This window comes from Dickeya oryzae (assembly GCF_009372235.1).
Lineage (GTDB): Bacteria > Pseudomonadota > Gammaproteobacteria > Enterobacterales > Enterobacteriaceae > Dickeya > Dickeya oryzae.
In genome coordinates, this window is the sequence record NZ_ML762922.1 from 57,672 (window position 1) to 110,325 (window position 52,654).

Consider the following 52,654-nt stretch of genomic DNA (forward strand, 5'->3'; position numbering starts at 1 on the left):
CCCTGATGCCCTGGGCAGGCAAACGTGGTATTACGCATGCCAACATACTTAGACAGCGTGTCGAAAAACGGTGGCAACAAACGAGCCTGATACTCCGCAGCCACTTTTTCCAGTTGCAGCGCGTGTTCTCCGCCTTTATCCAGACTCAGCCACTCGCTGCCCGGCGGCAACGGTTCCTCACTGGTGTGCCACGGCTCACGCACCACGAACGCCGGAATACCGAAACCGGAGTGATGCATCACCGACAGGATGCCGCTGCGCGCCTCTTCAACCGACACCACGACGGCCGCGATATCGGTAAAATCGGTCTGACTGAGCGCCACAATCGGACGCAAGGTGATTAGACGGGAGGCAACCGCCGCATTAGCCGCAATTTTTAACTGTTTCATGTACCCAAACCCAAACGGTCAAGAATGAGTGTACGTGCCTGAAAGACACCGCGCAGAGATAACGCTACGTGTTAAGCGTAACGTACCCCATCAACTACTGCCCAAAACGACAAACAGCATGCCAGCTAACCGCGACAAATGTATGACCCGCGCCAGCGGCACAGGGAAATACGCATCATCTGGGACCAGCACCGTCCGATAGACATCAGTAAAATCAGAGACCGAACGGCTCTATTTTTAGTCATGCCTAACAGTGGGCGTCAGCACGCCTCACCGCATGGTGGTAAGGGATAATCGGGAAAACAGGGATGGGGTTAACGCAATGCGTTCAGAGTGCGGCAACAACAGCGGAGATCCGGCGCACGGTGTCTGTACCATGGGCGTTGAATCTGACATATCCGCAATCCTCTAAATAACCGCAGGTGGAAGGTAAGCTAAAAACCGCGCAATAGTGGCATTATTTTTCACCGAATTCAAGAAAACGAATGTGACAGTATTTATCGGCGCATTACCGCCTGCCATCAGGCTTGCCAACACTCTTCCCCGCTCGTCAAATCAACAGAGAACAAGGGCGACTGGCTGAAAATAGACCAACCGCAGCGATTGTGACAGAAACTCGTTGACGCTCATCGCGATATACGGTTTAATGCGCCCCGTTGCCCGGATAGCTCAGTCGGTAGAGCAGGGGATTGAAAATCCCCGTGTCCTTGGTTCGATTCCGAGTCCGGGCACCATATTTTTGTTTTGGGACGTGCCTATACGTCCGGGAACATAGAAAAATCAGTAATTTGATGGAAATCTGGAGTACCTCAAGGTACTACCAGATTTTTTGACATCCGTAGTTTTTGGGGGCTTAATTGGGGGCCTGTCGGTTCGATAAACTACGGAGCCCCCGCCATGCCTCTGACTGATACCGCCATCCGCAACGCCAAGCCGCTCGATAAACCTTACAAACTCAGCGACGCGCAAGGTTTATACCTGCTAATCAAACCTAACGGTTCCAAGCTCTGGCATCTTAAGTACCGCTTCGTCGGCAAGGAGAAGAAGCTGGCGTTTGGCGCTTACCCGACGGTTTCGCTTGCCAGTGCCCGTAAACTGCGTGAAGAAGCCCGGACTATTCTCAGCGCAGGGGACGATCCCGGCGTAAAAAAACAGCACGACAAACAGGCGAAGAAAAACGGCAATACCTTTGAAGCCATCGCTCGTCAGTGGGTGGCCGCGAACATTCGTTGGAGTGAGGCACACGCCGCCAAAGTCCTGCGTTCACTGGAACTGCACGTTTTCCCGCTCATCGGCAATGTCCTTGTCACCGACCTGAAAACCGCCAACCTGCTGATCCCGCTGCGGGTAGCGGAGAAAAAGGGTTGTCTGGAAACGGCTGCACGGATACAGCAACGCACGACAGTCATCATGCGTTACGCCGTACAGGAAGGACTGATTGCCAGCAATCCGGCCAATGACCTCTGCGGCGCAATCACCCCGCCGCCAAAAAACCATTACCCTGCCCTGCCGTTAGAAAGGTTGCCGGAACTACTGGAAAGAATCGAAGGCTATTCCGGCAGACTGCTGACAAGATTGGCGGTACAGCTTAATTTGCTGATCTTTATCCGTTCGAGCGAATTACGTTTTGCCCGTTGGACGGAAATCGATCTGGATAACGCCATGTGGACACTTCCAGCACAGCGGGAGCCCATTACGGGTGTGCGTCACTCAGAGCGTGGTGCAAAAATGAAAACACCGCATCTGGTGCCGCTGTCAAAACAGGCGGTAACGGTACTGAAGCAGCTAAAACTACTATCCGGCAACGGGGATTTGCTCTTTCCGGGCGATCACTATGCGCGTAAACCAATGAGTGAGAACACCATCAACAAGGCGCTGCGAACGATGGGGTACGACACGCAGGCGGATATCTGCGGGCATGGCTTCCGCACGATAGCATGTAGCGCGTTGATTGAATCAGGTCGATGGTCAAAAGATGCCGTGGAGCGGCAGATGAGCCATCAGGAGCGCAACCACGTTCGCGCCGCCTATATTCACAAGGCGGAGCACCTCGACGAACGCACGCAGATGATGCAATGGTGGTCAGACTATCTCGATGTCTGCCAGCATCAATTCATCCCGGCTTATCGCTTTGAGAAGTCGATTAAGGTCGCCTGAGTCAGACTGATGTACGAATAGAAATAGAATAAGCCGCTGCAAAAATATTACTTTGTAACGGCTTATCTAATTTTTAAAAACTATTTTTTCTCTAACCCTTTAATTTGATGGATAATGTTTTTCACATCGCCGTGTTTTGTATTTGAAGGAAGATTATTTCCTAATAACGTTCTGTTTGCTGCTGTCTCGCGATAGCCATGCTTGCTTAAGAGGTCATTTAATTCATAGTCTTGATCTTTGTTTACAAAGTCCCAGTCTGATTTAGGCATTCTTTCTCCTTTTAAAATATTAATAATGCCATAGTAATCAATTAATTAGCCATTAAAACAAAAAATGGCCCATATTGTATATAGATGAAGGTCTGGATAATTCAAGTGTTACGGAACGTTTATTTCGAAATTTCAGAAGCCTTACCAACGTATTGAGCGCTTTTTTATGGCTTTTCAATTCCTGCCCTCGTGGGAATTGAAAAGTGGCGTGAGGCGAGTAAATTCCATTTCGCAGAAAAGGCTAATTTTCGTCGCCGAACCCATCTGCAAACAGCCACGCCCACGCGGCTTTTGCAGACCGGGGGGAGCCGCAAAAAATTTGCCGCCCCAGCGAGCAAATAGGCGCGCCCACGCGCCGGTTTTTGTGGGGGGCTTGCCCCGCACACCGTCGCCGCTAAGTCTCCGGCCACCAGCCGGTAGCGTGGCGCGACCAACCCATTTAAAGCGGCGTTTCCCGTTATTTCGCACCGAGCCAGCGAGGAAAAGAAATAACAGGCTAAAACGCGCGTCTTAAAGGGGTTGGTCGCGCGTAGCGCGCGACGGTGTGCCGCCGTTGACCTTGGGGGTTTTGGCGTGGCGTTCAGCCGCGACATTACCCCTATGAGCCAGGCAATAAGGGCGTCCAGCCCGCATGAACTGGCGCACGCCGTTTTGTGCCGGGAAATGTATTTTCCGGCACATGACTGCATTGCGGCCACCGCATTCGCCTCACGCTGTCGGCGCATCACATCGGCTCATACCGTGAGGCGAACTAATGAGGCAATCTCATGAGGCGAATAACAGACGAAGATGATGGAACCAATAATAGTGACACTCACTATCGCGACTCACTGAGAAATTTATCGATAAAAGTAAACTGCCGCGCTTCGCTTGCCTTCTCCCGAACCGTTACCGACCCAGGCCGATAACGGTTCGGGAGATCCTGTTTTACTTTAACGATTTTCTGACTTGCGGTAACGGGAAGGCCAGATTTCCGCAGGCGAAACACCCAGCGCTTCCGCAATCAGCTTTTCCCCTTTAGGCCAGTGTCTTGTTAGCGCATTTGCCAGCGTGGAAGACGCTAACCCCGCGTTACGCGAAACCGCCGCCAGTGTTGTTCCCCGCTTTTTCAGCGCCGCAATAATATCGGCGGGATGCCAGTCCTGCTGATTCATAGCGTCACCTCATCAATACTGTTCACGCCGTCAACGGTACGAATCCAGCGCGGGGCTTTCAGTCCAGCGGCAAACAGCCAGACCAGTTCAGCCAGCAATCCGGTCAACGCTTGTTCCATTTCCAGTGATAATCCCTTGCCAGACAACAGTTGTGCCAACGTCAGGCAGTAATCACAAAGCAATTCAGAATCGGGGTCGAAACAGGGAGAAACAGCGGGAAACGTATCAACAGTCAGGCTTTCGGTCTGATGGGGTGGAATCGGTTGGTTCAGCGTGGGCCTCACCAACGCAAGGCCATCGGTAAGCCGGGCGCACAACGCCAACCGCTGGGCCGGGTCGTCGCTTTCAACCAAGTTTTCAACAAAACGTTCGCAATGATCGGCCAGTGCGGTGAAATCCGTGGCGGCATTAAAAGGAACAGTGAGTAACGGGTGAGTCTGGATGAGGGTCGTAGCCATAAGGCAGCCTCCAGTGAGAAGTTAACTTATAACCACCACCAGAGGTTCCAATCTCAGGGTGGTGGACTGAACGGGGTTGGAACTACCGGCCTCACTGAAACCGGCGCACCTTGCGGTGCCCCCGCCCAGCCCACCATAATTTGGGTGTAGCTAAACGCGCGACATAAAAAAGACGCATTGGCGTCTTGTCGCCAGTGAGGTTCATCGGGGTTCCAATCCCGGCATCTGATTTTGCAGGTGCGCAGGAAAGATAACGCGGTGATGAATTAACCGCAAGAGATTTTCTCCGTACATAAAGCACGCAACCTGCCTCGCCTGCCACGGTAATGCTTGAGCAGAGAATCAAATTTAGCTAATTTAGCTAAATTACCTCACACCGCTACGGTTGCCCTTATTGATTAACGAAAACATGAACGAAAACGAGATTTATCACCGTATCCGGCAGGCACTCAGCAACGCGCCGCGTAACCAGTATATTGCGGAATTACATCTGCAAATGATCAAATACGCCGACGAACTGGAACACATTACGGCAAAAGCCTTTTGCGAAGGCACCGGTCTGAACCAGAGTCTTGGCACTGAATTCAGCAAAATGCGTAACTTAACCCGTCGGTTGAAAGCCGCCGGACTGAACACCGATCTGCTGTAACCTGCTCACGGCACATCTCTGAACAACACGAGATATTGAATGGCTATCAAAAAAACCGAACTCTACTCCTCCCTGTGGGCAAGCTGTGACGAATTGCGCGGCGGGATGGATGCCAGCCAATACAAGGACTATGTGCTGACCTTGCTGTTTATGAAGTACGTTTCCGACAAGTATAAAGGCGACCCCGACGGGATGATCATCATCCCGTCGGGGGCCAGTTTTGACGATATGGTCGCTCTAAAAGGCAATAAGGAAATCGGCGAGAAAATTGACATCATTCTGCAAAAGCTGGCGGAAGAAAATGGCCTCAAAGGTGTCATCAGCGAAGCCAGCTTTAACGACGAAGACAAGCTCGGCAAAGGCAAAGAGATGGTTGACCGCCTGTCAAAGCTGGTCGGCCTCTTTGAGGGGTTGGATCTGTCCGGCAACCGGGCCGAAGGCGACGACTTGCTCGGCGATGCTTATGAATACCTGATGCGCCACTTCGCCACCGAATCCGGCAAGAGTAAAGGGCAGTTTTACACCCCGGCGGAAGTCTCACGCATTCTGGCGAAGGTGATCGGCATTACACCTGAAACACCGCAGGATGCTACCGTGTACGACCCAACCTGCGGCTCTGGTTCACTGTTGCTGAAAGTCAACGATGAAGCCCGCCGAGGGCTGTCGCTCTACGGGCAGGAAATGGATAACGCCACCAGCGCGCTGGCACGGATGAACATGATCCTGCACAACAATGCCACCGCTGCCATCTGGCAGGGCAACACGCTGAGCGATCCACAGTGGAAAGACGCCAACGAAAAGCTGAAAGCCTTTGATTTCGCGGTAGCAAACCCGCCGTTTTCCAATAAAAACTGGACCAACGGGCTGAATCCGAAGAAGGACCCGTTTGAACGCTTCGTCTGGGGTATTCCGCCGGAAAAAAACGGCGACTACGCCTTTTTACTGCATATCATCAAAAGCCTGAAAAGTACCGGTAAAGGGGCGGTGATCCTGCCACACGGCGTGCTGTTCCGCGGTAACGCCGAGGCGACTATCCGCGAGAACCTGATCAAACAAGGCTATATCAAAGGCATTATCGGCTTACCGGCCAACCTGTTTTACGGCACCGGCATCCCGGCGTGCATTATCGTCATTGATAAAGAGCACGCCCACAGCCGCAAAGGCATTTTTATGATCGACGCCAGCCGGGGCTTCATCAAGGACGGTAACAAAAACCGCCTGCGCAGCCGGGATATTCACCGTATCGTGGATGTCTTCAACCACCAACGTAGCGTGCCTGGCTACAGCCGGATGGTGCCGTTAAGTGAGATCGCCAGCGAGCAGAATGATTACAACCTGAATATCCCCCGCTATATCGACGGCGGCGAACCGGAAGATCTGCACGATCTGGCCGCGCACTTACAGGGCGGTATTCCGGCGCGTGATGTTGATGCCTTGCACGACTACTGGCAGGTGTTCCCTGCCCTGCGCGAGGTGTTGTTTAGCGATGATCGCCCCGGTTACTGCCGGGCGCGGGTAGAGGCGCGACAGGTTAAGCCGACTATTCTGGCGCATCAGGAGTTTAAGGATTTCGCCACCCGCAGCCTGCTGCCGTTTGACGCATGGGTGCAACACGCCGCGCTGCATGAAATCGGCAAAGGTGATAAACCCAAAGCACTGATCCACGATATCAGCGAAATGCTGTTATCGCAGTACGCCAACAGTGCACTGCTGAATCAGTACAGCGTATATCAGATCCTGATGGACTACTGGGCCGACACCATGCAGGACGACGTATACGTGATTATGCAGGAAGGCTGGAAAGCCGCCGCGCAAATCCGCGAGCTCCAGCCGGTAAAAGGCAAGGATGGCAAAAACATCTGGAAAGAAACGCACGATTTTGAGTTTACCAAACGGCGTTACAAGGTTGACGTATTACCCCGTTCACTGGTGGAAAAGCGCTGTTTCCCGCAATTGCTGGATGCCCTCAACGCCGCGCAGGCGCGCAGCGAGGAAGCCAGCCGCCAGTTAGCCGAGTTCATTGAAGAACAGGCCGGTGAAGAAGACCTGCTGGCGGAAGCGAAGAACGACAAAGATAAGGTGACGCAAAAGCTGGTGAATGCCCGCCTGACTCGCCTTAAGCACACCACCGCTGACCCGGACGAACTGGCGGCTTTGACCCGCTGCCTGGCGCTGATTAAAGCAGAAGCCAATGCCAAAAAAGCACAGAAAGACGCACAGGAAACGCTGGATCACGCGGTGTTTAAGCACTACCCCACCTTGGACGAAGCCGCTATCAAGAAACTGGTGGTTCAGGACAAATGGCTGGCAACCTTGCAGGCGGGCATCAAGGCCGAGATTGAGCGCATCACCCAGCAACTGGCGGAGCGGGTAAAAGAACTGGAAGAGCGTTATGCGGAACCGTTACCGGTACTTGAGAACGCCGTTGAGGCGCTGAACGAAAAAGTCGCCGGGCATTTGCGGGCCATGGGGTTGGTATGGTGATGGCAATACAAAATCCAGTAACAGAGAAACGGCAATCGGGTGCGGCAGGGAAAGCCGTGCCTGCGGGATTTAAACTGACTGAGGTGGGGGTGATTCCGGAAGATTGGGAGTGCAAATATCTCGGTGAATTTGGCGATATTGTGCGCGGTGGCTCTCCTCGCCCCGCAGGTGATCCTAGATATTTTGAAGGTGATTTTATCCCTTGGCTAACCGTTGCTTCACTTACGGCGATCCCGGATGCTCAACAGGTCGTTATAACAACATCGTCGATGTTAACCGAATTAGGCTCCAAGCATAGCCGGACCTTAGAAAAAGATACTCTTATTATTTCTAATAGTGGCGCAACACTTGGCGTTGCAAAAATATTAGGTATTAAATGCTGTGCAAATGATGGTGTTGCTGCGATTATTAACCAAAGAGTCGGCAATAAATCATTTCTTGTTCATTACATCAATACAATAACAAAGAACCTCCATGACAAGGTCGCAACGGGTAATGGACAGCCGAATCTAAATACCGATCTTATTCGACTTATTCCTGTACCTTTTCCAAAGGAGAAAGAGCAGGAAAAAATAGCGGGCACGTTATCAGATTGTGACAATTTCATCCTTAAACTAGAGAAACTAATCGCTAAAAAACAAGCCATCAAAACCGCCACCATGCAGCAATTGCTGACAGGTAAAACCCGTTTGCCACAATTCGCGTTGTGGGACGATAGGACTGCTAAGGGATATAAAAAGAGTGAGTTGGGGGAAATACCAGAAGATTGGTCTATTGAAAATTTCTCAACGCTGGCAACACTGAGAAATGAAAGATTTAACCACAGAACAAAAGATATTGAATGTTTTTGCATTGAGCTTGAACACATTATTTCCGAATATGGTCAATTAAATGGTTTCACTGAAACATCAGCTACATCATCGATCAAGAATGTTTTTTCGCCAAATGACATTCTTTTCGGCAAGCTACGTTCCTATCTGAAAAAATACTGGAAAGCCACACAAAGCGGCGTTTGTTCTACTGAAATATGGGTATTAAAAACTGAGCTTCATAAAGCAATACCAGAGTTCATTTTTCAGACAGTTAAAACTGACCGCTTTGTTCAAACAGCATCCGAAGCTTATGGTACTCATATGCCACGAGCTGACTGGAAAATAATCAAAGAACTTCAAGTGGCAACACCATCCATTGAAGAACAAACCGCCATCGCCGCTATCCTTTCCGATATGGACCAAGAAATACAAACCCTGCAACAACGTCTGGAGAAAATCCGCCAGCTAAAACAGGGGATGATGCAGGAGCTGTTAACCGGAAAAACTCGACTCATAGAAAAGGACTAAACCTATGCCAGATATTCGCACACAGCAATTTCTTTATCATTTAACAGATATTAATAATCTGGAGGATATCTTTTCAGAAGGGCTAAAATCTCGCAGCCTCCTTCGTGGTTTTTCAGACGTTGCCGATCCTGAAATCATAGCCTCGCGCCGCGCTTTGCGATTAGAAGAATATGTTCCTTTCCATTTTTTCGCTCGAAACCCATTTGATGGTAGGGTCCATCGTAATAATCCAGATAAGACGTTCGTTCTCATTACCGTTCGTCGAAGCCACGCACAGACGAATAGCTGGTCAGTCATCCCCAGACACCCGCTATCTGGTTCAGAGATTACTTTGCTTGATTATGAAACAGGCATGGCTACCATTGACTGGGAAACTATGAACCGCCGTGAATATGGGGATGACAATTGCAAGTGTGTCTGTATGGCGGAATGTCTCTCCCCAACAACGGTTCTCGCAAGCGATTTTAATAGTATTTTTGTTCCTAATGCAGAAACAGAAGCAACTGTTAACAATCTAAAAAGAACTTATGGGTTAAGTATGTACATCAATAACAGCCCACATATGTTCCCCGGAGCCTGACCGTGGCCTACGACTACAGCGCCAGCCTCAACCCACAAAAAGCCCTGATCTGGCGCATTGTCCATCGGGATAATATCCCGTGGATACTGGACAACGGCCTGCATTGCGGCAATAGCCCGGTGCAGGCGGAAAACTGGATCCCTATAGGCAATCTGGAGCTTATCAACAGACGCGCCGGGCATCCGGTGCCAACCGGCACGGGTGGTACGCTGCATGACTATGTGCCGTTTTACTTTACGCCTTTCTCGCCCATGCTGATGAATATTCACAGCGGGCGCGGCGGCATTATGCAACGTCACAATGAGGAAATCGTTATTCTGGTCAGCAGTCTGCGTACCGTGGCGGCGCAACATGTCCCTTTCGTGTTTACCGACAGTCACGCTTACTATCACTGGGCCAACTACTACACCAGTCTGGACAGGCTGGACCAGATCGACTGGCCCATTTTGCAACGTCGGGATTTTCGCCGTGACCCCGACGACCCCGCCAGGTTTGAGCGCTATCAAGCCGAAGCACTGATTTGGCAACACTGCCCTGTCACACTGCTGAGCGGGATGGTTTGTTACAACAACGACGTCAAGTTACACTTAGAACAGTGGCTGTCGCAACGCAATCTGACAATCCCCGTTCACGCACGGGCCGGGTGGTACTTCTCATGATCACATATACGCAAGGCAATTTACTGGATGCGCCCGTGGAAGCACTGGTGAATACGGTTAATACCGTCGGTGTCATGGGTAAAGGCATCGCGCTGATGTTTAAAGAGCGCTTCCCCGATAATATGAAAGCCTATGCCCTCGCCTGCAAACACCAGCAGGTGATGACCGGCAAAATGTTTATTACTGAAAGCGGCGAACTGATGGGGCCGCGTTGGATTGTCAACTTCCCCACCAAGCAGCACTGGCGCGCCGACTCCCGTATGGAGTGGATTGAAGACGGCTTGCAAGACTTACACCGCTTTTTGCTCGAAGAGCGGGTGCAGTCCATCGCTATTCCGCCGCTGGGCGCAGGCAACGGCGGCTTGAACTGGCCGGACGTGCGGGCGCGGATTGAAGCGACGTTGGGCGATCTTCAGGACATCAACATTCTGATTTACGAGCCAACAGAAAAATATCAAAACGTGGCTAAAAGCACCGGTGTAAAAAAGCTCACCCCCGCCAGAGCGATGATCGCTGAACTGGTGCGCCGTTACTGGGTATTGGGCATGGAATGCAGCCTGCTGGAAATTCAAAAACTGGCGTGGCTTTTACAACGCGCCATTGCACTGCACCAGCAGGAAGATGTGCTAAAACTGCGGTTTGAAGCGCACCATTACGGCCCTTACGCCCCAAACCTGAACCATCTGCTTAATGCGCTGGACGGTCACTATCTAAAAGCGGAAAAACGCATCCCGGATAGCCAGCCGCTGGATGTGATCTGGTTTAACGATCGGGAAAAAGACCACGTCAACGCTTATCTGAACAGTGAAGCGAAAGCGTGGTTGCCCGCCCTGGAGCAGGTTAGTCAGTTAATAGATGGCTTTGAATCGCCGTTCGGTATGGAGTTGCTGGCGACCGTAGACTGGTTGCTAAGCGACGGCAAATGCCAACCCACGCTGGATTCCGTTAAAGAAGGGCTGCACCAATGGCCTGCTGGCAAGCAGTGGGCCAATCGCAAGATGAAGTTGTTTGATGATAATAATCTGCAATTCGCCATTAACCGCGTCATGACATTCCATTGCTGAAGATGTTGAGCACTGCCCGAGCCCGGAATGGCAAATAAAATAGTCTGACAGGACAGGTTCAAGGAGAGCGCCTTTTGAGTACCATTGGCCAGCGCGAACGCGCCACACAGCAGCGTTTGATTCAGTTTTTTGTTCAGGATTTAGGATACCGCTATCTGAGCCGACGTGACGGATATGCCGGGGACAGCAATATCGATGCACAAATACTGCGCGCATGGCTGAAACGGCGTAGCGTTAGTGATGCCCTTATCACCCGTGCACTGCGTCAACTGGACTATGCCGCTGCACTGGGTGACGGTAAGAAGCTCTATCAGGCCAATAAAGAGGTCTACCGCCTGCTGCGTTATGGCGTGAAGGAAAAAGAAGGCGCTGGCGAGCAGCATCAAACCGTGTGGTTGATTGACTGGGCGCACCCCGAGGCCAATGAGTTTGCTATCGCCGATGAAGTGACGGTGAAAGGCGAATATACCAAGCGCCCGGATCTGGTGCTGTACGTTAACGGTATCGCGCTGGGGGTGATTGAGCTTAAACGATCATCAGTCAACGTCGGCGAAGGCATCCGGCAAAACCTCGACAATCAAAAGAAAACCTTTATCCGCCACTTTTTCACCACTATGCAGCTTGTCATGGCGGGTAACGATACGCAGGGGCTGCGCTACGGCACTACGGAAACACCGGAAAAATATTATCTGGAGTGGAAAGAAGACCATCCCAGCAGCGATACGCATCGACTCGACTTTCACTTAAGTTGCCTTTGCAGCAAGTCAAGGCTTCTGGATATTATCCATAATTACATTGCCTTTGACTCCGGGGTGAAAAAACTCTGTCGTCATAATCAGTTCTTCGGCGTCGAGGCCGCTAAACAGCATATTGCCCGCCGTGAAGGCGGGATCATCTGGCACACGCAAGGATCGGGTAAGAGCCTGACGATGGTCTGGCTGGCGAAATGGATCCGCGAAAACGTACCGAGTGCCCGCGTGCTGATTGTGACTGACCGCACCGAACTGGACGAGCAGATCGAAAACGTGTTTATGGGGGTCGATGAAGACATTTATCGTACCTCAAGCGGTAACGATCTTATTGCAACGCTCAATCATCCTAATCCTTGGCTCATCTGCTCGCTGGTGCATAAATTCGGTCGTCGCAGCGAAGCGGAAGACAGTGCGGCAACCGACGCATTTATCACCGAATTACAGCAATCCCTGACAAAAACATTCCGTGCCAAAGGCGATCTGTTCGTGTTCGTCGATGAGTGCCACCGCACGCAGTCCGGCAAACTGCATAACGCCATGACGGCCATTCTGCCGGAAGCCTTGTTTATCGGTTTTACCGGCACACCGCTGATGAAGAAAGATAAGAAAAAGTCGGTGGAGGTTTTCGGCCCTTATATCCACACCTATAAGTTTGATGAAGCGGTTGCGGATGGCGTCGTGCTGGATCTGCGCTATGAGGCCCGCGACATTGATCAGAACCTGACGTCTGGGAAAAAGGTCGATGACTGGTTCGAAGCGAAAACGCGCGGCCTGTCGAATTTAGCGAAAACCCAGCTAAAACAGAAATGGGGTTCAATGCAGAAATTGCTCTCCAGCAAGTCACGGCTGGAGAAGATCGTGAACGATATTCTGCTGGATATGGACACCCGGCCACGCCTGATGGACGGGCACGGCAACGCGATGCTGGTATGCAGCAGTGTGTATCAGGCTTGTAAGGTTTTCGAGATGTTCAGCCAGACCGATCTGGCGGGGAAAGTGGCGATTGTGACCAGCTTCCGCCCGGATGCCGCCAGTGTCAAAGGTGAGGAAACCGGTGCAGGCTTGACCGAAAAACTGTTTAAATTTTCGACCTATCGCAAAATGCTGGCTGACTACTTTGAACAAAGCGAAGAGAAAGTCGCCGGGCGAATCGCCGAGTTCGAGCGGGAAGTTAAACAGCGCTTTATTGATGAACCGGGGCAAATGCGTCTGCTCATCGTGGTGGATAAGCTACTAACCGGCTTTGATGCGCCGTCTGCAACTTATCTCTATATCGATAAAGCGATGACTGACCACACACTATTCCAGGCGATTTGCCGGGTGAACCGGCTAGACGGCGAAGACAAAGAGTACGGTTATATTATTGATTATAAAGACTTGTTCCGTTCACTCGATAAAGCGATAACCGATTACACCACGGGCGCATTCGACGATTATGATCCGGAAGATGTGGATGGCCTGCTGAAAAACCGGCTGGCGCAGGCGCGGCTGGATCTCGACAGTGCTCTGGAAGTGGTGCGTAGTTTGTGCGAACCCGTGAAAGCGCCACGCAGCTTGCAAGATTATCAGCACTACTTCTGCGGCCAGTCGGGGGAAAACCAGACGGAGTTAAGCGAAAAAGAAGCGCTGCGTCTGTCGTTTTATCAGAATGTCGCCCGTCTGCTGCGCGCTTATGCCAACCTGGCGAATGAAATGCCGCAAGCGGGTTACACCACCGAAGAGGCAAACAGCATTCGCGCCGACGTCGCTGAGTTCGAGAAACTGCGCTATGAAATTAAACTGACCAGCGGCGATCTGCTGGATATGAAGTGCTTTGAACCTGCCATGCGTCACTTGCTGGATATGTACGTTCGTGCCGATGACAGTGAAGTGCTGATGGATTTCGAAGAGTTAAGCCTGATCGAACTGATTGTCGAGAGAGGCGCAGCGGCGCTCTCCGACCTGCCGGACGATCTTCGTAATAATCAGGATGCCATGGCGGAAACCATCGAAAATAACGTGCGTAAAACCATCGTGGATGAAAATCCGGTTAACCCGAAATATTACGGGCGCATGTCGCTGTTACTGGACGAACTGATTACGCTGCGCCGCCAGAATGCACTGGATTATCAACAGTATCTGGAGCGTATCCGTGATTTGAGTGAACAAGTCATTCACCCGGAGCAAACCGCCAGCACATCCTATCCAGCCTCAATGGATACACAAGCTAAACGCGCGTTCTATGACAACTTAGGCCATGATGAGACGCTGGCGCAGCGTATTGATACCGTTATCCGTTATACCAAAAAAGCGGACTGGATCGGTGACCGTTTCAAGGAACGAGAAATCCGCAAAGCATTGCGTGAAGAAACCGCCAGTTATGATGTCGATATTGATAAGGTTATAGACCTTGCGCGCCAGCAGAAGGAGTATCATTGATGCCCGTCATACAGATAGGCACGCTGTGTTTGCAAGTCAATCGAAAAGCGATTAAGAACCTGCATATCAGCGTCCTGCCGCCCGATGGCAAAGTGCGTGTTTCGGCCCCGGAGCATATGACGGAAACCGCGATTCGGATGGCAGTGGCTTCCCGCTTTCGCTGGATCAGAAAACAACAGCAAGATTTCGCCAGACAACCCCGCCAGTCAGAACGGGAGATGGTCAGTGGTGAATGTCACTATCTTTGGGGCCGTAAATATCGCCTGTTTGTGATTGAACGCCAGGGTCGCCATGAAGTGAAAGTCGTGGGGAATAATAAACTCCAGCTTTATGTCCAGCCGGGAACCAGCAATGAAAATAGGGTTCTGGCATTAACAGAATTTTATCGGCATGAACTGAAGCGACAAGTTGCCAGATTACTCCCCTACTGGCAGGAGAAAACGGGCGTTCCCCCAACATTCTGGGGCATCAAAAAGATGAAAACCTTTTGGGGAACCTGCAATACCACAACAAAACGAATCTGGTTCAATCTGGAACTGGTTAAGAAGCCGCCGGAGTGTCTGGAGTACATACTGGTGCATGAGCTGGTTCATCTTCTGGAACGTCACCATAATGAACGCTTCCGGGGGCATATGGATCAGTTTATACCCAACTGGCGTGAGCGGCGTGATTTGTTAAATAAGATGCCGCTGGCGTTTGAAGAATGGGAATATTGACGGGTTCTTGTTGAGTTCAAGTGTTCGTTGTTGTTTAAGCTTATCTATTGGTGATTTTATCTATTTTGGCGCGACGTTGAGAAGATGTTTTAAACTTACTGATATGAAAAAGGGCACAGCATCGTGCAGGCAATTTTTCATGACAACCATCACAAAAACAAAGCGATTTTTTATGGGGGCTTTCATGGGGGCTCTGTTTGCGATAAACATAAAAAAAATATATAATTAACAGTAAGTTAATCGTGAGTACGATCCCGAGTCCGGCACCACTTATTCAGAAAAACCAGCCTACAGGCTGGTTTTTTGCTTTTGGGAAACAGGGTTCGATTCTCTACGAAGGAACAATTGTGCCTCCCATTCCCCATGATTTTGGCTCATATCCTGAAGCGTAACGGCCAGATATCCTCCGGCTGCTTTCCCAATGCACCAGCAATTAATCTCTCGCCTACGAGCCAATCTCACTCAGGAAAAACTAGGCGTACTGGCGGGTGTTGAAGAAGCTACTGCGCGATCACGCATATCCCAGTATGAAAGCGGAATACATCGCCCAACGTTTGAAATGATGTGCGCGTTTGCTAAGGTGCTTAATGTGCCGGAGTGTTATTTTTATACGGTTGATGATGATTTTGCTGAAGTAATTTTAAAATTACATAATGGTGAAATGGTTAAATGGAAAAAATAACTCAATCCATATAATAATTTTGAAAATTAAACTAATAATATGGCAAATGATTTTTTTAACTACTACCTAAGAGACCAATCTTATTAGTGGTGGAACCGGACGGAGTTGGTTTTACCGACCTTACTGGACACTGGCGCGTTTTGTAACGCCTCTGCCCAACCCACCATTGAGATGTCCGGGTGAACGACATAAAAAAGACGTAAAGCGCGTTATATGCCGCCAGTAAGGAATATCTTCAGGGGACATAATCAGTATGTCGGAAGATCTCTAAATGTGAATAGGCCGTTTTGGTGGGATACTTACACTTCAGTGGCAGGGCATCGTCCTTCCTGACGCAGTAACTTTACTTCGTGCAACGAGTATGAGCGATTGCAAGACTAGCTTGGGGGAAGTTACCGATTTTAACTTGAACCAGCTTGCCAGTGACAAGGCTAGTGTAACGATAGAAAAGGAACTTAACGCCAGTTTTCCTACATGACACGCGCAGACCTCTGTTTTCGCCGACATCAGCTTTATCGCTATCGCCAGATTTCATTGTTTCGAGCGCGCTCGAAGAATGCGGCGTCCCCTCTTGTTTTCCTGCCTTGAAGACTCCGTTATCATGCAGCCTGCATACGAATGAAAGCCATGCGGGTCGGCTATGTGCCCAATCACCGGGTGATAACCAAACCGGCCAGCAGTACAACACAGGATTTCATGCGCGCTAATGAGCATCGCCGGTATCATTAACGCATTAAAATTTAAGAAGATGGACATCACAACGCGATGAGTACACCAGAGAGTTTAGACGCCCACACCCCCATGATGCAGCAGTATCTGAAGTTGAAAGCTCAGCATCCCGATATTTTGCTGTTTTACCGTATGGGGGACTTCTATGAGCTGTTTTATGACGATGCCAGACGCGCGTCGCAATTGCTGGATATCTCGCTCACCAAACGTGGCGCGTCAGCGGGTGAGCCGATTCCAATGGCCGGTGTCCCTCATCACGCGGTAGAAAACTATCTGGCAAGGCTGGTGCAGTTAGGCGAATCCGTGGCGATTTGCGAACAAATTGGCGACCCGGCGACCAGCAAAGGGCCGGTAGAACGTAAAGTGGTTCGCATCGTTACCCCCGGCACCATCAGTGACGAAGCACTGTTACAGGAAAAACAAGATAACCTGCTTGCCGCCATCTGGCAGGAAAGCCAGGGGTTTGGTTACGCCACGCTGGATATCAGCTCCGGTCGTTTCCGTCTGGTAGAGCCGGCTGATAAGGAAACCATGGCGGCTGAGTTGCAGCGCACCAACCCGGCAGAACTGCTCTATCCGGAAACGTTCGACGCGATGTCCCTGATTGAACACCGCCACGGGTTGCGTCGCCGTCCGTTATGGGAATTCGAGCTTGATACCGCTCGCCAGCAGCTAAACCTGCAATTTGGCACCCGTGACCTGACCGGTTTTGGCGTAGAGCAAGCGCGGCTGGGCCTGCGTGCCGCAGGTTGCTTGCTGCAGTACGCCAAAGATACCCAGCGCACATCGCTGCCGCATATCCGTGGCATCACCATGGAGCGCCAGCAGGACGGCATTATTATGGATGCGGCAACCCGCCGTAATCTGGAATTGACGCAGAACCTGTCTGGTGGGGTCGACAACACGCTGGCTTCTGTGCTCGATAGAACCGTAACCGCGATGGGCAGCCGTATGCTTAAGCGTTGGTTGCATGCCCCTATTCGCGATACTCAGGCATTGCTGCAACGTCAACAAGCTATCGGCGCACTGCAGGATACTGCCGCCGAACTGCAACCGTTTCTGCGACAGGTTGGCGACCTGGAGCGTATTTTGGCGCGTCTGGCGTTACGCTCCGCACGCCCGCGTGATTTAGCCAGAATGCGCCACGCGTTTCAGCAGCTACCGGATATCCATGCCCTGCTGGAAACCGTCAACGCCGAAGCCGTACAGCAGTTACGTGCCTCTATCGGACATTTCGATGAACTGCGCGACCTGCTGGAACGCGCTGTGGTAGAAGCGCCGCCGGTGTTAGTGCGTGATGGTGGGGTGATTGCCAGCGGCTACAACGACGAGCTGGATGAATGGCGCATGCTGGCTGACGGTGCCAGCGATTATCTGGATAAACTGGAGATCCGCGAGCGTGAGCGGCTCGGTATCGATACGCTGAAAGTCGGTTTTAACGGTGTACACGGTTACTACATTCAGGTCAGTCGTGGGCAAAGCCACCTGGTGCCGATGAACTATGTCCGCCGTCAGACGCTCAAAAACGCCGAGCGTTACATCATTCCCGAGTTGAAAGAATACGAAGATAAGGTACTGACCTCAAAAGGCAAGGCGCTGGCGCTGGAAAAAGCGCTGTATGACGAGCTGTTCGACCTGTTATTGCCACATCTGGCGGAACTCCAGCAAAGTGCGGCGGCACTGGCGGAACTGGATGTACTGAGCAATCTGGCCGAGCGCGCCGATACGCTGCATTACGTCTGCCCGACCCTGAGTGACAAACCGGGGGTCAAGATCAGCGGTGGCCGTCACCCCGTCGTCGAACAGGTACTGAGTGAACCGTTTATTGCCAACCCCTTGTCACTGTCTCCCCAGCGCCGATTGCTCATCATCACCGGCCCCAATATGGGCGGGAAAAGCACCTACATGCGCCAGGCAGCGTTAATTGTCTTACTGGCACACATTGGCAGTTACGTCCCGGCCGAACAGGCCGTCATTGGCCCGGTTGACCGTATATTTACCCGCGTCGGTGCCGCCGATGACCTCGCGTCTGGCCGTTCTACCTTTATGGTGGAAATGACGGAAACCGCCAATATTCTGCATAACGCCACCGAACACAGCCTGGTACTGATGGATGAAATCGGGCGCGGCACCTCCACCTATGATGGTTTGTCGCTAGCCTGGGCCTGTGCCGAAGCGCTGGCAAACAACATCAAAGCCATGACACTGTTCGCCACCCACTACTTCGAGCTGACCAACCTGCCGGAGAAAATGGAAGGGGTGATCAATATCCATCTTGACGCACTGGAACATGGCGACACGATAGCGTTCATGCACAGTGTGCAGGAAGGAGCGGCCAGCAAGAGTTACGGACTGGCGGTTGCCGCGTTGGCTGGCGTACCCAAAGAGGTCATCAAACGGGCCAGACAAAAACTGAAAGAACTGGAGTCACTGGCTGGTCATGCCTCCGCCAGCCATGTCGATGGCTCGCAACTGGCGCTACTCGCACCCGTTGAGCCGTCACCGGCGCTGGAAGCGCTGGAGTCTATCGACCCTGATGCGCTGACACCGCGTCAGGCGCTGGACTGGCTGTATAAATTAAAAGGCATGCTGTAGGGAACACACCGAGCGGGGAACAGCGCGACTCAGGTTCTCCGCTCACACCGGTCGATTTGACCTGCTCACGTCGTGATTTACAACGACGAGATCAAGACGACGAGGCAGGATAAGCGATCACGCGGGAATGGGAGTAATAGCTCACACGGATGGCTGCCAACCCTTGCGTGGTTGTCACCGAGAACACATACCCACCCGGTTGTTTGGTGATATGACGCTCAGCCACGCTAGTCCCCGTCCCCATGTCAACACTCAAAAGCCAGCTAATACAATCAGGTGCCGCCGGTGCCTCTTGCTTATCTACCGCCAGAAGCCGGTAACGTGAAGCGGCCGCCAGCGGATGACCATCATCACCCAGCGCTTCCAGATCGTTGTTCGACGGGCGGAAATAACGCTTCTCACCATGACTATCGGTCAACACCAGGCGCTCGGCAGTGCGGCTCCAGCGACCGGACTCTGCAACCGTAGCCTTGCCATCAGCCCTCGACGGATAGCTCTCCTGCATAACAAAACTGCCATCCGCACTTAAAAAAAGCGAGGTATCCACATCGCCGCAGGTACCGCAAGGCAGCTTACCGCGATAATACTGCGCCATCGGGCGTAACGGCTCATCCTGAACCTGAGAACGGGAATGGCATCCCATCAGCCCCGATAATAGAACAACAAGCATCACCCCTGTCGCCAGTTTTTTCATCCTTATTCTCCTGCTGTGTTGTGCTGGCATGCCGTCAGATCATCCCTAACCCTGTGCAATTTGCCAGTCACTGAACGACAATTCCAGATTATTCTGATCGTCGGACAGCCAGATAGTTCCCTCCTGTAACGTCGCTTGTAACGTCATGGTGCGTCTGGCTAACGCTGCCAGGCTCGCCAGTTGCTGATCATCCAAAAAACGTACCGTCAGGTTAGTCAGGGCTCGCGCTTTATCAGCCATGCTTTGCCACCACACCCGGGCGGCACGCTCACCGTAAGCATAGAGCACCACATCCGGTGACAGACTGCAGGCTTTCTTCAGACGCTTCTCGTCTGGCAGCCCCAGTTCCACCCATAACAGCACTCGACCGTCGTCGCTGTGTCGCCAGATTTCTGGTTCGTCATCCGCACACAATCCCTTGGTAAAACGCAGTTGCTCATCAGCATGACAAATCCATGCCAATAGTCGCAGCATCATGCGTTGGTCGGTTTCCGAAGGGTGCTGAGCCAGCGTCAGGCTGACATCCTGGAAAAACGCGCGATCCATATCGGCGATGTTAACACTGGCTTTATAAACCGTTGCTTTTAAGGCCATTCTCTACCCCTTGTCACAGAACCGGTAGTCTACCCCAGCGGCGACCGACATCACAGTCACGCGCGTTAAACCGGTGGTAACGGCAGAATATGCTGTTGCATTATGCTGATAACCTGCCGGGGCCTATGCTATAGTCGGAAAGAAGAGGAGAGTTTATCTTCGTAGAATTACATTGCCGTCGCGATAACAACGAAGGGTGCATGAATCTCTACCGGGTTAAGCTCTAAGGGAGGATATTGTGCAACAATACAGTGAATTAGTACGCCGTCTGTACGCGGAGATCGCCAGTGGTGATCTGGGGTATATACCCGACGCGCTGGGTTGTGTGTTGAAAACCCTGGATGGCATCGCGACAAACAGCGAGTTACCATCCTCTGTCAGGGAACAGGCGGCCTATGCCGCCGCTAACTTATTGGTGAGCGATTATGTCAATGAGTAATGAATATCAACCCATTAATTGTGATGACTACGATAACCTGGAAGCCACCTGCCAGCAGCATTTGACGTTAACGGTAGAACTGCGTAACGGCGAAGTCGTGGTGGGTAAAGCCAGCGATATGATCTCTCGAAAGAACATCGAATATCTGGTGATTGACGACGCGGGCCAACAACGCGAACTCCGTCTCGACCATATCCTCAGCTTCAGTCACCCAGAGATTGGAAAAGTTGTCGTCAGTGAACCCTGACCCCCTTCCTCGCAACACGAACGGACAACCTTAGGTTGTCCGTTTTCATTACGCTTTGCACCAGTCGATAAACCATTCTCCATCGATAAAGCATTCGCCATCGATAAACGACATGCCATCATCCGGCATTGCCTGCCCGTCACGCGTCACGAACCGCCCCACCGCGGCAATCAACTGCTCATTGTAAAATATCAACGGTGTACGATCGCGCAACCACGGCGGCACCCCCAGCTCCTGCCACAACTTCTTTATCGGGCGGCCGTGCTCACGTCCGACTATCTGTACATAGCCTTGAAAACCAAAGCGTACCGTCACGCTTTCATCGCGACGCGGCTGCCGCACCCGGGTCCCTGATGTCGAGAGCGTCAGTTGCCCGAGACAATCCGGTAGAGATAACGGCGCGATGGTCGGTTGCCACGGCAACACACAATCGGTTACCGGCTGCATCATCGGCAGCCAATAAAGATAACGACGGAATCGTCTGACCTGCCATGAGCCAAGTTGTAACTGCGGGTTGGCATCATCACGGCTGAGTGCCACCTCATGCCATAATCGCATCAATTGCTCGCGGGACGGCATACGCGCCCCCTGCTCAGACAGCCAGCGACGCAGCAGCGCAAATCGCCGGGTCGCGCTCATGGGGATCAGCGCATCGACACTTAATGCGCCATCAGCATTACGCAACGTTGCCAGCGACTCCGCCAGCAATTCATCCAACAGTTGCTCCTGCTCGGCACAGAGTGCCGCACTGCGCGCCACGGCAGAGGGGAAATGGGGCCAGCGCTGCCTGAGCACCGGCAGCACTTGCCGACGCAGGAAGTTACGGTCGTAACGCTCATCGGCATTACTGTCGTCTTCAACCCAAACCAACTGCTGCGACCGGGCATAACGCTCCAGTTGCTCACGGCTAATACCCAACAGCGGTCGCAACAACGACACACCGTTCAGGGTGGCGCTCGCCGCCATCGACGCTAATCCCGCCGGGCCACTGCCGCGTTTAAGCGCCAGCAGAAAGGTCTCGCTCTGATCATCCTGATGCTGAGCGGTCAACAGTGTTTCTCCCTCACACAGCTGTTGACGTAAAACCTGATAACGCGCCGTTCGGGCCGCCGCTTCAATGCCACCGTCTCGGGCATCCACCTTCACTGCCAGCACATCAAATGGCACCAGCCAGTTAATACACTGGGTACGACAATGCTCGGCCCACGCATCAGCATTCACACTCAAACCGTGATGCACATACACCGCTCGTAGCGACAGCGCGTGAGGCAAACGCAAACGCGTCATCACATGTAGCAACACGGTAGAATCCAGACCACCGCTATAAGCCACCAGATAACGCCCACCGGTAGTGAGCTGTTCGCCAACGGCTGCTAACAGCGTGGAGGTAATATCGGTCTCAGCGTTCATACAATTCGAGCGGTAACCCATCTGGATCAGCAAAAAACGTAAACCGACGCCCGGTATACTCGTCCGTCCGTACCGGTTCACAGTCTACGCCTGCCGCGTGCAACGCAATTACCGCTTGTTCGATATCCTCAACCGCAAACGCCAGATGGCGCAATCCGCAGGCTTCCGGTCGGCTGACGCGTGCTGGCGGCGAGGGAAATGAAAACAGTTCGATCAAATAGCGGTCATTGAGCGCCAGATCCCCTTTCCAGGAATCACGGGCGGCTCGGTAAACCTCCTGTTGCAGCGTAAAACCGAGCACGTCGCAATAAAAACGCTTACTGCGCTCATAATCTGAGGCAATAATCGCGATATGGTGAATATCCAGCAGTGTCAGCATAAGGTTGGTTCTCCGAAAAGGCGTACCACCACGCTTATCGATACGATGCCATGAATAATAAATGAACTTAAGGAGAAAGGGGCTGATAAGACCATCCCGGCAATCACCGCCATAGACATCATGACATCGTCTAAGACCGTTACCAGCATAACAAAAAGTCCGCGATCGTTCCCAATCGCGGACTTTTATGGCGTCGTGTGAGCGAAATCAGCAGTAGCCGTAGTTCATCAAACGCTGGTAACGACGGTTCAACAGTTCCTGTTCGCTCAGTGTATCCAGTTCTTTTAAGTCGGACAGCAACTGAGATTTCAGTGATGCCGCCATCGCTGCTACATCGCGATGAGCAGAGCCCAGCGGTTCAGGGATAACGGAATCAATCAGTTTCAGCTCTTTCAGGCGCGGAGCGGTAATGCCCATGGCTTCTGCCGCCAGCGGCGCTTTATCCGCACTCTTCCACAGAATCGAGGCACAACCTTCCGGCGAAATCACCGAATAGGTGCTGTATTGCAGCATGTTCACTTTATCGCCAACACCGATAGCCAGCGCACCGCCAGAACCGCCTTCCCCGATAACGGTACACACAATCGGTACACGCAGACAGGACATCTCACGCAGGTTACGGGCAATCGCTTCAGACTGACCACGCTCTTCCGCGCCCACCCCCGGGTAGGCCCCTGGGGTGTCGATAAAGGTGATGATCGGCATTTTGAAGCGCTCGGCCATCTCCATCAGACGCAGTGCTTTACGGTAGCCTTCCGGAGCCGGCATCCCGAAATTGCGGCGAATTTTTTCTTTGGTTTCACGACCTTTCTGGTGACCAATAATCATCACCGGTCGATCGTCGAGACGGGCAATCCCACCGACGATCGCTTTGTCATCGGCATAAGCGCGATCACCTGCCAACTCATCAAAGTCGGAGAAAATATGCTTAACATAGTCCAGAGTATAAGGACGCTGCGGATGGCGAGCCAGTTGGGCAATCTGCCAGGAACCCAGATCGGCGAAGATTTTACGCGTCAGTTCCACGCTCTTTTCACGCAGACGCTTTATTTCCTCGTCCAGGTTAATATCCAATTTTTCATCTTGGCGACTGACTGCGGTCAGGGAATCAATCTTCGCTTCCAACTCTGCAATCGGCTGCTCAAAATCAAGAAAATTCAGACTCATAGTATTCCTATTTTAGTCAAATTCCAGCTCAACCTGTTCATTACCAACCAGGGTGCGTAAATCATTCAGCAACACGTCGGTAGGCGTCACACGCCATGCGGCACCAAAACGTAGCCGGGCGCGCGCATCCTGACGCTGGTAGTAAAGATGCACCGGAATCGTCCCCGATCGATGGGGTTCCAACGACTGACGAAGACGGTTTAACAACTGGTCATCAATTTGCCTGTCAGTCAGCGAGATAGCAAGCCCGCGCGCATATTTTTCACGCGCTTCGCTGATATCCATTAACTCTCTGACTGTCATTTTAAGTCCACCACTGAAGTCATCAAAGCTGACCTGTCCGCTGGCTATCAAAATACGATCCTGTTCCAGCAGATGCTGATATTTTTCCAGCGCGTCGGTAAACAACATGACTTCCAGACGACCGGAACGATCGTCCAGCGTGCAGACCCCAATGCGGTTACCCCGCTTGGTCACCATCACCCGGGCGGCAAGCACCAGCCCAACGGCAGTGGTCATTTTTCCCCGCTCCGTGGGATGCATGTCTTTCAAACGCACGCCCCCTGCGTAGCGTTCGATTTCCTTCAGATACTGGTTGATAGGGTGGCCGGTCAGGTATAACCCCAGCGTTTCCCTTTCCCCATCCAGCACCACCTGCTCTGGCCACGGCGGCACGGTACTGTAGGATTGTTCCACCTGTTCAGGGGTTTCCGCCAGTACGCCGAACATATCCGCCTGACCGATGGCCTCCGCCTTCGCATGCTGCTCTGCGGACTTCATGGCATCTGCCAGCGAATTCATCAGCGCTGCACGATGGGGCCCCAGGCGGTCAAATGCGCCAGACATGATCAACTTTTCCAGCACTCGCCGGTTCAGTTTCTTAATATCCGTACGAGCGCACAGATCAAATAAATCGCGGAAATAACCGCCGTTGTTGCGCGCATCGATAATCGCTTCGATTGGCCCCTCGCCCACCCCTTTGATGGCGCCGATGCCATAGACAATCTCGCCGTCATCATTAACGTGGAAATGGTACAACCCGCTGTTGATGTCTGGCGGCAGGATCTTCAATCCCATACGCCAGCATTCATCTACCAGCCCGACTATCTTATCGGTGTTGTCCATATCAGCGGTCATCACCGCCGCCATGAACTCCGCCGGGTAGTGCGCCTTTAGCCACAGCGTCTGGTACGATACCAGCGCGTAAGCAGCCGAATGCGATTTGTTAAACCCATAACCGGCGAACTTCTCCACCAGGTCGAAGATCTTCATCGACAGTTCACCGTCGACGCCCATCTTCTCAGCACCCTCTTTGAATACCGAGCGCTGTTTGGCCATTTCTTCGGGCTTTTTCTTACCCATCGCACGGCGCAACATATCCGCACCACCGAGGGTATACCCCGCCAGTACCTGGGCAATCTGCATCACCTGTTCCTGATACAGAATGATACCATAGGTCGGCTCCAGCACGGGTTTCAGCGTTTCATGCTGCCACTGGATATCCGGGTAGGATATTTCTTCACGCCCATGTTTACGGTCGATGAAGTTATCCACCATCCCTGACTGTAGCGGCCCCGGACGAAACAGCGCCACCAATGCTATCATGTCTTCAAAGCAGTCCGGCTTAAGGCGCTTAATCAGGTCTTTCATGCCGCGCGATTCAAGCTGGAATACCGCTGTGGTTTCCGAACGCTGCAGCATATCGAAACTTTTCTTGTCGTCCAGCGGAATGGCGGCGATATCGACCGGTTCCAGCCCTTGCTTTTCGCGCCGGGCGTTGATCATCTCCAGCGCCCAGTTAATGATGGTCAACGTACGCAAGCCGAGGAAGTCGAACTTCACCAGACCGGCGTATTCTACGTCGCTCTTATCAAACTGGGTAACCGGGTGGTTGCCTTCCTGATCGCAATAAAGCGGCGCAAAATCGGTGATTTTGGTCGGCGAAATCACCACCCCCCCGGCGTGTTTACCGGCGTTGCGGGTCACCCCTTCCAGTTTGCGCGCCATATCGATCAGCGCTTTGACTTCCTCATCCGCCTCGTAGATCTCACCTAATTGCGGCTCAGCCGCAAAGGCTTTCTCCAGCGTCATCCCTGGGTCGGGCGGTACCAGCTTGGAAATTCTGTCGACAAACCCATACGGATGCCCCAGCACCCGACCCACATCACGGATTACCGCTTTAGCCGCCATGGTACCGAAGGTGATGATTTGCGACACCGCATCACGGCCATACATATCCGCGACGTGATCAATAACCAGATCGCGTTTTTCCATGCAAAAGTCGACGTCGAAGTCAGGCATCGACACACGTTCCGGGTTGAGGAAACGTTCGAACAGCAGGTCAAACTCCAGCGGGTCCAGATCGGTTATTTTCAGCGCATACGCCACCAGCGAGCCTGCACCGGAGCCTCGTCCCGGCCCGACCGGTACATCGTTATCCTTGGACCACTGGATAAACTCCATCACAATCAGGAAGTAGCCGGGGAACCCCATCTGGTTGATAACGCCGAGTTCGATATCCAGACGTTCATCGTATTCCGGGCGGCGCTGAGCGCGTACTTCTTCATCCGGGAACAGGAACGCCAGTCGCTCCTCCAACCCTTTTTTGGCACACATCACCAGATAGTCTTCGGTCGACATGTCGCCGGTCGGGAATTGCGGCAGGAAATATTCACCGAGCCGAATAGTCACGTTACAGCGTTTGGCGATCTCTACCGTATTAATCAGCGCCTCAGGGATGTCGGCAAACAGCTCGCACATCTCGTCTTCGCTGCGCATGTACTGCTGAGGGCTGTAATTACGGGGGCGCTTGGGGTCATCCAGTGTAAAGCCGTCATGAATCGCCACGCGGATTTCATGCGCCTCAAAGTCATCCGGGCTGATAAAACAGACATCGTTAGTCGCAACAACCGGCAGGCCATGCGCGGTGGCCAGCTTGATTGCCGCATGCAGGTAGCTTTCTTCATCCGGTCGGCCGGTACGCGTCAGTTCAAGATAAAACCGCTGAGGAAAATGTTGCTGATAAAACGCGACGCACTGCTCCACCAGCGCCTGATTACCACGCAACAAAAACTTGCCGATATCACCATGACGCCCACCGGACAACAGCAGTATCCCAGCCTGATGTTCCACCAGCCATTCCCGGTCGATAGTCGGACCATCAGCGCCATACCCGCGTTGATATGCGCGCGAAATCAGCAACGTCAGGTTCTGGTAACCTTCGTTATTCATCGCCAGAACGGTGAGATGCGCCAGTTCGTCACCTAACTCTTCGCTCTGCAGATAAAAATCGGCCCCGATGATCGGCTTGATACCGGCACTATGCGCGCCACCATAGAACTTCACCAGCCCACACAGGTTGGTAAAGTCGGTGATTGCCAGCGCGGGCATCCCCAGCGCGGCAGCTTTTTTTACCAACGGGCCGGTCTTCGCCAACCCATCGATCATGGAATAGTCACTGTGAACACGCAGGTGGACAAAACGTGGTTCGGCCATTTCCGGATCCCATAATCTTTTCAGTAACCCGCCTGATGCAGATCTTCAGGCACATTATGCGTTTACGTTACAGGCACTTATGTTACATACGGTTGCGTTACGCCAGACCCAGCGCCCGCTTAACCGGGGCAAAACTGCGCCTGTGATGAAGGGTGGCGCCCAACGTCGCCAGCTTTTCAAGATGATATGCCGTAGGATACCCTTTGTGCTGCGCAAAGCCATACTCTGGAAATTGCTGGTCCAGCACTTCCATTTCACGATCCCGCGTCACTTTAGCCAGAATCGAGGCCGCACTGATTTCCGCCACCCGGCTGTCACCTTTGACCACCGCCTGTGACGGCATCGGCAACGTCGGACAACGGTTGCCGTCTATCAGCACAAAATCTGGCGTAACAGGCAAGGCCGCCACCGCACGCTGCATCGCCAGCATGGTGGCGTGCAGGATATTAAGCGTGTCAATTTCTTCCGGCTCGGCACGCCCCAGACTCCAGGCCAACGCCTTTTCACGGATCTCGTCATATAACGCCAGACGACGTTTCTCGCTGAGCGTCTTAGAATCTGCCAGTCCGACGATCGGCCGATTCGGGTCCAAAATCACCGCCGCCGTTACCACGGCGCCAACCAGCGGGCCACGCCCAACTTCATCCACCCCGGCAATACAATGTGCCGGTGGATAAATAAAAACCTCACTCATGACCGCCACAGCTCCAGTACAGCCTGCGCCGCCTGTTTATCAGCGTCGCATCGAATCTGTTCATGCAAATGTAAGAATGTCTGCTGCAAGTGCTGCGCCGCGTCGCCATCTTCAAGCCAGGGCAATAACGCCGCCGACAGATTGTCAGGCGTACAATCATCCTGCAGTAATTCTCTGACCAGTTCGCGTCCTGCCAGCAAATTGGGCAGCGAGACCCACGGTGTTTTCACCAGTCGTTTCGCCAGCCAATAGGTAAAGGGCTTCATGCGGTATCCAACGACCATCGGGCACTTCGCCAGCATACACTCCAGCGCCGCCGTACCGGACGCCAGCAACGTGGCATCACAGGCTATCATCGCTTCACGCGCCTGCCCATCCAGCAGTCGGATTGTCATCTCGGGCGCAACGTCAGCTTTGATTTTTTCAAACTGCTCACGGCGACGCGAGTTAACCAGCGGTACCACAATCTCCAGTTCCGGATAGGTTTGCCGTAGCATCTGCGCCGTTTTCAGGAAATCCGCACTCAGCATATCCACTTCGGCACCACGACTCCCCGGCAATATCGCCAGACAACGCCCTTGCTCCGGCAATCCCAGCGTACGCCGCGCTGCCGCTTTGTCCGGACGCAAGGGCATCGCATCCGCCATGGTGTGACCAATAAAACGGCAAGGTACATTGAAACGGTCATAAAAGGCTTTTTCGAACGGCAGAAACGCCAGCACCAGATGCGTCGCTTTACCTATCTTGAAAACGCGCTTTTGTCGCCATGCCCATACCGACGGACTGACATAGTGGATGGTTTTGATACCATTGCGCTTGAGGCGACCTTCCAGGGTAATATTGAAATCAGGCGCGTCGATACCGACAAACACATCGGGTTGCAGTTCGCTGAAACGCTGCGTCAGGTCACGACGGATTTTCAGCAAGCGGGGCAGGCGCTCCAGCACTTCAACTACGCCCATTACCGCCAGCTCTTCCATCTCATACCAGGCTTCGCAGCCTTCTGCCTGCATTAGCGGCCCAGCCACACCGACAAAGCGGGCATCAGGTACGTGTGCTTTTAGCGCACGAATCAAACCGGCACCAAGAATATCGCCGGAGGTTTCTCCGGCGACCAGTCCGATAGTCAGGGGACGTTGTGTCATGTCTTATCGAATAATGCCGCGCGTCGAGCGGGTAAAGAAATCAAGATAGGCCTGTACCGCTGGATGCTCTGCCGCCAGAGCTTCGAGGTCAGGTTTCACCTCATCCAGCGTTTTACCGCTGCGGTAGATCAACTTGTACGCATTGCGGATAGCGTGCAGGGTCTCTTTCTCAAACCCACGGCGCTTGAGCCCTTCAATATTGATACCAAATGGCGTGGCATGGTTGCCTTGTGCTATCAGATACGGAGGGACATCCTGCGCTACGCCAGAACAACCGCCCACCATCACGTGCGCGCCGATGACGCAGAACTGGTGCACCGCTGTCATGCCGCCAATAATCGCGAAATCATCAACGCTGACATGACCACCCAGCGTAGCGTTATTCGCCAGAATACAGCGATTGCCGACAACACAGTCGTGAGCAATATGGGTATTGATCATCAGCAGGTTATCGTTACCGACTTTAGTCAACCCACCGCCTTGCGCGGTACCACGATGAATGGTCACACTCTCACGGATACGGTTACGATCGCCCACTTCAACACGGGTCGGCTCACCGGCGTATTTCAGGTCCTGATTGACCTCACCGATCGTGACAAACTGATAAATCTCATTGTCACAACCGATTTTGGTAATGCCGTTAACAACGACATGGGACTTCAGTACCGTACCTGCCCCGATCTCAACCTGCGCACCGATATGGCAAAATGGACCAATATGCACACCGGCACCGATAACAGCGCCATCTTCAACAATGGAACTGGGGTGAATAAAGGCGGTTTGATCAATCACTAATCAGCCCTCCCGACGACGAGCGCACATCATTTCCGCTTCACAAGCCACTTCACCATCAACTTTAGCAACGCCTTTGAAACGCGCAATACCACGGCGCTCCTTGATGAACTCAACTTCCAGAATCATCTGGTCACCGGGTTCAACCGGACGTTTGAAACGTGCTTCATCTACGGCAGCAAAATAATACAACTCACCCGGCTCCAGCTTACCCAGGCTCTTAAACGCCAGAATACCTGTAGCCTGCGCCATTGCTTCCAGAATCAACACTCCGGGGAAAATCGGTTTGCCAGGGAAATGCCCCTGAAAGAACGGCTCGTTAAAAGAAACATTTTTTACCGCTCGCAGGAATTTTCCTTTCTCAAAATCCAGTACACGATCCACCAGCAAGAACGGATAGCGGTGTGGTAGTAGATCCAGAATCTCTTCGATATGCAGAGTATGCGTGTCTGTATTCAAAATACTCTTCCTGTCAATAAAAACGATAGCATGAACAACACGGCCTGCGTATTCCCCAACAACGGAGGAACAACATGCAGGCCGCAAACAAAAATTACGCACATCGGCGTGAGTCTTACACCCGAAACACAGGGCTACGAATACGGACGATTAACGGTCTTCGAGCTTACGCTCGACAGCCTTGAGTCGTTTACTCATCTCGTCAATATTCATCACCAGCGCGGCTGTTTTGCGCCAGACCTTGTTCGGTTGTAATGGGATCCCGGATGAATAAACGCCCGGCTCGGTGATCGGCCGCATGACCATCCCCATCCCTGTGACTGTAACCTTGTCGCAAATCTCCATGTGACCATTGATCACGCTGGCGCCGCCAATCATGCAATACCGGCCAATCTTCAGACTGCCCGCCATGATTACCCCACCAGCAACTGCGGTATTGTCCCCAATCACAACGTTGTGTGCAATCTGACATTGGTTATCAATGATGACACCGTTGCCAATAATGGTGTCGTCCAGCGCCCCTCTATCAATAGTGGTACTGGCACCGATCTCAACACGATCGCCGATGATGACCGTTCCCAACTGGGGAATTTTGATCCAATTGCCACGATCATTAGCATACCCAAATCCGTCCGAACCGATTACCGCACCGGACTGAATCAAGCACTGCTCGCCCAAAACAACGTTATGGTAAATCGTCACATTGGCCCATAACCGGGTGCCCGCACCAATACGGGCATGCTTACCGACGAAGCAACCGGCACCAATCACGACGCCGTCACCCAACTCAACGCCGGATTCAATAACTGCATTAGCCCCAATCGAAACCCCATCTCCTAAACGCGCATCAGGAGCAATCACCGCTGAAGGTGCGATCCCCTGTGCAGGCGCCGGCGTTGTATCCATCAACTGCGCCATACGCGCATAGGCCAAATAAGGATTCTTTACCACAAGTGCAGCGGCATTATTGCAGAACGGCAAATCCGCTTGCGTCAGTACCACTGCTGAAGCCTGGGTACTGCTCAGTTGTTCACGATAGCGGCTATCGGATAAAAATGTAATCTGTCCAGCTTGTGCTGAATGCATAGAAGCAACAGCGGTGATGACGATATCGCCATCACCGTGCAATTGTGCATCCAACTGTTGAGCCAAGGCGTCCAGTCGAATTGAAAACATGGATTATTTAACCTGTTTCAGCACGTCAGCAGTAATATCTTTCGCATTGTCGGCATAGGCAACCGCGTTAGCGTCGATAACCACGTCATAGCCTTGCTTGGTAGCAACCGCTTTTACCGCGTCCTGAATACGGCTCAGGATTTTGTTGCGCTCTTCCATCTGACGACGGCGATTATCTTGATCGAAAGCCTGAGCTTTGCTGGAGAACTGCTCACGCTGAGACATCACGTCGCTTTCCATTTTGGAACGATCGCTGGCTTTCATGGTAGAACCATCACGCTGCAGCTTCTGCATTTTTTCCTGCAGAGAACGCTCCATGGACTGCAGTTCTGCAGCACGGCCTTTGAACTCGTTTTCCAGCTGTTTGCTTACGGCTTCACGCTGCGGCAACTGTTGGAAGATGCTGGAAACATTGACAATCGCAATCTTATCAGCAGCCTGAGCACCCGCAGAAACGGCCAGCATTAAACCCAACCCTGCGGCATACAACCACTTTTTCACGTTAAAACTCCTTACCCTAAGTATTTCTGCGCTGAACGCGCTTATCGTAATTACGGCATCGGCAGTCAAGCTATATGCTCAAATCGCCACCGGATGCCGATACATCTTCCTTTCAAACTCAAACCTACGCAGCCCGTTTACCAGGTCTTACCAATGTTAAACTGGAACTGCTCGGAGCGATCCCCATCATACTTCTTAAACGGCTGAGCGTAAGAGAAGACCAATGGCCCCAGAGGTGAAACCCACTGCACGGCAAGGCCCGAAGACATACGAATGTTGCCAGGCTTGCTGTAATCCGGTACGCCAGCGGCCAGCGTCTGCGCGGTATTTTCCCAATGCGTATCCCACACGGTACCAGCATCAACGAAGAACGACGTACGCACAGAGCTAGCGTACTTATCGCTAATAAACGGTGTTGGAACGATTAACTCAGCGCTGACCACCGCCATCGCGTTCCCCCCCACAGCATCAGACATCTTCGACGGGTTAATATTACACGACGACACATCCGATGTATTACATCCAGTGTAGTAGGCCGCTTTCGGGCCTATAGTGTTAGAACGGAAACCACGTACGGTGTTGGAGCCACCCGCAAAGAAGTTATCGTAGAACGGCACTTCTTTGCCGCTCAGCCCATCAGCATAACCCGCCTTGCTTCTCGCCATTATCACCCAGTTACGACTCTCGCTCAGCGGGAAATAACTGGCCGAATCAAAGGTTACTTTATAGTACTTGTTGTCCGAACCCGGCAACGTCACCTTGGTGTTCAGGTTGACACGATTACCAGCGGTCGGGAAGTAACCACGATCAAGATCGTTGTAAGTCCACCCTGGCGTCAGGAAGAAATCGTTAGCACTGAAGCTGGCTCTGGAAGTCGAGCGAGGATCTGGATCGACACCGGATTTATTCAGATAGCGCCACATCGCAACCTGAGGTTTCATATCCGATAAAGAGTTATGCACGTAGTCCAGACCCAAGCGTAACGAATTGTTTTCGTTGATCGGGAAGCCCAACGTTGAACCGACACCATAGCTTTTGTTGGTATAATCGGCCAGATCAGCATTCAACGCTTTGAAGTTGTTGTAGAAAACACGACCACCGAGACTCACGCCATCTACCGTAAGGTACGGGTCTGTCATCGATAACTCAAGATAGGTCTGGTAGTCGTTACGAGTCCCACTAATGCCTACTGAGTTACCGGTTCCAAGCCAGTTGTCCTGCTGCACACCAGCCTGGAAGCTGACGCCACTTTCAGTACCAAAGCCGATACCGAAGTTAAGGCTACCGGTATTACGCTCCTTGACCTTGTACACCACGTCAACCTGATCCGGTGTTCCGGGCACGCGCTGGGTCTCGGTATCGACACTTTCAAAATACCCAAGACGATTCAGTCGCTCTTTACCCTGTTGCACCAGATCGTTGCCAAGCCAGCCACCTTCCATCTGACGCATTTCACGGCGCAGTACAGAATCTTTGGACACATCGTTGCCTTCAAAACGGATACGGCGCACCGTGAAGCGGTTACCCGCATCCACATTGATGCTCAGCCGTACCGTTTTGTCGGTATCGTTGATTTCCGGCTGCGTCACCACGCGGGGATACGCATACCCGTAACGTCCCAGCAGCTTTTTGATGTCCTCTTCCATCCGGGTTACTTTGGCGCCGTTATACAGCTCCCCCGGTTGGATACGGGTTAAATTTTCAATTTCAGTGGCATGTCCTACCAGATTGCCACGCACTACCACACCCGAGAGTTTGTACTGGTCACCTTCGGTAATGTTGACAGTGATGTAAATGCCTTTTTTATCCGGCGTCAGGCTCACCTGCGTTGAGTCAATATTGAAACGCGCATAACCACGATCGAGATAGAAACTGCGAAGCGTTTCCAGGTCGCCAGACAGTTTCTGTTTCTCGTATTTACGATCTCCCACCAGGTTCCACCACGGCACTTCATCGCGTAACTGGAAACGGGAAACCAGCTCATCGGAACTGAAAGATTTATTACCGACGATATTGATTTGCTGGATCTTGGCAGATACCCCTTCGGTAAACACCAGTTTGAGATCAACACGATTGCGAGGCAGCGGAGTCACGACTGCCTTCACTGTGGCGCTGTATTTACCTACACTGTAGTAGAAATCTTCCAACCCTTTTTCAATGTTGGACAAGGTGGTACGATCCAGCGCTTCGCCGACGCGCACACCCGATGCTTCAAGGTTCCCCTTGAGCATTTCTTCCTTCACCGCTTTGTTGCCGGAGAAGGTCAGGCTGGCAATGGTCGGACGCTCTTTGACCTGAATCAGCAGCGAATTCCCATCACGCAGGACACGGACATCCTCGAAGTTCCCGGTCGCAAACAAAGCCCGAATGGTGTTACCGATATCCTCGTCAGTGACAGTATCCCCCACCCGAACAGGCATGCTGAGCAATGCTGCACCGACGGCAACCCGCTGCAGGCCCTCGAAATGAATATCTTTCACTACGAACCCGTCTGCACCGTATACGGTGGCGCTGCTAAACAGCAGCGACGCTATGAGCAACTTTTTCATCGCCATCGTTGTTATGCGTTTTTCCTAACCTAATCCACGCCTACAGGCGGGAGAAATCATTGAAAAGTGCAAGCCCCATTAACATCATCAGCAACACCGTGCCAATGCGATAACTGACGTCCTGCACACGCTCGGAAACCGGTCCACCCTTTAGCTTTTCGATCGCCAGAAAGAGCAGATGACCACCATCCAGTACCGGCAGAGGGAACAGATTGATAATTCCCAGATTGACGCTAATCAGCGCCAAAAACATCAGGTAATACACCAATCCGTAATCTGCTGACATGCCCGCCCCCTGTGCGATAGAAATCGGACCGCTCAGGTTATTCAGCTTCACGTCGCCGGTAATCAACTTACCCAGCATACTGACTGTCAGTTTCATCAACAGCCAGGTTTTATTCCCAGCTTCATAGATGGCGCTGAACGGCCCATACTGGCGCACGGTTTTGTACTCATCAGGCAAAGGGGTCACTTTCGGCACTACACCGGCAAACCCTTCCAGCCGCCCTTTTCCTACCGTTTTACTGTCTGGTATTAGCGTAACGGACAGCGTATCCCCGCCTCTTTCCACCTCCAGCGCAATCGGTTTGCCAGGGTTATCACGCACGGCAATGACAAACTGCGGCCAGCGAGCCAGCAATTGACCATCGACTTTAACGATCCTGTCCCCGACTTGCAAACCCGCTTTTTCAGCGGCAGAACGGGGCTGAACCTGAGTCAGCAACGCTTCAACCTGAGGCCCTTTCGGTATAATCCCCAGCGACACCGCCGGATCCTGCCGTTCTGGATCGAAATGCCAGCGTTGCAGATCAAGCCGTTTGCCCTCTGTACTGGTGGAACCTAACGGTGCGGTTTCGAAAACCACGTCAGGTTCGCCAATCCTGCCAATTAAAGCCAGACGCGCGCTATCCCAGTCAGGCGTTTCGATGCCATCAATCGACTTTAGTTCCATTCCCGGTGAAATTTGCGCCTGTGCAGCAATCGATCCGGGCAAAACCTCACCCACTACCGGGCGGATACCCGGCACACCAATGATGAACACCAGCCAGTAGGCAATAACGGCAAACACGAAGTTGGCAATCGGGCCGGCACTAACAATAGCTGCCCGTTGCCAGACCGTTTTGTGGTTGAATGCCCGATGCCGAAGTTCTTCAGGAACGTCATCGACCCGACCATCAAGCATTTTCACATAACCGCCCAGAGGAATCAGCGCGATGACATACTCGGTGCCCTGACGGTCACGTCGACGCCACAATGCCTTCCCGAAACCGATGGAGAAACGCTCGACGCGAACACCGCAACGACGGGCAACCCAAAAATGCCCAAACTCATGCACGGTGATAAGCACACCGAGTGCGACAACGAATGCAGCCAGGCTCCAGAGAACATTCAGCATAAACCGACTCTACCTGTATTCCTAAACAGCCTTGAACAATAGCAGCATCAGACAGGCAAATACCGGTATGGCTGCAGTCAGGCTGTCAATACGATCCAGTACCCCACCGTGACCCGGGATCAGGTGACTGCTATCCTTGATACCGGCCTCACGCTTGAACATGCTTTCCGTCAAATCCCCCAATACCGAGGCCAGTGTCGCGACAATAGAGCACACCAACAGGGTAAAGGTTGAGATAGACAATGGCGCATAATGGCTAAACAGTAACGCAATCATTGCAGATGTTGCCAGCCCACCGATGAAACCTTCCCGGGTTTTTCCAGGCGACACTTTGGGTGCCAGTTTACGCCGACCAAACAGCTTGCCAAACAGATAAGCACCACTGTCAGCGCCCCACACCAACACCATCACATACAACAACCACCAGGCACCGCTAAAAGGATTGGTTTCATATTCGAATTGGCGCAGCGCCAACATACCCCAGAAAAAAGGCACGATAGTCAGAAGGCCAAAGCACAAACGCAGCGCACGGGAATGTCGCCACATTGCAGCGGAAGAGGGATAAAACAGCACCAGTAATAGCGCCACGCCCCACCAGGCAAGAGAAATCCATAGGGACAGGCAGACCGGCACAAACGTGATGGAATAGTGGTAATCCGGCAAGGTCAGCATCATCGCTGCCAGCAGAAAACCACAGGCAATGGAAAGCCAGATTCGCTGTGTGCAAGAAACCAAACCAGCCAGTTGACCCCATTCCCAGGCAGCCAGCATACAAACAGCCAGCGTCACCAGAGAAAAAACCAACGGCGGCAGAAAAAAAAGCGCCGCAATAACTAAAGGAATAAGAATCAGCGCAGTAATCAGGCGATACTTCAGCAAAAATACCCCCTACGATGCATCTGCATCGTCAGGCGTAGTTCCCCCAAAGCGACGCTCACGTTGAGCAAAGGCATGAATGGCACCTTCAAAGGTTTGTTCGTCAAAATCTGGCCAGAGAACATCGGTAAAATAGAGTTCTGCATACGCAATCTGCCATAGCAGGAAATTGCTGATGCGATGCTCTCCACTGGTTCTTATTAGCAAATCAACCGGAGCCAGATCGTTTAAGCACATGTAACGATTCAGAGTTGACTCATCAATAGTATCAGGATGCAGTATACCTTCCTGAACCTGCTCGGCGATTTTTCTGACTCCGTGGATAATATCCCAACGGCCGCCATAATTCGCAGCAATATTCAGAGTCAGGCCCGTATTATTTTCTGTCATCGCTTCAGAACGTTGGATCAGTGCCTGTAATCGACTACTGAATCGACTAATATCACCGATGACTCGCAAACGGACATTGTGCTTGTGCAGGCTTTTGACTTCGCTATTCAATACGCGCACAAACAGCTCCATCAACGCAGACACTTCCTGTGCCGGGCGGTTCCAGTTTTCGCTGCTGAATGCGTATAGCGTCAAGGCTTCAAGGTTCTGGCTGACCGCATAACTGATCGCACGGCGTACTGACTTCACTCCCGCCTGATGACCGGAGATCCGCAGCTTTCCCCTCTGTTTAGCCCAGCGACCATTGCCATCCATGATGATCGCGACATGACGAGGGCCGTTAGGTAACACCTTTTGATTACCGTGTTGATTTTCGGCGGGCATAGCGTGTATTGATTTCCTCAAGCAAGAAAATGATTATCCAGTCGCAGGCAAACCTGACAGCATAAAAAAGCTGTGAACACACAGCTTTCATCAACGTGGTATTTTATCAATAACCACCTGCATCGAGCGGCGCTGACTATACCATTTCAGGCGCATGTGAACAAACACACCCGCGTCAGGTCACTGATAACGCCGCAATACATTTTCTGCTGCTTGTCTTGCCCAGGTATCGATAGACAACACATCATCAACGCTTTGCGGCTCAGGTAATATCAGTTGTTCCATCACGCATTGATTGACTGCGGCGATATCGGTAAACCGAATACCGGATTGTAAAAATGCCGCAACCGCAATTTCATTTGCCGCATTGAGTGCCGTCGTAGCAGCCTGCCCTTGATTACACGCCTCAATCGCCAGACGCAGACAAGGGTAGCGCTGAAAATCCGGCTCAGAGAAGGTCAACGCGCCCAACCGGCTAAAGTCGAGCGCCGGTGCGCCGGAAAAAACACGCTCAGGGTAAGCCATCGCATAGGCTATGGGGGTTCGCATATCGGGTGTACCCAATTGCGCCATCACACTGCCATCCCGGTAACGCACCATGGAGTGGATAACGGATTGGGGATGGATAACCACTTCCATCTGTGATTCCGAGGCATTAAATAGCCATCGCGCTTCGATATATTCCAGTCCCTTATTCATCATGGTGGCGGAATCCACCGAAATCTTTCGCCCCATAGACCAGTTTGGATGGGCGCACGCCTGTTCAGGAGTGACACTCTCCAATGCAGCAAGCGGAATCTCACGAAATGGCCCACCTGAACCGGTCAGTACCACTCGCTCAACCCCGTATTGCGTTAACGAAGCATATCCCAGTTGCCGCTGGATTGGCTCAGGTAAACTCTGAAAAATCGCACTGTGTTCACTATCGACTGGCAACAATCTCGCCCCGTTCTTCGACACCTCGTCCATGAACAGGCGACCACAGGTCACCAGCGATTCTTTATTCGCCAGCAGAACCTGTTTACCCGCACGAATGGCCGCGAGTGCCGGCAACAACCCTGCAGCACCGACAATCGCTGCCATCACCTGATCGACCCCATCCAACGCTGCCAGCTCGCAGGCAGACTGCGCGCCTGATAGCACAGCCGTTCGACTGCCCGCCTCACGTAAACGGATACGCAGTTCGCGCGCGGCATCTTCATCAGCCATTGAGGCATACGCCGGACAGAACTCCAGGCACTGTTCCGCCATCAGCGAAACATTACGCCCGGCGACCAATGCCATTATCGAAAATTTGTCTGGATTGGCTCTGACCACGGCCAGTGAACTAACGCCAACAGAACCGGTGGAGCCGAGGATTGTCAGTTGCTTCATGAATATGACCTGATAAAGCTGGGGTTGATGACAGGCGTGGTGCCAGTCTGTAACGTCAACGCCGACCTGTCGATGAGGCTGGTGTGAAAATGCGTGGCGTTACGCAAAACATCCCGCATTAAAAAAGCTGGAAAACAAAACGCCGCGGAAGGAGCAGATAATACTGCACACCTGCCAGCGGCGCTGTAACGAATCGATGAATCAGAAATCCATCAGTTCTTTTTCTTTCTCCGCCAGAGCGGCGTCAATCTTCTTGATAAAACCGTCAGTCAGTTTCTGGACGTCATCCTGAGCGCGACGCTCTTCGTCTTCGCTGATGGTTTTATCTTTCAGTTGTGCCTTGAGCTTGTCGTTAGCGTCGCGACGAACGTTACGCACCGACACTCGCCCTTGCTCTGCTTCACCACGCACCACTTTGATCAGATCTTTACGGCGTTCTTCCGTCAGCGGCGGCAGCGGAACACGAATAACCGTACCGGCAGACATCGGATTCAGCCCCAGGTCGGATGCCATGATAGCTTTTTCCACCGCCGGGCCCAGGGTCCGGTCAAATACAGTGACAGCCAGCGTGCGGGAGTCTTCCACCACGATATTGGCTAACTGGCGTAACGGCGTTGCGCTACCGTAATACTCCACATGGATACCATCCAGAAGATTAGGGGACGCACGACCAGTACGCACTTTACTGATCTGGTTCTTGAAAGCCTCTACGCATTTATCCATGCGTGTTTCGGCGTCTTTTCTGATTTCATTAATCACGTTGTGAACCCTTGAAAACTGGTTGCCAGTCAGGTCACGCACGGCTTGCATGACCCAGCGAATCATCGATTGCCAGCAGCAGGCTGACAATATAGGCGCAATCTTGTGTCACCAAAACAAGATATTACCTTAAATTAGACGTTAGCCGTTATTACTGATCAACGTCCCTTCTTTTTCGCCCATCACGACACGACGCAGCGCCCCTGGCTTGTTCATATTGAACACACGGATTGGCAGATTATGGTCGCGAGCCAGCGTAAAGGCGGCCAGGTCCATGACTTTGAGCTCACGCTCCAGGACTTCCTGATAATTCAGTGATTCGTAGAGCGTTGCATTAGGATCTTTAACCGGATCAGCAGAGAAAACGCCGTCTACTTTGGTGGCTTTCAATACCACGTCGGCTTCGATTTCAATGCCACGCAGGCAAGCCGCTGAGTCGGTGGTAAAGAAGGGGTTGCCGGTACCGGCAGAAAAAATCACCACACGGTTGTTACGCAGCAGACTGATAGCTTCAGCCCAACTGTAATTGTCACACACACCATTAAGCGGAATGGCCGACATCAAACGGGCGTTGACATAAGCACGATGCAGCGAATCACGCATCGCTAAACCGTTCATCACGGTTGCCAACATCCCCATATGATCGCCCACCACGCGGTTCATGCCTGCTTTGGCTAAACCCGCGCCGCGGAACAGGTTACCACCACCGATGACCACACCGACCTGAATGCCCAATTCAACCAACTCTTTAATTTCCTGGGCCATGCGATCGAGAATGCTCGCATCGATACCGAAACCTTCAGATCCCTGCAGCGCTTCGCCACTCAGCTTCAGCAGGATACGTTGATATACGGGTTTTGCGTTGGTTGCCATGGTGTTCTTGTCCTAACAGGCTGTCATCGTACTGGGGGTTATTACTGCCACACCCGGCGCACCATTGATAAGGGGCCAGATGCCACGAAATTGCTTGTATCACGAATTACGGGTATCGCGAATAGCTTGGCTGGATAAAAAGGAACCGCCAACTGGCGGCTCCCTTTTTATTAAGACTGTTTGCTCATTGCTGCGACTTCAGCAGCAAAGTCAACTTCAGCTTTCTCGATACCTTCACCCACTTCGTAACGGATGAAGTTGCTCACAGAAGCATTGTGCTCTTTCAGCAATTGACCAACAGTTTTGTTCGGGTCCATCACGAAGTTCTGACCGGTCAGAGAAATCTCGCCGGTGAATTTACGCATACGGCCTTCAACCATTTTCTCAGCGATTTCGCGCGGCTTGCCGGACTGCATGGCGATATCCAACTGGATCTGATGCTCGCGAGCAACCACGTCAGCCGGTACGTCTTCAGCGTTGACGTATTCCGGTTTGCTGGCAGCGATGTGCATAGCGATGTGCTTGATCAGCTCTTCGTCAGCACCGGTAGCAGCAACCATAACGCCGATGCGAGCACCGTGCATGTAAGAACCCAGGGCGTCGCCAGTCTGCACAGCGATACGACGGATGTTGATGTTTTCGCCGATTTTCGCTACCAGCGCGGTACGCTGTTCTTCGAATTTCGCTTTCAGAACGTCAACGTCAGTGATGCGCTCGTTCAGTGCAGCGGTAGCCACTTCTTCGCCAAACGCTTTGAAGCCAGCGTCTTTTGCTACGAAGTCAGTTTCGCAGTTCAGCTCAACGATGATGCCGTATTTGCCGTCAGCGGCAATCTTGGTCAGGATCACACCTTCAGCGGCAACACGACCCGCTTTTTTCGCAGCTTTAGCCTGGCCAGATTTACGCATGTTGTCGATTGCCAGCTCGATGTCGCCATTGGCTTCAACCAGAGCTTTTTTACATTCCATCATGCCTGCGCCGGTACGTTCGCGCAGTTCTTTTACCAGGGCAGCGGTAATTTCAGCCATTATCTTTTCCTCGGTTATCTCGTGGCGGAGATAAGTAAGAGATAAGTAAAAAGGGGGCCCGACAAGGCCCCCTAACCAACATATGTCAATACCTGGTTAATAAGGGCTCAACAGAGCTGGCCTTATTATTCAGCTTCGACGAAGCTCTCTTCTGCCTGAGCAGCCAGATCCTGAGAACGGCCTTCACGGACAGCAGCAGCAACAGCATTCAGGTACAGGCTTACTGCACGAATGGCGTCGTCGTTACCAGGGATGATGTAATCAACGCCATCCGGATCGGAGTTGGTATCAACGATTGCAAATACCGGGATACCCAGGTTGTTTGCTTCTTTGATAGCAATGTGTTCGTGATCGGCGTCGATAACGAACAGCGCGTCAGGCAGACCGCCCATGTCTTTGATACCGCCCAGGCTGTTTTCCAGCTTGTCCAGTTCACGGGTGCGCAGCAGCGCTTCTTTTTTGGTCAGCTTGTCGAACGTGCCGTCCTGAGCCTGAGTTTCCAGATCTTTCAAACGCTTGATGGACTGACGAACGGTTTTCCAGTTAGTCAGCATACCGCCCAACCAGCGATGGTTCACAAAGAACTGGTCGCAGTTGATAGCAGCTTCTTTTACCGCTTCGCTTGCTGCGCGCTTAGTACCAACAAACAGAATCTTGCCTTTACGGGAAGAAATTTTGCTCAGCTCAGCCAGGGCTTCGTTGAACATCGGTACTGTTTTCTCAAGGTTGATGATGTGAACTTTGTTACGAGCACCGAAGATGAATGGCTTCATTTTCGGGTTCCAGTAACGTTTCTGGTGACCAAAGTGTACGCCAGCCTTGAGCATGTCGCGCATGGAAACAGTTGCCATGATTACCTCTATAGATTAAGTATGGGGTTATGCCTCCACGTGTCCCATTACACCGACCAGAATGGAAAACCATTACAGGCACCCCGGTGAATGTGTCGACACGTGTGTGTTATACACATAGTGAGTTCAGTTTGAACCGACAGGAACTCAGTCATCTGAAATTCCAGCCGGAACACCGGCGCGCTTTATACCATAAACCGCCCCCGGACACCAACTTTTGTTGCATTCTACCGCCACACATCCTGCCCGCGATGACAGTCCCATGACGGAATGATGATTTGGCAGTGTCAGGCTGGGCTGATACCATAAATCACTATTTACTGACCCTCTTTCGTCGAAATGACGATACCTGCGGACTGAATTCAATGGCAATATCAATAAAGACCTCTGAAGACATCGAAAAAATGCGTGTGGCTGGCCGCCTGGCGGCGGAAGTGCTGGAGATGATCGAGCCTTATGTGGTGCCCGGCGTGAGCACCGGTGAACTGGACCGCATTTGCCACGACCACATCACCAACAAGCAAAATGCGATTTCCGCCTGCCTCGGTTATCACGGCTTTCCCAAGTCCGTCTGCATTTCTGTCAATGAAGTGGTGTGTCACGGTATTCCGAGCGATGACAAAACCCTCAAGGACGGCGATATCGTCAACATTGACGTTACGGTGATCAAAGACGATTTTCACGGCGATACCTCCAAAATGTTCATCGTCGGCAAACCGACGATTCTGGGGGAACGCCTGTGCAAAGTAACGCAGGAGAGCCTGTATCTGGCGCTGCGGATGATAAAACCGGGTATCCGGTTACGCACTCTGGGCCGCGAAATCCAGAAATACGTCGAAGCGCAGGATTTCTCTGTGGTGCGCGAGTACTGTGGCCATGGTATCGGTCGCGGTTTCCATGAAGAACCGCAGGTACTCCATTATGATGCCGACGACGGCGGCGTCGTGTTACAACCGGGTATGGTGTTTACCGTGGAACCGATGGTTAACGCCGGTGATTACCGCATTCGTACCATGAAAGACGGCTGGACGGTAAAAACCAAGGATCGTAGCTTGTCGGCGCAATACGAGCATACTATTGTGGTGACTGAAAACGGCTGCGAAATAATGACGTTGCGTAAGGATGACACCATCCCCAACATCATCACGCATCAGGAATAATTGAGCATAAGCCGGCTAACGCCGGCTTTTTTTTGTTTATGGTGGCGCAACATGATCGACAACAACTCCCCGCATGATATCACCGGCTCTGCGCCCTCCACGGCTCACCCCATTCCCGCTTCACCGCTAACCTTCACGGATGACATGCTGAAATGTCAGACGCTGAAAACGCATCTGGAACAGTTTCAGAGTTGGCTGGCGGAAGAATTCAAAGCAGGTGTGAGTGCCGAAGCACTGATTGACGCCCGCACGCTATTTATCGACCACCTGATGCAGCGGCTGTGGCGGTTCTATGGGTTTGAAAGTACATCACAAACCGCACTGGTCGCGGTAGGCGGCTACGGGCGCGGAGAGTTGCACCCGCTGTCGGATATTGACCTGTTGGTGTTAAGCCAGAACAGGCTCACCGATGCGCAGTCGCAGGCAGTCGGGACGTTTATCACCCTGCTGTGGGACTTGCGGCTGGAAGTTGGACACAGTGTGCGTACGCTGGATGAATGTCTGGAAGAAGGACGGGCGGATATTTCCGTCGCCACCAACCTGATTGAATCCCGTATGATTTGCGGTGACGTGGCACTATTCCTCATGCTGCAAAAGCACATTTTCAGCGATGTGTTCTGGCCATCAGAAGCCTTCTTCGCCGCCAAAATTGCAGAACAACGCGAACGTCATCAGCGCTACCACAGTACCAGCTACAATCTTGAACCGGATATCAAAAGCAGCCCAGGTGGACTGCGAGATATTCACACCCTGCTCTGGGTCGCTCGTCGCCACTTTGGCGCGACATCGCTTAACGAAATGGTGGGATTCGGGTTCCTGACGGAAGCTGAACGTAACGAGCTCAACGAGTGCCAGAGTTTTCTCTGGCGTATTCGCTTTGCTTTGCATCTGATCCTGCCGCGCTACGATAACCGCTTGTTGTTCGACAGGCAGCTCAATGTGGCACAACTGCTGCAATATCAAGGCGAAGGCAACGCGCCGGTTGAGCAAATGATGAAGGATTTCTACCGTATGACGCGCCGGGTTGGTGAACTCAACCAGATGCTGCTGCAGCTGTTTGATGAAGCCATACTGGCGCTGGATACCAGCGAAAAACCTCGCCAGTTGGATGAAGATTTTCAGTTACGTGGTCAGCTTATCGACTTATGTGATGAAACGCTGTTTGAGCGCAAGCCAGAAGCCATTATCCGCATGTTCCACCTGATGGTGCGCAATCAGGAAATCACCGGGATTTACTCAACCACGCTGCGGCATTTACGCCATGCGCGTCGTCACCTGAGCCAGCCACTGTGCACCATACCGGAAGCCCGTAGCCTGTTCATGAACATTCTGCGCCACCCGCGCGCCGTCAGCCGCGCACTGTTGCCGATGCATACCCACAGCGTCCTGTGGGCCTATATGCCATTGTGGGGCAACATTGTCGGGCAAATGCAGTTTGACCTGTTCCACGCCTACACTGTGGATGAACATACCATTCGGGTACTGCTGAAGCTGGAGAGTTTTACCGAAGAGGCGACCCGCGCATCCCACCCACTGTGCGTAGAACTGTATCCGCGCTTGCCGCAACCGGAATTATTACTGCTGGCAGCACTATTCCACGATATTGCCAAAGGACGTGGTGGCGATCACTCGGAACTGGGAGCCAAAGACGCGCTGGAGTTCGCCGCACAGCATGGGCTGAACTCACGAGAAGCGCAGTTGGTAGCCTGGCTGGTACGCTGTCACCTGTTGATGTCCGTCACCGCCCAGCGACGCGATATTCAAGACCCCGCAGTCATTCAGCAATTTGCCGAACAGGTGCAAAGTGAAACCCGGTTGCGTTACCTGCTAAACCTGACCGTGGCCGATATCTGTGCCACCAACGAAACGCTGTGGAACAGTTGGAAACAGAGCCTGTTGCGCGAGCTGTATTTCGCCACCGAAAAACAGTTGCGCCGCGGCATGCAGAACTCGCCAGACTTGCGCGAACGGGTGCGCCACCACCGTTTACAGGCGCTGGCGTTGCTAAGAATGGACAATATCGACGAAGAAGCGCTCTACCATATCTGGAGTCGCTGCCGTGCAGACTATTTCCTGCGTCACTCGCCCAATCAACTGGCCTGGCATGCCCGCCATTTACTGGAGCATGATACCAGTAAACCGATGGTCTTAATTAGCCATCAGGCCAGTCGCGGCGGTACCGAAATTTTCATCTGGAGCCCGGATCGTCCCTACTTGTTTGCAGCGGTCGCAGGCGAGCTGGACCGCCGGAATCTCAGCGTACACGACGCCCAAATATTCACCAGTCGTGACGGTATGGCGATGGACACGTTTATCGTGCTGGAGCCGGACGGCAGCCCGCTGGCACCGGATAGGCACGAGATGATTCGCCATGCCATCGAGCAAGCCCTGACCCAGCGGGATTACCAGCATCCCAGAGTGCGGCGACCTTCTTCCCGCTTGCGCCACTTCAGCGTACCAACGGAAGTCAGCTTCCTGCCAACCCATACCGACAGGCGCAGCTATATGGAGCTGATTGCTCTCGATCAGCCCGGTTTGTTAGCTCAGATCGGCGAAGTATTTGCCGACCTCAACTTGTCGCTGCACGGCGCACGCATTTCCACCATCGGCGAACGGGTCGAAGACCTGTTTATTCTGGCTGATAGCGAAAGGCGGGCATTAAGCCCCGAATTGCGGCTTAAATTGCAACAACGGTTGACAGAAGCCCTCGACCCAAACGATAAAGTAGCTTCTTAAATATTAAGCTGCGTTCCGCCATTTGGTATTGGTGGCACGCAGCCTGGTTTGATTAATCACGAAAGAGAAACAGGATGCAGCAATTACAGAACATCATCGAGACCGCATTTGAGCGTCGCGCAGAGATCACCCCGGCCAGTGTGGACGCGGTAACGCGCGAAGCGGTAAATCAGGTTATCAGCCAGTTGGACAGCGGTGTGCTGCGTGTGGCTGAGAAAATCAACGGTCAGTGGGTAACGCACCAATGGCTGAAGAAAGCGGTGCTGCTCTCTTTTCGCATCAATGACAACCACCTGATGGAAGGCGCGGAAACCCGCTACTACGATAAGGTGCCCATGAAATTCGCCGGTTACGACGAAGCACGCTTCCAGCGTGAAGGGTTCCGTGTCGTCCCTCCGGCCAGCGTGCGCCAGGGGGCATTTATCGCCCGTAATACCGTGCTGATGCCTTCTTACGTCAATATCGGTGCCTACGTTGACGAAGGCACGATGGTGGACACCTGGGCAACTGTCGGCTCCTGCGCCCAGATTGGTAAAAATGTACACCTGTCCGGCGGTGTGGGTATCGGTGGCGTACTCGAGCCGCTGCAGGCCAACCCGACTATCATTGAAGATAACTGCTTCATCGGCGCACGTTCTGAAGTCGTTGAAGGCGTGATCGTTGAAGAAGGCTCAGTCATTTCGATGGGTGTCTTCATCGGCCAGAGCACCAAGATTTATGATCGTGAAACCGGCGAAGTGCATTACGGCCGTGTACCGGCAGGCTCGGTGGTCGTTTCCGGCAACCTGCCATCCAAAGACGGTAGCTATAGCCTGTATTGTGCCGTGATCGTGAAAAAAGTGGACGCGAAAACCCGCGGTAAAGTGGGCATTAATGAGTTATTGCGCACTATCGACTAATACCACTATCGACTAAACTGAATGGCGGGTAACAACCTGCCATTTTTTTACGGCGTCTCGCCGTCACGACCAACAGTACTGGCACAGTTTTTCAGGCCGACGTAAAACAAGAAAGGTGGTGTTATGTACGACAATCTGAAAAGTCTTGGGATTTCCAACCCGGAAGATATCGACAGGTACAGTCTCCGTCAGGAGGCCAACAACGATATTCTGAAAATTTACTTTCGCAAGGATAAAGGGGAATTCTTCGCTAAAAGCGTCAAATTCAAGTATCCACGCCAGCGTAAAACCATCGTGGCAGACAATGCCGGACAAGGTTACAAAGAAATCAACGAGATCAGCCCCAACCTGCGTTATGTCGTGGATGAACTCGATCAGATTTGCCAGCGTGATCAGGCTGAAGTGGACTTGAAACGCAAGATTCTGTCTGACCTGCGCCATCTGGAAAGCGTGGTCACCAATAAGATCAGCGAAATCGAAGCCGATCTGGAAAAACTGACCCAACGTTAAGCTAGCGGGTATCACCAACGCGGTTGGTGATACGACAACCACCGCCAGCCAGACAAGAAACGGGGCCTGATGGCCAATGCCGATCGGTAAGAAAAAAATGATCGACTGGATCGGTCCGGCAGTTCTGCAAGAATCCGTAATCTCTCAAGGATTACGGATTTTTTATGCTTCTCAGACTGACTTTGGATACAATCCACCAATTTACTCATCAGTAGTTCGCAGCCCTTCGGACCGCCTTTCCCCTGAGTTTCTTGATGAGTGACTTGACGATACCGATATGATCACGCCAGCTATCGATGGAAATGATGGTCTTAGCAGTGATGGCCATCTGGCTCTGGCAGCAGTGGCTTTCAACTGTATCACCGCGTGCGGTAAAGCAGACCTTGCAGCACAACTTATTCCCCCTTTCAAACTGTTCCCCGCCTTTCTTTGATAAAAGTTTTTACGCACTCAGGCTGCTACATACCCGGCTGTCAGCCAGAACGGAAAAGCACTGGTGGAATTACTGCTATCATATCCACAGGCGAAAAGAAAATGGCAGCGCACGCCGGCTCCCCTGACAGCAAGGCTTATCAGCAAAGAGCTCAACACAGATACTGACATAATGTGTGACCCGCTGAAGTATCCAAAATCTGACATTGTGGAGCCGTATAACCATTGCTGGGACATAGAGCATGGGATCAACTACATCTGCTGAGGTCCATGATGTCACAGATGGCGTAGAACCTTATCAGATGAGCGTTAAACGGTCAGCGCTGTATCTGAAAAGTCAGTTGAACCTGTTACCGGGTGTGGTGCCGGGAAAAATCCCGAGAATAATGAAAGAGACAATAACTATGGCCTCAGGGTTAGTCCTGCCAGAACGAAGTGCACGCCATTACCCCTGAGCAGTAAAAAGAGGCCGCAACGTTATCCGTGCGGCCTCCGTCAAAATCTTAACTGGCAAGCATTAGAGCAATGCTCTCTTTTTTACAACACGAGTTTTTACAACGCGAAGGATTCACATCGCTCAGATATGCAACTCGGCCAACTTGTCTTTCGGCAGCGCCAGATCATCGTTCTTATTGACGATAACACCCTGATCCAAAATATGGCGAGCAATATCCTGCGCCTCGGTCAGCGAATGCATTTCATAGGTGCCGCATTGATATTCGTTCAATTCTGGGATTTTACGTTGATCGGTAACCTTGAGCACATCTGCCATCGCCGCTTTCCAGGCATCGGCCACGCGCTGCTCTTGAGGCGTACCAATCAGGCTCATGTAGAAACCGGTGCGGCATCCCATTGGAGAAATGTCGATAATTTCCACACCATCACCATTCAGATGGTCACGCATAAATCCAGCGAACAGATGCTCCAGAGTATGGATACCGCGCTCCGGCATGATCTCCTGATTAGGACGACAGAAACGCAGATCAAATACGGTAATCGTATCACCATGAGGGGTTGTCATGGTTTTAGCTACCCGAACAGCTGGAGCAGCCATACGAGTATGATCGACAGTAAAACTATCTAGTAAAGGCATCTTGCCACCTCCTCATGAAAAATATATTTTTCGTTGCCAGGAAACTTTTCTTACTGGTACCGGTCATAACAAATGAAAGACGCGCATTTATTATCATCATCCCTATTATCAGAGATGTTTCTTTGGCCACCCGATGACAATCGAGTGGCCTTTTCTTTTACCGACTACCAGCATTACTGTCTGGACAGATAGGTGTCAAAACTCAACGTGTCCTCCGACTCCAGTTGACGCTGACGCTGCCATGAACGCTCGCACTCCGAGGTAAACTGAGCATCGGACAGAATCTCCAAAGGCTCCTGCAACAGTTGTTCTCGATACTGCTCGGCTAGTTGTAGACCAACGCCGCCGCTGCCATTTTCCAGCATCATCGCCAGAATCCGCGCGGAGAATGTCTTGTCTGGGTCGTCGAATCCTTCCACCAATTGGTCACAGACTTGTCGATAGTACGACTTAGTCTGCCCCTGATCCAACAATTCTGCAACACGCCGTAGATCCGCAAACAGCGTACGCCCGACCTCAGCAATCGTCTGACGCGTGGTATCGCAGCCCATGCCTACCGTCTGCCCCGGTTTACGGCCTTCCAGAATCACCTGATTCCAGTTTTTGCGTGTACAGAGCAATTCTGCTTCACTCATTTCCGGCGCATCCGCCAGTGCACACCAGATCAGGAATAGATCGAGGAACCGTACCTGTTCTTCGCTGACACCTGTCGCCGAGAACGGGTTGATATCCAACGAACGCACTTCAATATACTCAATACCGCCACGCAGCAATGCGTCGGAAGGTGACTCGCCAGGACGAGTGACGCGTTTGGGGCGAATCGGGGCGTACAGTTCGTTTTCAATCTGCAACACGTTGGTATTCAGCTGCAGATAACGCCCATCTTTCTTAAGACCAATCCCGGCATACTCTTGCGAGGGCGTTTGGATAGCTTTTTTCAGTGCAGACACATAGCCTTCGAGGCTATTAAAGGTAATACCGAGATTGCTCTGTGACTTATTGGTATACCCCAGGTCACTCAATCGCAATGATGTCGCATAGGGCAGATAGAGCATGCCTTTTGAACGCTCAAACGGCAGATGGGTTTCTTTACCTTGCAAGAAAGAGGAACAAATAGCCGGAGAGGCCCCAAACAGATAAGGGATGACCCAACCGAAACGGTAGTAATTACGGATCAGTTGGAAATACCCGGCAGAAATCGCTTCCTTACCGCTGTCGGCATCGGCAATCCCTGCCCGGGCCTGCCAGAATGCTAACGGCAGCGAAAAATTATAATGCACACCGGAAATGGTCTGCATCAACGCGCCATAGCGATTCTTGAGCCCTTCACGATATAGGGTTTTGAAGCGACCAATATTCGATGATCCATATTGCGCCAGTTCAATATCCTGCCCTGCTTCAATAAAGCAAGGCATGCTCAACGGCCACATACGCTCATCATCCAGATGACGGGCAACATACCGATGAATATCACGCAAAAAGGTCAGTAGGTGATCAATATCCTTGTCGACTGGCGTTATGAACTCCAGCAGCGCCTCAGCAAAATCCGTCGTAATCCAGGGATGAGTCAACGCCGCCCCGAGAGTCTCTGGATGCCCTGTCGTCGCAAGATGCCCATTTGCCATCACACGCAGTGTTTCACGCTCAATACCACGCTGGATCCCTGTTATCGACTGAGGATGTTTTTCCAGCCAGGACAGCGCTTTTGATACGTCCGGGATCAAATTGACCTCCCGCTATGAAGATGTAGTTGTGTTAATAAGAATAATGGATGGTATATGGGGGCAACAATCATGATTACAACTCACCCGGCTCCCATCGTCCATTGCAGCGTTACACCAGCGATGATCAGGTAGCGCAACGTTTTTCCGATAAAAATACACATGACTGAACCCACCCAGGGCATCCTCAGCCAACCTGCCAGTACACACAATATATCGCCGACTATCGGTACCCAGCTAAACAATAGTGCTGCCGTACCATAACGCTGCAGCCAGCGGCGCGCCGTCTCCAGCCCTTTTTGCGGTTTAAGCTCAGGGGCCAGACGCCCGATAACAATATTGGTGATGCCACCGAGCGTATTACCAATAGAAGCAATCAGAATGAGCCACAACGGGCTAGCGCTGTGGCTCGATAACAACGAAATCAATACGACTTCTGAGCTGCCCGGCAACAGCGTTGCACTCAGAAAGCTACTCCAGAACAGGGAAAATACTGCCCAGAACTCACTCACAACGTTCTTACGTCAACAACAGCCATACCCGCGCTGATTGCTGCTTGTACGCCAAAGTCAGCATCCTCAAACACCACACAATGCTCAGGAGCAACCTGAATCAATGCCGCACAACGCAAAAACGTATCCGGAAAAGGCTTGTGTCGTTGCACATCATCGGCCCCTACCAGCGCAGTAAAATAATCGCGCAATCCCAGGTGGCGTAATAAACGCTCAGCCAGACCATGGGTACTGCCGGTCCCCACCGCCATCGGACGGCGACCATGATATGCCTTGACAACCTCAATGAGTGGTAACGGTTGCACCGTATCCATCAACATGGTTTCAGTCACAAACGCCTTTTCAGCCGCCAGTACATGCGGGTCAAGGTCTGATTGATGATGATGGAGAATAACCTCAGCAATACGCCAGGTCGGCGCACCATTCAGTGCCGTCATCGCATCGTCGTCGTAGCTCATACCGTACTTCGCCAACACCTGTTGCCATGCGCGGCTATGGGTGGACTCTGTATCAAGGATGGTGCCATCCATGTCGAATATGAGGCCCTGATAGCGATCGTACATCATGATTCCGTACCTATCGAAAAGAGATGACTACTTTAACGCAAAGTAAAAATATTGTCGCTTACTCAATAACCCCATTAAAAACAGTGAAATGGCCATGACTAAGGACAGAAAGCCACATACGTTTGATACGCGATGTAAAAATAGCAATGTCAGGAAGAAGAAAGGAGGCAAATCAAGAGATGGTGCATCCGGGAGGATTCGAACCTCCGACCGCTCGGTTCGTAGCCGAGTACTCTATCCAGCTGAGCTACGGATGCA

47 protein-coding genes and 2 tRNA genes (1 of these 49 running past the window's edge) are annotated in these 52,654 nt (G+C 52.2%); 18 read left to right on the plus strand and 31 right to left on the minus strand.

Annotated elements, in window-relative coordinates:
• Window positions 1-389, minus strand: the beginning of a protein-coding gene (locus tag FAZ14_RS07645; RefSeq protein ID WP_153508312.1) for an ornithine decarboxylase. Its footprint begins 1,765 nt before the window's first position; only the first 389 of its 2,154 coding nucleotides appear in the window; its start codon is at window positions 387-389; its stop codon lies off the left edge, out of view.
• 658 nt (window positions 390-1,047) lie between these two features.
• Between FAZ14_RS07645 and FAZ14_RS07650 the strand changes: the two genes are divergently transcribed.
• Window positions 1,048-1,123, plus strand: a tRNA-Phe gene (locus tag FAZ14_RS07650).
• A 163-nt stretch (window positions 1,124-1,286) separates the two neighbouring features.
• Window positions 1,287-2,546: a tyrosine-type recombinase/integrase gene (locus FAZ14_RS07655; RefSeq protein WP_153508313.1), complete on the plus strand. Its 1,260-nt coding sequence runs from the start codon at window positions 1,287-1,289 to the stop codon at window positions 2,544-2,546.
• 80 nt (window positions 2,547-2,626) lie between these two features.
• On the opposite strand, the gene FAZ14_RS07660 is transcribed toward FAZ14_RS07655, so the two are convergent.
• The 3 genes from FAZ14_RS07660 to FAZ14_RS07670 form a co-directional block, all read right to left on the minus strand.
• On the minus strand, window positions 2,627-2,815 hold the full coding sequence (locus FAZ14_RS07660; protein ID WP_153508314.1) for a hypothetical protein: 189 nt from the start codon (window positions 2,813-2,815) through the stop codon (window positions 2,627-2,629).
• A gap of 932 nt (window positions 2,816-3,747) precedes the next feature.
• Complete coding sequence (locus FAZ14_RS07665) at window positions 3,748-3,969, minus strand: helix-turn-helix domain-containing protein (RefSeq protein WP_033575806.1); 222 nt, start codon at window positions 3,967-3,969, stop codon at window positions 3,748-3,750.
• Window positions 3,966-4,427: a hypothetical protein gene (locus FAZ14_RS07670; protein ID WP_153508315.1), complete on the minus strand. Its 462-nt coding sequence runs from the start codon at window positions 4,425-4,427 to the stop codon at window positions 3,966-3,968. The genes FAZ14_RS07665 and FAZ14_RS07670 overlap by 4 nt, the downstream gene beginning before the upstream one ends.
• 409 nt (window positions 4,428-4,836) lie before the next feature.
• Here FAZ14_RS07670 and FAZ14_RS07675 point away from each other — a divergent pair, with 409 nt between their 5' ends.
• From FAZ14_RS07675 to FAZ14_RS07710, 8 genes are all read left to right on the plus strand, one after another.
• On the plus strand, window positions 4,837-5,076 hold the full coding sequence (locus FAZ14_RS07675; RefSeq protein ID WP_033575808.1) for an HTH-like domain-containing protein: 240 nt from the start codon (window positions 4,837-4,839) through the stop codon (window positions 5,074-5,076).
• Window positions 5,077-5,115: 39 nt separating this feature from the next.
• Window positions 5,116-7,560 carry a type I restriction-modification system subunit M gene (locus FAZ14_RS07680; RefSeq protein ID WP_153508316.1) on the plus strand — a complete coding sequence of 815 codons (2,445 nt, stop codon included), beginning with the start codon at window positions 5,116-5,118 and terminating at the stop codon, window positions 7,558-7,560.
• The gene (locus FAZ14_RS07685) at window positions 7,560-8,900 is read left to right on the plus strand and encodes a restriction endonuclease subunit S (RefSeq protein WP_420890247.1); all 1,341 of its coding nucleotides are present in this window, start codon (window positions 7,560-7,562) and stop codon (window positions 8,898-8,900) included. Before FAZ14_RS07680 ends, FAZ14_RS07685 begins: the two co-directional genes overlap by 1 nt.
• A 4-nt stretch (window positions 8,901-8,904) precedes the next feature.
• The gene (locus FAZ14_RS07690; RefSeq protein WP_153508317.1) at window positions 8,905-9,480 is read left to right on the plus strand and encodes a DarT ssDNA thymidine ADP-ribosyltransferase family protein; all 576 of its coding nucleotides are present in this window, start codon (window positions 8,905-8,907) and stop codon (window positions 9,478-9,480) included.
• 2 nt (window positions 9,481-9,482) lie between these two features.
• On the plus strand, window positions 9,483-10,139 hold the full coding sequence (gene darT, locus FAZ14_RS07695) for a type II toxin-antitoxin system toxin DNA ADP-ribosyl transferase DarT (protein ID WP_153508318.1): 657 nt from the start codon (window positions 9,483-9,485) through the stop codon (window positions 10,137-10,139).
• A complete protein-coding gene (gene darG, locus FAZ14_RS07700) occupies window positions 10,136-11,203 on the plus strand; it encodes a type II toxin-antitoxin system antitoxin DNA ADP-ribosyl glycohydrolase DarG (RefSeq protein ID WP_153508319.1) in 1,068 nt (355 codons plus the stop codon). Before darT ends, darG begins: the two co-directional genes overlap by 4 nt.
• A gap of 74 nt (window positions 11,204-11,277) precedes the next feature.
• Window positions 11,278-14,373 carry a type I restriction endonuclease subunit R gene (locus tag FAZ14_RS07705; RefSeq protein WP_153508320.1) on the plus strand — a complete coding sequence of 1,032 codons (3,096 nt, stop codon included), beginning with the start codon at window positions 11,278-11,280 and terminating at the stop codon, window positions 14,371-14,373.
• Window positions 14,373-15,089, plus strand: coding sequence for a M48 family metallopeptidase (locus FAZ14_RS07710; RefSeq protein WP_153508321.1), 717 nt, complete (start codon window positions 14,373-14,375; stop codon window positions 15,087-15,089). Before FAZ14_RS07705 ends, FAZ14_RS07710 begins: the two co-directional genes overlap by 1 nt.
• Before the next feature lie 374 nt (window positions 15,090-15,463).
• Here the strand turns inward: FAZ14_RS07710 and FAZ14_RS20455 are convergent, their stop codons facing one another.
• Window positions 15,464-15,511: a hypothetical protein gene (locus FAZ14_RS20455; RefSeq protein ID WP_244149397.1), complete on the minus strand. Its 48-nt coding sequence runs from the start codon at window positions 15,509-15,511 to the stop codon at window positions 15,464-15,466.
• Here FAZ14_RS20455 and FAZ14_RS07720 point away from each other — a divergent pair.
• Complete coding sequence (locus FAZ14_RS07720; RefSeq protein ID WP_153508402.1) at window positions 15,511-15,771, plus strand: helix-turn-helix domain-containing protein; 261 nt, start codon at window positions 15,511-15,513, stop codon at window positions 15,769-15,771. The genes FAZ14_RS20455 and FAZ14_RS07720 overlap by 1 nt on opposite strands.
• Window positions 15,772-16,536: 765 nt before the next feature.
• Entirely contained in the window at window positions 16,537-19,095 is a 2,559-nt protein-coding gene (gene mutS, locus FAZ14_RS07725; protein ID WP_038925541.1) for a DNA mismatch repair protein MutS, read from the plus strand.
• Between the two features lie 91 nt (window positions 19,096-19,186).
• Here the strand turns inward: mutS and FAZ14_RS07730 are convergent, their stop codons facing one another.
• Together FAZ14_RS07730 and FAZ14_RS07735 are read right to left on the minus strand one after the other, a co-directional pair.
• Window positions 19,187-19,789: a copper resistance protein NlpE N-terminal domain-containing protein gene (locus FAZ14_RS07730; protein ID WP_016942164.1), complete on the minus strand. Its 603-nt coding sequence runs from the start codon at window positions 19,787-19,789 to the stop codon at window positions 19,187-19,189.
• A 45-nt stretch (window positions 19,790-19,834) separates the two neighbouring features.
• The gene (locus FAZ14_RS07735; RefSeq protein ID WP_016942165.1) at window positions 19,835-20,383 is read right to left on the minus strand and encodes a YaeQ family protein; all 549 of its coding nucleotides are present in this window, start codon (window positions 20,381-20,383) and stop codon (window positions 19,835-19,837) included.
• A gap of 238 nt (window positions 20,384-20,621) precedes the next feature.
• On the opposite strand from FAZ14_RS07735, the gene FAZ14_RS07740 reads away from it, so the two are divergent.
• Together FAZ14_RS07740 and rof are read left to right on the plus strand one after the other, a co-directional pair.
• Window positions 20,622-20,822 (plus strand): YaeP family protein, encoded by a 201-nt coding sequence (locus tag FAZ14_RS07740; protein ID WP_012883680.1) that lies wholly within the window; start codon window positions 20,622-20,624, stop codon window positions 20,820-20,822.
• Window positions 20,809-21,069: a Rho-binding antiterminator gene (gene rof, locus FAZ14_RS07745; protein ID WP_012883679.1), complete on the plus strand. Its 261-nt coding sequence runs from the start codon at window positions 20,809-20,811 to the stop codon at window positions 21,067-21,069. The genes FAZ14_RS07740 and rof overlap by 14 nt, the downstream gene beginning before the upstream one ends.
• Window positions 21,070-21,117: 48 nt before the next feature.
• On the opposite strand, the gene tilS is transcribed toward rof, so the two are convergent.
• From tilS to rpsB, 19 genes are all read right to left on the minus strand, one after another.
• Window positions 21,118-22,479, minus strand: a complete 1,362-nt coding sequence (tilS, locus tag FAZ14_RS07750; RefSeq protein ID WP_235914499.1) for a tRNA lysidine(34) synthetase TilS — start codon at window positions 22,477-22,479, stop codon at window positions 21,118-21,120.
• Window positions 22,469-22,858, minus strand: coding sequence for a VOC family protein (locus FAZ14_RS07755; protein ID WP_153508323.1), 390 nt, complete (start codon window positions 22,856-22,858; stop codon window positions 22,469-22,471). The genes tilS and FAZ14_RS07755 overlap by 11 nt, the downstream gene beginning before the upstream one ends.
• Window positions 22,859-23,065: 207 nt before the next feature.
• Entirely contained in the window at window positions 23,066-24,025 is a 960-nt protein-coding gene (accA, locus tag FAZ14_RS07760; protein WP_038925544.1) for an acetyl-CoA carboxylase carboxyl transferase subunit alpha, read from the minus strand.
• A 12-nt stretch (window positions 24,026-24,037) separates the two neighbouring features.
• Window positions 24,038-27,520 carry a DNA polymerase III subunit alpha gene (gene dnaE / locus FAZ14_RS07765; RefSeq protein ID WP_016942170.1) on the minus strand — a complete coding sequence of 1,161 codons (3,483 nt, stop codon included), beginning with the start codon at window positions 27,518-27,520 and terminating at the stop codon, window positions 24,038-24,040.
• A 97-nt stretch (window positions 27,521-27,617) separates the two neighbouring features.
• Entirely contained in the window at window positions 27,618-28,214 is a 597-nt protein-coding gene (gene rnhB, locus FAZ14_RS07770) for a ribonuclease HII (protein ID WP_153508324.1), read from the minus strand.
• Entirely contained in the window at window positions 28,211-29,359 is a 1,149-nt protein-coding gene (gene lpxB / locus FAZ14_RS07775; protein WP_153508325.1) for a lipid-A-disaccharide synthase, read from the minus strand. Before lpxB ends, rnhB begins: the two co-directional genes overlap by 4 nt.
• Window positions 29,360-29,362: 3 nt before the next feature.
• The gene (gene lpxA, locus FAZ14_RS07780; protein WP_016942173.1) at window positions 29,363-30,151 is read right to left on the minus strand and encodes an acyl-ACP--UDP-N-acetylglucosamine O-acyltransferase; all 789 of its coding nucleotides are present in this window, start codon (window positions 30,149-30,151) and stop codon (window positions 29,363-29,365) included.
• Between the two features lie 3 nt (window positions 30,152-30,154).
• Window positions 30,155-30,610: a 3-hydroxyacyl-ACP dehydratase FabZ gene (gene fabZ, locus FAZ14_RS07785; RefSeq protein ID WP_012770826.1), complete on the minus strand. Its 456-nt coding sequence runs from the start codon at window positions 30,608-30,610 to the stop codon at window positions 30,155-30,157.
• Window positions 30,611-30,760: 150 nt separating this feature from the next.
• Window positions 30,761-31,786: a UDP-3-O-(3-hydroxymyristoyl)glucosamine N-acyltransferase gene (lpxD, locus tag FAZ14_RS07790; protein ID WP_016942174.1), complete on the minus strand. Its 1,026-nt coding sequence runs from the start codon at window positions 31,784-31,786 to the stop codon at window positions 30,761-30,763.
• Between the two features lie 3 nt (window positions 31,787-31,789).
• A complete protein-coding gene (skp, locus tag FAZ14_RS07795; protein ID WP_016942175.1) occupies window positions 31,790-32,287 on the minus strand; it encodes a molecular chaperone Skp in 498 nt (165 codons plus the stop codon).
• 137 nt (window positions 32,288-32,424) lie between these two features.
• A complete protein-coding gene (gene bamA / locus FAZ14_RS07800) occupies window positions 32,425-34,842 on the minus strand; it encodes an outer membrane protein assembly factor BamA (RefSeq protein WP_016942176.1) in 2,418 nt (805 codons plus the stop codon).
• A 34-nt stretch (window positions 34,843-34,876) separates the two neighbouring features.
• A complete protein-coding gene (gene rseP, locus FAZ14_RS07805) occupies window positions 34,877-36,232 on the minus strand; it encodes a sigma E protease regulator RseP (protein WP_016942177.1) in 1,356 nt (451 codons plus the stop codon).
• A 21-nt stretch (window positions 36,233-36,253) separates the two neighbouring features.
• Entirely contained in the window at window positions 36,254-37,111 is an 858-nt protein-coding gene (gene cdsA, locus FAZ14_RS07810) for a phosphatidate cytidylyltransferase (protein ID WP_153508326.1), read from the minus strand.
• Window positions 37,112-37,120: 9 nt separating this feature from the next.
• The gene (gene ispU, locus FAZ14_RS07815; protein WP_016942179.1) at window positions 37,121-37,882 is read right to left on the minus strand and encodes a (2E,6E)-farnesyl-diphosphate-specific ditrans,polycis-undecaprenyl-diphosphate synthase; all 762 of its coding nucleotides are present in this window, start codon (window positions 37,880-37,882) and stop codon (window positions 37,121-37,123) included.
• 180 nt (window positions 37,883-38,062) lie between these two features.
• A complete protein-coding gene (gene ispC, locus FAZ14_RS07820; protein ID WP_016942180.1) occupies window positions 38,063-39,256 on the minus strand; it encodes a 1-deoxy-D-xylulose-5-phosphate reductoisomerase in 1,194 nt (397 codons plus the stop codon).
• A gap of 201 nt (window positions 39,257-39,457) precedes the next feature.
• Window positions 39,458-40,015 carry a ribosome recycling factor gene (frr, locus tag FAZ14_RS07825; RefSeq protein ID WP_023639093.1) on the minus strand — a complete coding sequence of 186 codons (558 nt, stop codon included), beginning with the start codon at window positions 40,013-40,015 and terminating at the stop codon, window positions 39,458-39,460.
• 141 nt (window positions 40,016-40,156) lie between these two features.
• Complete coding sequence (gene pyrH / locus FAZ14_RS07830) at window positions 40,157-40,888, minus strand: UMP kinase (RefSeq protein WP_016942182.1); 732 nt, start codon at window positions 40,886-40,888, stop codon at window positions 40,157-40,159.
• Between the two features lie 170 nt (window positions 40,889-41,058).
• Window positions 41,059-41,916, minus strand: coding sequence for a translation elongation factor Ts (tsf, locus tag FAZ14_RS07835; RefSeq protein WP_016942183.1), 858 nt, complete (start codon window positions 41,914-41,916; stop codon window positions 41,059-41,061).
• A gap of 125 nt (window positions 41,917-42,041) precedes the next feature.
• Complete coding sequence (rpsB, locus tag FAZ14_RS07840; protein WP_016942184.1) at window positions 42,042-42,767, minus strand: 30S ribosomal protein S2; 726 nt, start codon at window positions 42,765-42,767, stop codon at window positions 42,042-42,044.
• Between the two features lie 365 nt (window positions 42,768-43,132).
• Between rpsB and map the strand changes: the two genes are divergently transcribed.
• The 4 genes from map (at window position 43,133) to FAZ14_RS07860 (ending at window position 48,072) form a co-directional block, all read left to right on the plus strand.
• Window positions 43,133-43,927: a type I methionyl aminopeptidase gene (gene map, locus FAZ14_RS07845; protein WP_016942185.1), complete on the plus strand. Its 795-nt coding sequence runs from the start codon at window positions 43,133-43,135 to the stop codon at window positions 43,925-43,927.
• 51 nt (window positions 43,928-43,978) lie between these two features.
• Window positions 43,979-46,663: a bifunctional uridylyltransferase/uridylyl-removing protein GlnD gene (gene glnD, locus FAZ14_RS07850; RefSeq protein ID WP_153508327.1), complete on the plus strand. Its 2,685-nt coding sequence runs from the start codon at window positions 43,979-43,981 to the stop codon at window positions 46,661-46,663.
• A 74-nt stretch (window positions 46,664-46,737) separates the two neighbouring features.
• Window positions 46,738-47,562, plus strand: a complete 825-nt coding sequence (dapD, locus tag FAZ14_RS07855) for a 2,3,4,5-tetrahydropyridine-2,6-dicarboxylate N-succinyltransferase (protein ID WP_016942187.1) — start codon at window positions 46,738-46,740, stop codon at window positions 47,560-47,562.
• 123 nt (window positions 47,563-47,685) lie between these two features.
• Window positions 47,686-48,072 carry a DUF3461 family protein gene (locus FAZ14_RS07860; RefSeq protein WP_016942188.1) on the plus strand — a complete coding sequence of 129 codons (387 nt, stop codon included), beginning with the start codon at window positions 47,686-47,688 and terminating at the stop codon, window positions 48,070-48,072.
• Between the two features lie 1,009 nt (window positions 48,073-49,081).
• Here FAZ14_RS07860 and luxS read toward each other — a convergent pair.
• The 5 genes from luxS to FAZ14_RS07885 all read right to left on the minus strand — a co-directional run bounded on the left by luxS (window position 49,082) and on the right by FAZ14_RS07885 (window position 52,653).
• A complete protein-coding gene (gene luxS / locus FAZ14_RS07865; RefSeq protein ID WP_016942191.1) occupies window positions 49,082-49,597 on the minus strand; it encodes an S-ribosylhomocysteine lyase in 516 nt (171 codons plus the stop codon).
• A 173-nt stretch (window positions 49,598-49,770) separates the two neighbouring features.
• Complete coding sequence (gene gshA, locus FAZ14_RS07870; RefSeq protein WP_016942192.1) at window positions 49,771-51,321, minus strand: glutamate--cysteine ligase; 1,551 nt, start codon at window positions 51,319-51,321, stop codon at window positions 49,771-49,773.
• Between the two features lie 80 nt (window positions 51,322-51,401).
• Window positions 51,402-51,830, minus strand: coding sequence for a YqaA family protein (locus tag FAZ14_RS07875; protein ID WP_016942193.1), 429 nt, complete (start codon window positions 51,828-51,830; stop codon window positions 51,402-51,404).
• Entirely contained in the window at window positions 51,827-52,393 is a 567-nt protein-coding gene (gene yqaB / locus FAZ14_RS07880; RefSeq protein WP_038925546.1) for a fructose-1-phosphate/6-phosphogluconate phosphatase, read from the minus strand. The genes FAZ14_RS07875 and yqaB overlap by 4 nt, the downstream gene beginning before the upstream one ends.
• 183 nt (window positions 52,394-52,576) lie before the next feature.
• Window positions 52,577-52,653: transfer RNA gene (locus tag FAZ14_RS07885), tRNA-Arg, on the minus strand.
• Between the last annotated feature and the right edge of the window lies 1 nt (window position 52,654).

Excerpts from the sequence above, each read along its gene's own strand:
- darG (WP_153508319.1), top strand. The coding sequence starts at position 10,136 with ATGATCACATATACGCAAGGCAATTTACTGGATGCGCCCGTGGAAGCA.
- mutS (WP_038925541.1), top strand. The coding sequence starts at position 16,537 with ATGAGTACACCAGAGAGTTTAGACGCCCACACCCCCATGATGCAGCAG.
- FAZ14_RS07730 (WP_016942164.1), bottom strand. The coding sequence starts at position 19,789 with ATGAAAAAACTGGCGACAGGGGTGATGCTTGTTGTTCTATTATCGGGG.
- accA (WP_038925544.1), bottom strand. The coding sequence starts at position 24,025 with ATGAGTCTGAATTTTCTTGATTTTGAGCAGCCGATTGCAGAGTTGGAA.
- FAZ14_RS07655 (WP_153508313.1), top strand. The coding sequence starts at position 1,287 with ATGCCTCTGACTGATACCGCCATCCGCAACGCCAAGCCGCTCGATAAA.
- bamA (WP_016942176.1), bottom strand. The coding sequence starts at position 34,842 with ATGGCGATGAAAAAGTTGCTCATAGCGTCGCTGCTGTTTAGCAGCGCC.
- pyrH (WP_016942182.1), bottom strand. The coding sequence starts at position 40,888 with ATGGCAACCAACGCAAAACCCGTATATCAACGTATCCTGCTGAAGCTG.
- FAZ14_RS07860 (WP_016942188.1), top strand. The coding sequence starts at position 47,686 with ATGTACGACAATCTGAAAAGTCTTGGGATTTCCAACCCGGAAGATATC.
- dnaE (WP_016942170.1), bottom strand. The coding sequence starts at position 27,520 with ATGGCCGAACCACGTTTTGTCCACCTGCGTGTTCACAGTGACTATTCC.
- glnD (WP_153508327.1), top strand. The coding sequence starts at position 43,979 with ATGATCGACAACAACTCCCCGCATGATATCACCGGCTCTGCGCCCTCC.
- FAZ14_RS07720 (WP_153508402.1), top strand. The coding sequence starts at position 15,511 with ATGCACCAGCAATTAATCTCTCGCCTACGAGCCAATCTCACTCAGGAA.
- map (WP_016942185.1), top strand. The coding sequence starts at position 43,133 with ATGGCAATATCAATAAAGACCTCTGAAGACATCGAAAAAATGCGTGTG.
- FAZ14_RS07685 (WP_420890247.1), top strand. The coding sequence starts at position 7,560 with ATGGCAATACAAAATCCAGTAACAGAGAAACGGCAATCGGGTGCGGCA.
- FAZ14_RS07690 (WP_153508317.1), top strand. The coding sequence starts at position 8,905 with ATGCCAGATATTCGCACACAGCAATTTCTTTATCATTTAACAGATATT.
- FAZ14_RS07735 (WP_016942165.1), bottom strand. The coding sequence starts at position 20,383 with ATGGCCTTAAAAGCAACGGTTTATAAAGCCAGTGTTAACATCGCCGAT.
- rnhB (WP_153508324.1), bottom strand. The coding sequence starts at position 28,214 with ATGAGTGAGGTTTTTATTTATCCACCGGCACATTGTATTGCCGGGGTG.
- dapD (WP_016942187.1), top strand. The coding sequence starts at position 46,738 with ATGCAGCAATTACAGAACATCATCGAGACCGCATTTGAGCGTCGCGCA.
- FAZ14_RS07670 (WP_153508315.1), bottom strand. The coding sequence starts at position 4,427 with ATGGCTACGACCCTCATCCAGACTCACCCGTTACTCACTGTTCCTTTT.
- lpxB (WP_153508325.1), bottom strand. The coding sequence starts at position 29,359 with ATGACACAACGTCCCCTGACTATCGGACTGGTCGCCGGAGAAACCTCC.
- rseP (WP_016942177.1), bottom strand. The coding sequence starts at position 36,232 with ATGCTGAATGTTCTCTGGAGCCTGGCTGCATTCGTTGTCGCACTCGGT.
- FAZ14_RS07665 (WP_033575806.1), bottom strand. The coding sequence starts at position 3,969 with ATGAATCAGCAGGACTGGCATCCCGCCGATATTATTGCGGCGCTGAAA.
- FAZ14_RS07755 (WP_153508323.1), bottom strand. The coding sequence starts at position 22,858 with ATGCTGACACTGCTGGATATTCACCATATCGCGATTATTGCCTCAGAT.
- ispC (WP_016942180.1), bottom strand. The coding sequence starts at position 39,256 with ATGAAGCAACTGACAATCCTCGGCTCCACCGGTTCTGTTGGCGTTAGT.
- FAZ14_RS07680 (WP_153508316.1), top strand. The coding sequence starts at position 5,116 with ATGGCTATCAAAAAAACCGAACTCTACTCCTCCCTGTGGGCAAGCTGT.
- FAZ14_RS07660 (WP_153508314.1), bottom strand. The coding sequence starts at position 2,815 with ATGCCTAAATCAGACTGGGACTTTGTAAACAAAGATCAAGACTATGAA.
- rof (WP_012883679.1), top strand. The coding sequence starts at position 20,809 with ATGTCAATGAGTAATGAATATCAACCCATTAATTGTGATGACTACGAT.
- tilS (WP_235914499.1), bottom strand. The coding sequence starts at position 22,479 with ATGAACGCTGAGACCGATATTACCTCCACGCTGTTAGCAGCCGTTGGC.
- lpxD (WP_016942174.1), bottom strand. The coding sequence starts at position 31,786 with ATGTTTTCAATTCGACTGGACGCCTTGGCTCAACAGTTGGATGCACAA.
- FAZ14_RS07675 (WP_033575808.1), top strand. The coding sequence starts at position 4,837 with ATGAACGAAAACGAGATTTATCACCGTATCCGGCAGGCACTCAGCAAC.
- yqaB (WP_038925546.1), bottom strand. The coding sequence starts at position 52,393 with ATGTACGATCGCTATCAGGGCCTCATATTCGACATGGATGGCACCATC.
- FAZ14_RS07710 (WP_153508321.1), top strand. The coding sequence starts at position 14,373 with ATGCCCGTCATACAGATAGGCACGCTGTGTTTGCAAGTCAATCGAAAA.
- ispU (WP_016942179.1), bottom strand. The coding sequence starts at position 37,882 with ATGCCCGCCGAAAATCAACACGGTAATCAAAAGGTGTTACCTAACGGC.
- tsf (WP_016942183.1), bottom strand. The coding sequence starts at position 41,916 with ATGGCTGAAATTACCGCTGCCCTGGTAAAAGAACTGCGCGAACGTACC.
- rpsB (WP_016942184.1), bottom strand. The coding sequence starts at position 42,767 with ATGGCAACTGTTTCCATGCGCGACATGCTCAAGGCTGGCGTACACTTT.
- luxS (WP_016942191.1), bottom strand. The coding sequence starts at position 49,597 with ATGCCTTTACTAGATAGTTTTACTGTCGATCATACTCGTATGGCTGCT.